51 protein-coding genes and 1 pseudogene are annotated in these 55,131 nt (G+C 63.6%); 16 read left to right on the forward strand and 36 right to left on the reverse strand.

Going from position 1 to position 55,131, the window contains the following annotated elements:
• Positions 1-469, forward strand: a pseudogene (locus tag AX703_RS05325) (TonB-dependent receptor); the annotation flags it as partial.
• 4 nt (positions 470-473) lie between these two features.
• Here AX703_RS05325 and AX703_RS05330 read toward each other — a convergent pair.
• Complete coding sequence (locus tag AX703_RS05330) at positions 474-881, reverse strand: PilZ domain-containing protein (RefSeq protein ID WP_052242589.1); 408 nt, start codon at positions 879-881, stop codon at positions 474-476.
• A 130-nt stretch (positions 882-1,011) separates the two neighbouring features.
• Between AX703_RS05330 and uvrC the strand changes: the two genes are divergently transcribed.
• From uvrC to AX703_RS05350, 4 genes are all read left to right on the forward strand, one after another.
• Positions 1,012-2,949 carry an excinuclease ABC subunit UvrC gene (gene uvrC, locus AX703_RS05335; protein WP_062343118.1) on the forward strand — a complete coding sequence of 646 codons (1,938 nt, stop codon included), beginning with the start codon at positions 1,012-1,014 and terminating at the stop codon, positions 2,947-2,949.
• Between the two features lie 15 nt (positions 2,950-2,964).
• Positions 2,965-4,023 (forward strand): PLP-dependent cysteine synthase family protein, encoded by a 1,059-nt coding sequence (locus AX703_RS05340; protein ID WP_062343120.1) that lies wholly within the window; start codon positions 2,965-2,967, stop codon positions 4,021-4,023.
• A gap of 128 nt (positions 4,024-4,151) precedes the next feature.
• Positions 4,152-5,081, forward strand: coding sequence for a hypothetical protein (locus AX703_RS05345; protein WP_062343122.1), 930 nt, complete (start codon positions 4,152-4,154; stop codon positions 5,079-5,081).
• Positions 5,078-5,530 (forward strand): hypothetical protein, encoded by a 453-nt coding sequence (locus tag AX703_RS05350; protein WP_156451921.1) that lies wholly within the window; start codon positions 5,078-5,080, stop codon positions 5,528-5,530. Before AX703_RS05345 ends, AX703_RS05350 begins: the two co-directional genes overlap by 4 nt.
• Here AX703_RS05350 and AX703_RS05355 read toward each other — a convergent pair whose 3' ends face one another.
• The 5 genes from AX703_RS05355 to thiL form a co-directional block, all read right to left on the reverse strand.
• On the reverse strand, positions 5,531-6,433 hold the full coding sequence (locus AX703_RS05355; protein WP_062343126.1) for an acyl-CoA thioesterase II: 903 nt from the start codon (positions 6,431-6,433) through the stop codon (positions 5,531-5,533).
• Between the two features lie 45 nt (positions 6,434-6,478).
• Positions 6,479-7,360: a transcriptional regulator gene (locus tag AX703_RS05360; RefSeq protein WP_039336534.1), complete on the reverse strand. Its 882-nt coding sequence runs from the start codon at positions 7,358-7,360 to the stop codon at positions 6,479-6,481.
• A complete protein-coding gene (locus AX703_RS05365; RefSeq protein WP_082734428.1) occupies positions 7,357-8,526 on the reverse strand; it encodes a GNAT family N-acetyltransferase in 1,170 nt (389 codons plus the stop codon). Before AX703_RS05365 ends, AX703_RS05360 begins: the two co-directional genes overlap by 4 nt.
• 127 nt (positions 8,527-8,653) lie before the next feature.
• On the reverse strand, positions 8,654-10,777 hold the full coding sequence (locus AX703_RS05370; protein WP_062343186.1) for a sodium-translocating pyrophosphatase: 2,124 nt from the start codon (positions 10,775-10,777) through the stop codon (positions 8,654-8,656).
• Between the two features lie 120 nt (positions 10,778-10,897).
• Positions 10,898-11,773 carry a thiamine-phosphate kinase gene (thiL, locus tag AX703_RS05375; protein ID WP_062343128.1) on the reverse strand — a complete coding sequence of 292 codons (876 nt, stop codon included), beginning with the start codon at positions 11,771-11,773 and terminating at the stop codon, positions 10,898-10,900.
• Between the two features lie 105 nt (positions 11,774-11,878).
• Between thiL and AX703_RS05380 the strand changes: the two genes are divergently transcribed.
• The 6 genes from AX703_RS05380 to AX703_RS05405 all read left to right on the forward strand — a co-directional run bounded on the left by AX703_RS05380 (position 11,879) and on the right by AX703_RS05405 (position 17,160).
• Positions 11,879-13,051, forward strand: a complete 1,173-nt coding sequence (locus AX703_RS05380; protein ID WP_062343188.1) for an acetyl-CoA C-acetyltransferase — start codon at positions 11,879-11,881, stop codon at positions 13,049-13,051.
• A 31-nt stretch (positions 13,052-13,082) separates the two neighbouring features.
• Positions 13,083-13,868 (forward strand): SDR family NAD(P)-dependent oxidoreductase, encoded by a 786-nt coding sequence (locus tag AX703_RS05385; RefSeq protein WP_062343130.1) that lies wholly within the window; start codon positions 13,083-13,085, stop codon positions 13,866-13,868.
• Positions 13,869-13,986: 118 nt separating this feature from the next.
• On the forward strand, positions 13,987-14,859 hold the full coding sequence (locus AX703_RS05390) for a crotonase/enoyl-CoA hydratase family protein (RefSeq protein WP_062343132.1): 873 nt from the start codon (positions 13,987-13,989) through the stop codon (positions 14,857-14,859).
• Complete coding sequence (locus AX703_RS05395; RefSeq protein ID WP_039336544.1) at positions 14,856-15,494, forward strand: TetR family transcriptional regulator; 639 nt, start codon at positions 14,856-14,858, stop codon at positions 15,492-15,494. Before AX703_RS05390 ends, AX703_RS05395 begins: the two co-directional genes overlap by 4 nt.
• A 203-nt stretch (positions 15,495-15,697) precedes the next feature.
• The gene (locus tag AX703_RS05400; protein WP_062343134.1) at positions 15,698-16,156 is read left to right on the forward strand and encodes a MarR family winged helix-turn-helix transcriptional regulator; all 459 of its coding nucleotides are present in this window, start codon (positions 15,698-15,700) and stop codon (positions 16,154-16,156) included.
• Positions 16,153-17,160 carry a fumarylacetoacetate hydrolase family protein gene (locus tag AX703_RS05405; RefSeq protein WP_062343136.1) on the forward strand — a complete coding sequence of 336 codons (1,008 nt, stop codon included), beginning with the start codon at positions 16,153-16,155 and terminating at the stop codon, positions 17,158-17,160. Before AX703_RS05400 ends, AX703_RS05405 begins: the two co-directional genes overlap by 4 nt.
• Positions 17,161-17,235: 75 nt before the next feature.
• Here the strand turns inward: AX703_RS05405 and AX703_RS05410 are convergent, their stop codons facing one another.
• Both AX703_RS05410 and AX703_RS05415 read right to left on the reverse strand, forming a co-directional pair.
• Positions 17,236-18,246, reverse strand: coding sequence for a type II secretion system F family protein (locus AX703_RS05410; protein WP_039336550.1), 1,011 nt, complete (start codon positions 18,244-18,246; stop codon positions 17,236-17,238).
• Between the two features lie 16 nt (positions 18,247-18,262).
• Positions 18,263-19,237, reverse strand: coding sequence for a type II secretion system F family protein (locus tag AX703_RS05415; RefSeq protein WP_039336552.1), 975 nt, complete (start codon positions 19,235-19,237; stop codon positions 18,263-18,265).
• Positions 19,238-20,052: 815 nt separating this feature from the next.
• Here AX703_RS05415 and AX703_RS28825 point away from each other — a divergent pair.
• Positions 20,053-20,154: a TilS substrate-binding domain-containing protein gene (locus tag AX703_RS28825; RefSeq protein WP_156451923.1), complete on the forward strand. Its 102-nt coding sequence runs from the start codon at positions 20,053-20,055 to the stop codon at positions 20,152-20,154.
• Between the two features lie 389 nt (positions 20,155-20,543).
• Here the strand turns inward: AX703_RS28825 and AX703_RS05425 are convergent, their stop codons facing one another.
• The 4 genes from AX703_RS05425 to AX703_RS05440 form a co-directional block, all read right to left on the reverse strand.
• Positions 20,544-21,215, reverse strand: coding sequence for a CpaD family pilus assembly protein (locus tag AX703_RS05425; protein WP_062343138.1), 672 nt, complete (start codon positions 21,213-21,215; stop codon positions 20,544-20,546).
• A gap of 14 nt (positions 21,216-21,229) precedes the next feature.
• On the reverse strand, positions 21,230-22,888 hold the full coding sequence (locus tag AX703_RS05430) for a type II and III secretion system protein family protein (RefSeq protein ID WP_369820988.1): 1,659 nt from the start codon (positions 22,886-22,888) through the stop codon (positions 21,230-21,232).
• Positions 22,888-23,919 carry a Flp pilus assembly protein CpaB gene (gene cpaB / locus AX703_RS05435; protein WP_062343140.1) on the reverse strand — a complete coding sequence of 344 codons (1,032 nt, stop codon included), beginning with the start codon at positions 23,917-23,919 and terminating at the stop codon, positions 22,888-22,890. Before cpaB ends, AX703_RS05430 begins: the two co-directional genes overlap by 1 nt.
• 72 nt (positions 23,920-23,991) lie before the next feature.
• On the reverse strand, positions 23,992-24,492 hold the full coding sequence (locus AX703_RS05440) for a prepilin peptidase (RefSeq protein WP_156451924.1): 501 nt from the start codon (positions 24,490-24,492) through the stop codon (positions 23,992-23,994).
• A gap of 70 nt (positions 24,493-24,562) precedes the next feature.
• On the opposite strand from AX703_RS05440, the gene AX703_RS05445 reads away from it, so the two are divergent.
• Both AX703_RS05445 and AX703_RS05450 read left to right on the forward strand, forming a co-directional pair.
• Complete coding sequence (locus tag AX703_RS05445) at positions 24,563-25,552, forward strand: alpha/beta hydrolase (protein WP_062343142.1); 990 nt, start codon at positions 24,563-24,565, stop codon at positions 25,550-25,552.
• A 32-nt stretch (positions 25,553-25,584) separates the two neighbouring features.
• Positions 25,585-26,664 carry an FAD-binding oxidoreductase gene (locus AX703_RS05450; RefSeq protein WP_062343193.1) on the forward strand — a complete coding sequence of 360 codons (1,080 nt, stop codon included), beginning with the start codon at positions 25,585-25,587 and terminating at the stop codon, positions 26,662-26,664.
• Here the strand turns inward: AX703_RS05450 and AX703_RS05455 are convergent.
• Positions 26,655-27,578 (reverse strand): sugar phosphate isomerase/epimerase, encoded by a 924-nt coding sequence (locus tag AX703_RS05455; RefSeq protein WP_062343144.1) that lies wholly within the window; start codon positions 27,576-27,578, stop codon positions 26,655-26,657. The genes AX703_RS05450 and AX703_RS05455 overlap by 10 nt on opposite strands.
• Before the next feature lie 18 nt (positions 27,579-27,596).
• On the reverse strand, positions 27,597-28,547 hold the full coding sequence (locus AX703_RS05460; RefSeq protein WP_062343146.1) for a sugar phosphate isomerase/epimerase: 951 nt from the start codon (positions 28,545-28,547) through the stop codon (positions 27,597-27,599).
• Positions 28,548-28,894: 347 nt separating this feature from the next.
• Between AX703_RS05460 and AX703_RS05465 the strand changes: the two genes are divergently transcribed.
• Positions 28,895-29,077, forward strand: coding sequence for a DUF1508 domain-containing protein (locus tag AX703_RS05465; RefSeq protein ID WP_062343148.1), 183 nt, complete (start codon positions 28,895-28,897; stop codon positions 29,075-29,077).
• A 23-nt stretch (positions 29,078-29,100) separates the two neighbouring features.
• On the opposite strand, the gene AX703_RS05470 is transcribed toward AX703_RS05465, so the two are convergent.
• The 10 genes from AX703_RS05470 to AX703_RS26465 all read right to left on the reverse strand — a co-directional run bounded on the left by AX703_RS05470 (position 29,101) and on the right by AX703_RS26465 (position 40,794).
• Positions 29,101-30,810, reverse strand: coding sequence for a hypothetical protein (locus tag AX703_RS05470; protein WP_062343150.1), 1,710 nt, complete (start codon positions 30,808-30,810; stop codon positions 29,101-29,103).
• Between the two features lie 3 nt (positions 30,811-30,813).
• A complete protein-coding gene (locus AX703_RS05475; RefSeq protein WP_062343153.1) occupies positions 30,814-31,899 on the reverse strand; it encodes a chemotaxis response regulator protein-glutamate methylesterase in 1,086 nt (361 codons plus the stop codon).
• Positions 31,896-32,762, reverse strand: a complete 867-nt coding sequence (locus tag AX703_RS05480) for a protein-glutamate O-methyltransferase CheR (RefSeq protein ID WP_156451922.1) — start codon at positions 32,760-32,762, stop codon at positions 31,896-31,898. The genes AX703_RS05475 and AX703_RS05480 overlap by 4 nt, the downstream gene beginning before the upstream one ends.
• 41 nt (positions 32,763-32,803) lie before the next feature.
• Entirely contained in the window at positions 32,804-34,459 is a 1,656-nt protein-coding gene (locus tag AX703_RS05485; protein WP_062343155.1) for a methyl-accepting chemotaxis protein, read from the reverse strand.
• Between the two features lie 71 nt (positions 34,460-34,530).
• The gene (locus AX703_RS05490) at positions 34,531-35,019 is read right to left on the reverse strand and encodes a chemotaxis protein CheW (RefSeq protein ID WP_062343157.1); all 489 of its coding nucleotides are present in this window, start codon (positions 35,017-35,019) and stop codon (positions 34,531-34,533) included.
• Positions 35,016-37,328: a methyl-accepting chemotaxis protein gene (locus AX703_RS05495; RefSeq protein WP_197423622.1), complete on the reverse strand. Its 2,313-nt coding sequence runs from the start codon at positions 37,326-37,328 to the stop codon at positions 35,016-35,018. The genes AX703_RS05490 and AX703_RS05495 overlap by 4 nt, the downstream gene beginning before the upstream one ends.
• Complete coding sequence (locus AX703_RS05500) at positions 37,325-37,849, reverse strand: chemotaxis protein CheW (protein WP_231735389.1); 525 nt, start codon at positions 37,847-37,849, stop codon at positions 37,325-37,327. Before AX703_RS05500 ends, AX703_RS05495 begins: the two co-directional genes overlap by 4 nt.
• On the reverse strand, positions 37,821-39,887 hold the full coding sequence (locus AX703_RS05505) for a chemotaxis protein CheA (protein ID WP_062343159.1): 2,067 nt from the start codon (positions 39,885-39,887) through the stop codon (positions 37,821-37,823). The genes AX703_RS05500 and AX703_RS05505 overlap by 29 nt, the downstream gene beginning before the upstream one ends.
• Positions 39,884-40,249 (reverse strand): response regulator, encoded by a 366-nt coding sequence (locus AX703_RS05510; RefSeq protein ID WP_039336573.1) that lies wholly within the window; start codon positions 40,247-40,249, stop codon positions 39,884-39,886. Before AX703_RS05510 ends, AX703_RS05505 begins: the two co-directional genes overlap by 4 nt.
• Positions 40,246-40,794: an STAS domain-containing protein gene (locus AX703_RS26465; RefSeq protein WP_082734430.1), complete on the reverse strand. Its 549-nt coding sequence runs from the start codon at positions 40,792-40,794 to the stop codon at positions 40,246-40,248. The genes AX703_RS05510 and AX703_RS26465 overlap by 4 nt, the downstream gene beginning before the upstream one ends.
• Before the next feature lie 165 nt (positions 40,795-40,959).
• Between AX703_RS26465 and AX703_RS05520 the strand changes: the two genes are divergently transcribed.
• Positions 40,960-41,478 carry a cytochrome c family protein gene (locus AX703_RS05520; protein ID WP_062343163.1) on the forward strand — a complete coding sequence of 173 codons (519 nt, stop codon included), beginning with the start codon at positions 40,960-40,962 and terminating at the stop codon, positions 41,476-41,478.
• 72 nt (positions 41,479-41,550) lie between these two features.
• On the opposite strand, the gene hemA is transcribed toward AX703_RS05520, so the two are convergent.
• The 12 genes from hemA to bchB are packed head-to-tail and all read right to left on the reverse strand — an operon-like array spanning position 41,551 to position 55,047.
• Entirely contained in the window at positions 41,551-42,771 is a 1,221-nt protein-coding gene (gene hemA, locus AX703_RS05525) for a 5-aminolevulinate synthase (protein ID WP_062343165.1), read from the reverse strand.
• 35 nt (positions 42,772-42,806) lie between these two features.
• The gene (puhE, locus tag AX703_RS05530) at positions 42,807-43,586 is read right to left on the reverse strand and encodes a putative photosynthetic complex assembly protein PuhE (protein ID WP_062343166.1); all 780 of its coding nucleotides are present in this window, start codon (positions 43,584-43,586) and stop codon (positions 42,807-42,809) included.
• Positions 43,580-44,668 (reverse strand): magnesium-protoporphyrin IX monomethyl ester (oxidative) cyclase, encoded by a 1,089-nt coding sequence (gene acsF, locus AX703_RS05535; protein ID WP_062343168.1) that lies wholly within the window; start codon positions 44,666-44,668, stop codon positions 43,580-43,582. The genes puhE and acsF overlap by 7 nt, the downstream gene beginning before the upstream one ends.
• Positions 44,665-44,955 carry a hypothetical protein gene (locus AX703_RS05540; RefSeq protein WP_062343170.1) on the reverse strand — a complete coding sequence of 97 codons (291 nt, stop codon included), beginning with the start codon at positions 44,953-44,955 and terminating at the stop codon, positions 44,665-44,667. Before AX703_RS05540 ends, acsF begins: the two co-directional genes overlap by 4 nt.
• Complete coding sequence (gene puhC, locus AX703_RS05545; protein WP_062343172.1) at positions 44,952-45,464, reverse strand: photosynthetic complex assembly protein PuhC; 513 nt, start codon at positions 45,462-45,464, stop codon at positions 44,952-44,954. The genes AX703_RS05540 and puhC overlap by 4 nt, the downstream gene beginning before the upstream one ends.
• Positions 45,461-46,084, reverse strand: a complete 624-nt coding sequence (gene puhB, locus AX703_RS05550) for a photosynthetic complex putative assembly protein PuhB (RefSeq protein ID WP_062343174.1) — start codon at positions 46,082-46,084, stop codon at positions 45,461-45,463. The genes puhC and puhB overlap by 4 nt, the downstream gene beginning before the upstream one ends.
• Positions 46,081-46,845, reverse strand: coding sequence for a photosynthetic reaction center subunit H (puhA, locus tag AX703_RS05555; protein ID WP_062343176.1), 765 nt, complete (start codon positions 46,843-46,845; stop codon positions 46,081-46,083). Before puhA ends, puhB begins: the two co-directional genes overlap by 4 nt.
• Before the next feature lie 37 nt (positions 46,846-46,882).
• The gene (locus AX703_RS05560; protein WP_082734432.1) at positions 46,883-48,307 is read right to left on the reverse strand and encodes a BCD family MFS transporter; all 1,425 of its coding nucleotides are present in this window, start codon (positions 48,305-48,307) and stop codon (positions 46,883-46,885) included.
• Positions 48,307-49,011 (reverse strand): magnesium protoporphyrin IX methyltransferase, encoded by a 705-nt coding sequence (gene bchM, locus AX703_RS05565; protein WP_062343197.1) that lies wholly within the window; start codon positions 49,009-49,011, stop codon positions 48,307-48,309. Before bchM ends, AX703_RS05560 begins: the two co-directional genes overlap by 1 nt.
• Positions 49,011-49,907 (reverse strand): ferredoxin:protochlorophyllide reductase (ATP-dependent) iron-sulfur ATP-binding protein, encoded by an 897-nt coding sequence (gene bchL / locus AX703_RS05570; RefSeq protein ID WP_039336591.1) that lies wholly within the window; start codon positions 49,905-49,907, stop codon positions 49,011-49,013. Before bchL ends, bchM begins: the two co-directional genes overlap by 1 nt.
• Before the next feature lie 9 nt (positions 49,908-49,916).
• Positions 49,917-53,537 carry a magnesium chelatase subunit H gene (locus AX703_RS05575; protein ID WP_062343180.1) on the reverse strand — a complete coding sequence of 1,207 codons (3,621 nt, stop codon included), beginning with the start codon at positions 53,535-53,537 and terminating at the stop codon, positions 49,917-49,919.
• A complete protein-coding gene (bchB, locus tag AX703_RS05580; protein WP_062343182.1) occupies positions 53,527-55,047 on the reverse strand; it encodes a ferredoxin:protochlorophyllide reductase (ATP-dependent) subunit B in 1,521 nt (506 codons plus the stop codon). The genes AX703_RS05575 and bchB overlap by 11 nt, the downstream gene beginning before the upstream one ends.
• Positions 55,048-55,131 lie beyond the last annotated feature (84 nt).

Consider the following 55,131-nt stretch of genomic DNA (forward strand, 5'->3'; position numbering starts at 1 on the left):
CAACTCCGACGGTCGGGGGCGCTGGAACCTCTCGGTGTTCCACACCGTGCGCTTCCAGCAATCGGTGCAGATCGCGTCGGGTGGAGCCGTGCTTAACCTTCTGGATGGCGATGCCATCAGCGGGAGCGTGGCGCGCCATTCGCTCGAGATGGAGGGCGGCGGATTCTATCGCGGGTTCGGCCTGCGCTTCAGTGGCAATTACACTGGCGGGCCGGGTTCCACAACTCTCAGGTTCGCGCCGATCGCGACATTCAACCTGCGCCTTTTCGCTGATTTGGGCAGAAAGGCGAAACTGGTGGAGCAGGTGCCGTTCCTGAAAGGCTCGCGCGTGTCTCTGTCTGTCGACAACGTGTTCAACGCTCAGCAGCGGGTCACTGACGATAGCGGGGCGGTGCCACTGCGCTATCAGCCGGGGTATCAGGATCCGCGCGGCCGGGTGTTCGAGATCGAGTTCCGCAAGCAGTTCTGACGGTTCAGACGATCCGGCTCTTGCCTTGAACCCAGGCCCGGGCGCGTTCCTTGTGGCGTTCGCGCTCGGTCTGCTCGAAGTTGTCGGAAAAGTGCCTGAGGGCGATGACTTGCGACAGGGGCAGTTTCTCCTCGAACATCACGCCGCAACGGCCATAACGGGCCCAGCGAATCTGGCCGAAGGCTTCGATATGTTCACATTGCAGGATCGCTGAAGCGCCGACCGGGGGCAAGCCTTCCTCAGGGATAAGGGCGGCTCCGGTAGCCGAGAGATCTTCGAGTATGCAGGACTGCACGCTTGTCAGGAGGATCAGGCGTGCGGGCAGATGCAGGCGAACGCGAGCGTCGCTACGCCGCCCCTGAGGAATGGCGCTTGCGCTCGTTCCAGCCCTGCCAAATGGTTGACCGATCATGTGAGGCTTGTCGCGCAACGGCGCTAATACTGCCAAAACGGACCATGCGGGAAAACCCTGATGACTTTGGGGAAACCGGCCACCTTGCCATTGCGCCGCGCGCTTCAGCGACTATTTGCAGGGGGACGCCATGGCCCGCACGCCCGCCCCTCCACCCGACCGCGATACCGAGCGCTTCCACGAAGATCGCGCGTCCACCACCGTGCGCGGAGCGGACAAGCCGGACATTGAACTGGGCGTGTCGGTCATCCGCGATACGGTGAACACGCTGCGGCCCAAGCCCGGCGTCTACCGCATGCTCGATGCGCGCGGGGACGTGCTATATGTGGGCAAGGCACGGGCGCTGAAGAACCGCGTTGCGAATTACACACAGGTGGATCGCCTGCCCAACCGCCTGCGCCGCATGGTCAGCCAGACGCGCAGCATGACGATTGTCACAACCAATTCCGAAGCCGAGGCGCTGCTGCTTGAAGCACAGCTGATCAAGCGCTTCCGCCCGCCCTACAACGTGCTGCTGCGCGATGACAAATCGTTCCCGTTCATCCTTTTGCGCGGCGATCACGCGTTCCCGCGCATCCAGAAGCACCGGGGTGCGCGCAAGGCCAAGGGCAATTATTATGGCCCCTTTGCCAGCGCTGGCAGCGTCAACACCACGATCAACGCGTTGCAGAAGCTGTTTCTTCTTCGAAGCTGCAACGACGGCTTCATGGCGCGGCGTGACCGGCCTTGCTTGCTCTACCAGATCCGCCGTTGTTCGGCCCCTTGCGTCGACCGGATCAGCTCGGAGGACTACGGCGAACTGGTCCGGCAGGCGAAGGATTTCCTCGGCGGCAAATCAAGCGCCGTCCAGCGCGAGATCGAGGCGCAGATGCAGGAGGCGGCAGAGAACCTTGACTTCGAGCGCGCCGCGATGCTGCGCGATCGCTTGCGCGCCGCCACCTTCATCCAGGGCAGCCAGGCGATCAATGCCGAAGGGGTCGGCAATGCCGATGTCTTCGCCATGGCGGTCAAGAGCGGGCAGGTTGCGGTGCAGGCCTTCTTCATCCGTGGCGGGCAGAACTGGGGCCACCGCGCCTTCTTCCCCAGCCACACCGAGGGCCTGTCGGAGGAAGAGGTAATGACCAGCTTCCTCGCGCAGTTCTACGAGGAAGTGCCGCCGGCGCGCCTGATCCTGGTTGATCGCGAGCTGCCCGAGGCTGCGCTGCTGGCCGAAGCCCTGTGCGAGGGCGCGGGCGGCAAGGTCGAGATCTCGGTGCCACAGCGCGGCGACCGGCGCCGGTTGATGGAGCAGGCACAGCGCAACGCGGTGGAATCGCTCGACCGCCGCATGGCCGAAAGCGGCACCAAGGCCAAAGTCATGCGCGAGCTGGCCGAGTTCCTCGAGCTGCCGGAAGTGCCGCAGCGCATCGAGGTCTACGACAACAGCCACATTCAGGGCACCAATGCCTTGGGTGCGATGATCGTCGCGGGGCCGGAAGGCTTCGTGAAGGGCCAGTACCGCAAGTGGAACATCAAGACCGCGCAGACCAACGACGACTTCGGCATGATGCGCGAAGTGATGACCCGCCGCTTCGGCAAGGTGCAGGAGGAAGATCCGGATCGCGAAAGCGGCATGTGGCCCGACCTCGTTCTGATCGACGGCGGCAAGGGGCAAATGTCGGCGGTGAAGGAAGCACTGGGCGAGCTTGGTATCGAGGACGTGCCGCTGATCGCGATTGCCAAGGGCCCCCACCACGGGCGCGAAGGGCGCGAGGTGTTCCACTTCCCCGACGGGCGCGAGAAGATGCTTCCCGTGAACTCTCCGGTGCTGTTCCACCTCCAGAACATGCGCGACGAGGTCCACCGCTTCGCCATTGGCGCACACCGCGCCAAGCGGAGCCGGGCGATTACTGCAAGTCCGCTGGACGAAATCCCCGGCATCGGCCCGGCGCGCAAGCGCGCGCTGCTGCTGCACTTCGGCACGGCGGGCAAGGTGCGCGCCGCCAGCCTTGATGATCTGCAGCGGGCACCGGGCGTCAGCGCGGCAGTGGCGCAAACCGTCTATGACTTCTATCATCCCAATGGGTAGAGGATGGAGGCAAGGATGGCAGACCAGCGCAGGGGATGGAGCGACGAGGCCGTGCGCCGGATCGAGGCGGACTTCAACCGCTCTGCCGACACCCACCTGATCCGAGTCGAACTGCCCAAGTTTCCGGGGATCACGCTTTATCTCAAGGACGAGAGCGTCCACCCGACCGGCAGCCTCAAGCACCGCCTGGCGCGCTCGCTGATCCTCTATGGCCTGTGCAACAACCGCATCGGGCCCGGCACGTTGCTGGTCGATGCCACCAGCGGTTCGACCGCCGTTTCCGAGGCTTATTTCGCCAAGCTGATCGGCCTGAAATTCGTGGCTGTCATCCCGCGCAGCACCTCACCTGCGAAGATCGAGGCCATCCGCTTCCATGGCGGCGATGTTCACATGGTTGACAGCGCGAGCGAGATGTACCCTGCGGCAGAGCGACTTGCCGCCGAAGCGGGCGGACTGTTCCTTGATCAGTTCACTTACGCTGAACGGGCAACCGACTGGCGCGGCAACAACAACATCGCGCAGTCGATCTTCCAGCAGATGGCGCGCGAGGACCATCCGGTGCCGGCCTGGATCGTCTGCGGGGCAGGGACGGGCGGCACTTCGGCCACGCTTGGCCGCTTCATCCGCTATGGCCGATATCCGACGCGGCTTTGCGTGGCCGATCCCGAAGGCTCCGTCTTCCATCGTCACCATGCCGATCGTAGCGTGACAGCACCGCCGCAGGGTGCGTGCTGCCTGATTGAAGGCATCGGCCGCCCACGCGTCGAACCTTCCTTCGTGCCGGAGGTGATCGATCGCATGATCGCCGTGCCGGATGCTGCTTCGATCGGTGCAATGCGTGCCATCGCCACGCGGATCGGCAGGCCAGTGGGCGGCTCGACCGGAACGAATATCCACGCCTGCCTGCAGCTGGTCGAAGAGATGGCGGCTGCGGGTGAGGCGGGATCGATCGTAACGATTCTGTGTGATTCGGGCTTGCGCTATGCCCAGACCTATTACGACGATCAGTGGCTGGAAGCGCAGGGCTTACATTGGCGCGAATTTGGCCAAAAGGCGACACACTTGCTTAATTAAAGCAGGATATACGCAAAAACACTATTGACGCATCGGTAACCTATTCTGTTTGGAGCGGTTTCAGGCTGCTGCTGTCTGTTGTCTACAGAAGTTGCATCGAATATGGATGAAGCCGGGGGGCTAGTGGCATGGTGGGGCTGAATTTGCGCAAGGCAGCGCTTCCGCTGGCAGCGGGTCTGCTGCTGAGCGTTTCTGCTCCTGCGCATGCGCAATCCGCCAATGGAGTCGGGTCGCCCTTTGAACTGGCTTTCTGGCAGTCGGTGGCAGGAAGCGATGATCCGGCGGTCTATGATGCCTATCTGCAGCAGTACCCTGCCGGTACCTTTGCCGGATTGGCGCGAGCGAAACTTGCCACCTTGCGCAAGGCTCCGATTTCGCCTGCTGCAGTCGCGCCGGTGGCCGCTCCAGCCGTTGCGCCGGTTGCGGCGCCTGCGGCTCAACTGACGCCGGCTGTGGCGACGGTGGTGTCGCAGTCGGCTCCGCCGTCCGCGCCGCCAACGCTTGTCGCTGCAACTGCGCCAGTGGCCGCGCCTGTGCCGATGCAGAGCCCCGCGGAACCAAAGCCAGCAGTGGTTGCAGCGCCCAAGGCTGCCACTGCCGAAGCCTCGGACGTGACCAGTGATGCGAACCTGCTGCTCGAACTCGCGAGGTCGCAGGAAGTTGGCGGCGGCACGGACCGGGTCGCTGCCGCAAATGGCTTTGCCTTGCCCGCGCGGCCAGTCCTGACCGAAATTGCCGACCTGTCCTTGCCAACCTCGTTCTGCTCGGCCGAACAGCGCAATGCGTTCTACGAGACCCGCTACAAGCCGCACCTCGATCTTGCCCGTGCCAACAATGATGCGGCCATTGCCCATATGCAGAAGCTGCAGCAGGCCTATGACAGTTTTCAGCTGTCCCGCGATCCTTCGCCGATGAATGCCCTGGCGGCGGAAGCCAGCTCCTACCAGCAGCAGGTCGCCGCTGCCGCCTACGCGCGTCAGGCTGCGGTGGTTCGCCAGTTCGACCAGCTCATGGCCTTGCCGATAACGGCCTGCCAGATTGCGACGGCGACGAAGTGAGGCGCGCGGTGGAACTGGGAATGGCTGGCGTGCTGCTTGCAGCAACCCCGGCCCATGCCGCAACCTGCCTTGACCGTGAAACCATCACTGCGGCGCGCGTTCACGAATTCGAGACGATGATGATGGCGGTAACCCTGCGCTGCAAGGCGATCGGCACCGATATCGGGCCGGTCATCGAAGCCATGATGGGCACGCACCGCCCGATCTTTGCGGCGGCGGACCGGCGCATGCGCGCGTTCTTCGCGCCGCAGAAGCGGGCGTACGAAAGCTATTCCACGCAACTTGGCAACCGCTATGGCGGGGGCGCGACTGACACTGCCAACTGTCACCGTTTCGAGAAAGTCGCCCGGGAACTCGCCGGCAAACCCGGTGTGACGTCGCTCGGACGGGTTGTCTTCGCAATGATCGACAAGCCCCGCATCGTCGGCGCCGTCTGTGCCAAGCCCTGATCAGTCGGCAGACGTCTTCCGCTCGATCGGTCGAATCAGGCCTTCCTGCGCCACGCTGGCGACAAGACGGCCATCACGCGTGTAGATCCGTCCGCGATTGAAACCGCGCGCGCGCCCTGCCCAGGGACTGTCGCACGCATAGAGCATCCATTCGTCCGCGCGGAACTCGTCGTGGAACCAGATCGCATGATCGAGGCTCGCCCCCATCAGGTTGCCTTTCGACCAGCTGATGTCGTGCGGGAGGGTGGACGTGCCAAGCAAGGTCATGTCGCTGGCATAGGCCAGGACCGCACGGTGGATGCGGGGATCATCGGGCAGGGCGCCAACCGAGCGGAACCAGGTGTGCGCACGCGGTTCTTGCGGTCCATTGTTCATCCAGTGCCGGGCCTCGATGGGGCGCAGCTCTATCGGCCGCGGCTGCAGCATTTGCTGGCGCTGCTTCTCGGGCATCTTTGCGGCATAACGCAGGCGCAACTCGCTCTCGCTGGCAAGGTCGTCCGGCCCCACGACCAGGGGCATCGGCTCTGCATGGTGTCGCCCGTCTTCGCGCCGGTGGAACGAAGCGACCATGTTGAGAATCGGCTTGCCCAGCTGGCTGGCGACCACCCTGCGGTTCGAAAAGCTGCCGCCATCGAGGTCACGCTCGACCTTGAAGTCGATCTCGTGATCCTCGTTTCCGCCGCGCAGAAAATAGGCATGGAGCGAATGGACGGGGCGGTCGGCGGGGACGGTGCGTTCTGCACTTGCCAAGGCTTGCCCGATCACCTGGCCGCCGAACACGCGGCCGACGCCGCCGATCTTGCGACGACCCTCGAAGCGGTCGCCGCCGTGGTCCTTCACGTCGAGAAGGTCGAGCAGTCTTTCGACGAGTTCCTGCGGTGTCGGATTTTCAGAGTCGGTCATGCGAACGCGATGGACGTGGCTGCCGTTTACGTCAACGGGATCAATTCAGCGCAAGCCACGCGCCTTGGCATAGACCCGCCAGCACAGCGCCTTGGCGCGATTGCCATTCGGCCAGCGGCCGGGCGGGCGTGGCTTCATGCCAAACTTGCGCAGCAACCCGTTGAAGGCGCGCGCGTCTGCTTCGGCAAAACTCCATTCTGATCGCCAGGTGATCGAGAGGGAAACCGAGGGCTGCGGGCCGTTGCGTACAAAATGGGGCGACATCACCGGCACGTAGAGCGCCTCGCCCGGGGACAGCGACCAGTCCTTGCCGCCGCCGAGCAATTCATCGCGCCAGAACAGGTCTCGCCCGCCGCCGGTGTGATAGGTCTCGTGCGTTTCGTCCGGGGCAAAGCGGGCATCGCCTGCCGGAAACATCGTCATGACCTTCGACCCCATCACCTGAAGGAGGATGTTGTGTTCGGGGTCGAAGTGATAGGGTGTCACGCCGCCCGGGCTGGTCACGAAGATGAAGCCCTGCGGTTTCAGCATTGCGCCCGTGCGCTGTTCGATGACCGGGCGCAATTCGTCGAGCAGGCTGTCGAGAAGCTCCGCATAGGCGGGGATCTGCTCGATATTCTTGAGAGCCGCCCAGCTGCCGGTGGATGCGATGTTGCGGATCGTCTCGCCGATACCAATGCCGTTGGCGGGAGCTTTTTCCCCGTTGAGCCCCAATGGCAAGGCCGCACGATTGTATTCGACCGAGCGGTCCGGCAGCGCCTCGCCAAGGATAGCGAGGGCATCGGGATGCATCAGCGGGTGCATGCCCAGCCGGTGGACCAGCTTGTGCGGCACTTCCGGATAGGAGGCGGCGAAAGCGGCGCGCGAGGTCTCGTCGAAAGCGTCGAGAGGCGCGGCTCCGCCAGCGAAGGCAATCGGTTTGTTCATCGGCTCAGTCCGACAGGGTTGCGCCCCAATTCGAGCGACAGGAGAGTTTCGAAGAGCCTGCGCCGGATACTGCCGCCGATGGCAACCGAAATGCGTCCGATCGGCCGGCGTTCGGTCCAGAGGCTGTCGATCATCGGATGATCGGGGGCGGCGCAGCTGTCGCACCAGCTGATGTCCGGTCGCGACAGGAGTGCGAGGTTCTCGCGCTGCAACAGGACGCCGGGAGAAAAGCGCGCGAAATCCTCGTCGAAGGCGGTCTTGTAGGAGAAGCTGCCGGGCGGCGTCAGGAAATTGGCGAGCATTGCGATGGGGCGCCCGTCAAGCGTCAGCGCCAGGCGCTCCAGCCTGCCAATCCCCGCAGCTTCGACAAGCGCCTTGCGGAACAGCGATTCCGTCGTGGACGCACAGGCCATTGCGCTGCCACTGGTGCCTTTCCAGCCGCGCCTTTCAAGCAGGAGAAACTGCTCGACCCAGCTTTCGAGATCCGTGGCATCCAGCTGTCGTTCGAAGGCCAGCGTGCCCTGTTCGGCCAGGCGCGCGTGCTGGCGACGCAACTCCTTGCGTTTCTTGCCGGTCAGCGCGCGCTCGAGGTAAAGATCCGGCGAAAGCGCCGAATGCAGCATGGCCCGTCGTTCGCGCATGACGAGCGCAGACTTGCGGCCCTGCAGTTCGGACAGTTCGAACAACGCCGCGGTCAATGGCTGTTCCAGAGGCATTGCGGGCAGGTGCAGGAACAGAGCCTGTTCGCGTGTCGCCGCTTCGTCGGCCCAATGCAACAGCGCTTGCCAGAACACTCTCTCGCAGCCGGCCCGAACCAAGGGCACGCCCAGAAAGGCGTTGGGATGCAGCCAGCTCGCCAAGTGCGGCAGCGGCCAACGCCCATAGCGGCGCGGCCTGGTCAGCGGCATCAGCGCGGCCAGTTCGCCACCAATCTCGACGGTCAGCAAGCGCTTGGTCCCCTGGGGATCGAAGGCTTCGAGCGAGGGTATGAGATACCAGGGTTCAAAGAAGGGATTGGGGGTCGAGGCACTCTCGGCCAGCGCCTGCCACTGCGCCGGTCGTCCGTCGACCGTCCACTCGCGCCAAGGCCGCACCGTTGCCACCGCCGCGCTCGGCGGACAGAAGGAACTGGGCGTGCTTGCCGTGGTGAATGTCGCGACGTTCAAGTTCTCGGGTCTCCGCCACCGGCCTTAGGTGGAATGCCCGAAAACTCGGTTAACAAGCCAGCAAAGAAATACCCCGCCCGGATTGCTCCGGACGGGGCATCCTCTCCCCAACTTGGGCGTTGGCTCCTTAACCCACGGCGTTGCTTGCAAGAGCTGCGAGCAGCAGCAGAGCTACGATGTTGGTTATCTTGATCATCGGGTTCACGGCAGGGCCAGCGGTGTCCTTGTAGGGATCGCCCACGGTATCACCCGTGACAGCGGCCTTGTGGGCGTCCGAGCCCTTGCCGCCGTGGTTGCCGTCCTCGATGTACTTCTTGGCATTGTCCCATGCGCCGCCGCCCGATGTCATCGAGATGGCAACGAACAGACCGCCGACGATCACGCCCAGCAGCAGGGCGCCAAGGGCGGCAAAGCCGTTGGCCTGACCGGCCACCGCTGCGATCACGAAGTAGACCGCGATCGGTGCCAGCACCGGCAGTAGCGAAGGCACGATCATTTCCTTGATCGCGGCCTTGGTGACGAGGTCCACCGTGCGGGCATAGTCAGGCTTCGAGGTGCCCGCCATGATCCCCGGATTGTCGCGGAACTGGTCACGCACGTCGATCACCACGTCGCCCGCCGCGCGGCCCACAGCGGTCATGCCCATCGCGCCGAACAGGTACGGCAGGAGCGCGCCGAGCAGCAGCCCGACGATGACATAGGGGTTTTCGAGGCTGAAGCTGACCGCGAGGTTCGGGAAGAACTCCCTGAGGTCGGTGGTGTAGGCCGCGAAAAGGACAAGCGCGGCAAGGCCGGCCGATCCGATTGCATAGCCCTTGGTTACGGCCTTGGTGGTGTTGCCCACCGCGTCCAGTGCGTCGGTCTTGTCACGGACCGAATCGTCGAGGCCCGCCATTTCGGCGATGCCACCGGCGTTGTCAGTCACTGGACCATAGGCGTCCAATGCCACGACCATGCCGGCCAGCGCCAGCATCGCGGTTGCCGCATAGGCAATGCCGATCAGCCCGGCGAGCTGGTAGGCAATGATGATGCCGGCACAGATCACGATCGTCGGCATCGCGGTCGATTCAAGGCTGATGGCCAGACCCTGGATGACGTTGGTGCCGTGGCCGGTTTCCGACGATTTGGCGATCGAGCGCACCGGGCGATAGTTGGTACCGGTGTAATACTCGGTGATCCAGATGATCAGGCCGGTGATGACGAGGCCGAGCAGCGAGCAGTAGAACAGCACGCGGCCGGTGAAGGTCACCGTGTTGTCGAGGATGGTGTAGCTCATCGCGGTTTCCATGTCGCCCAGCGCATAGGAAATCGCCCACCAGATCGCACCGATGGAGAGGACGGCGGTGACAAGGAAGCCCTTGTACATCGCACCCATGATGTTGTTGGAGGAGCCGAGCTTGACGAAGTAGGTGCCGATGATCGAGGTGACGATGCAGACGCCGCCGATCAGCAGCGGCAGGGCCATCATCGCGCCGAGCGCATCGCCCAGGCCCTTGAGCAGCAGTGCGGTCAGCACCATGGTTGCGCCAACGGTCACGACATAGGTTTCGAACAGGTCGGCGGCCATGCCAGCGCAGTCGCCCACATTGTCGCCCACGTTGTCGGCGATGACGGCCGGATTGCGCGGATCGTCTTCGGGGATGCCTGCTTCGACCTTGCCGACGAGGTCGGCGCCGACGTCTGCCGCCTTGGTGAAGATACCACCGCCAAGACGCGCGAAGATCGAGATCAGCGAAGCACCGAACGCGAGCGCGACGAGGCCGTCGACCACGGTGCGATCATCGCCGCCCACGGTGTAACCGGCGATGTCGGTCAGGTAGTGGTAAAAAACCGCGATGGCGAGCAGGGCGAGGCCTGCCACCAGCATGCCAGTGATTGCGCCCGCACGGAAAGCGAGGGTCAGGCCGGCCTGCAGGCCGTTCTGTGCCGCCGCAGCCGTGCGCACGTTGGAGCGGACCGAGATGTTCATCCCGATGAAGCCCGCAACCCCCGAAAGCACGGCGCCGATCACGAAGCCGGTGGCTGAGATTGCGCCCAGCGTTGCGGCAATGATCACGGCGACGACCACGCCGACGATCGCGATGGTGGTGTACTGGCGCTTGAGGTAGGCCTGCGCGCCTTCCTGAATGGCGGCGGCAATTTCCTGCATCTTGGCGTTGCCCGCCGGTGCGCCGAGCACCTGACGGCTGGTCACGAAGCCATAAACGACGGCAAGCAACCCGAGTATTATCGATAATACGACTAGGTTCACGTTGGCATCCCCCTTTATGTCCGGTGCCACGAGTGGCCCGTCCCCGTCGTTGCGGGTGGGGGGAAGCTATCGTTTTATTTCTGCCCCGCAAGCCCTTCCATGACCTTGGCCAAGGGCTTTTTAATCGTGCATATAACCCAGATTGCCATGCGGCACTGCACCATCGATGATTACAGGTGATGATGTCGCCGCCTGCGCCACCCCGATGCGAAGGGCGGCGACTGGTGCAGGTAACCCCGGGGGGAGCGTGAACAGCAGTTCGTAATCGTCGCCCCAGCGCATTGCATCGTCGCGACGGCTGTCGGGCAGGGCGGCAGGGAAGGGCACACTCTCGCTGGCAATGGCGAAGGTCACGCCGCTGGCCTGTGCCATGCGCGCCGCATCGATCAGCAGGCCGTCAGACACGTCCATCATCGCGGTTGCCAGTGGGGCAAGTGTCCGGCCTTCGGCAAGGCGAGGCAAGGGCCGCCGGAAAGTGGTGCTATCGCGGCCGGTTCCGTCGCGCAGTGCTTCGAACCCCAGCATCGCCGCACCAACCGGCCCGGTAAGCCAGAGGGTGTCGCCCACCTTTGCCCCGCTGCGCGAAGGTACGGGTGAACAGGTCGCTCGTCCCAGCGCGGTCAGTCCAAGGCTGCGGGGCCCGTTGCCGCTGACAGTATCGCCTCCCAGCAAGGGCACGCCAAACGCCTGCAATGCCTCGCCAAGTCCGGCAACAAAGCGCGTGTCCTCCTCGCCCAGCGTGAAGCCCAGCAGCACACCCACCGGTTCGGCCCCCTTGGCTGCCAGGTCGGACAAGTTGGTTGCGACGAGTTTCCAGGCCACGTCCGCCATGTCCTGTCCCGGCAGCCAGTGTACGCCTTCGACCATCATGTCATGGGTCAGCACCAGCGTCTCGCCGCCGAACGGCAATACCGCGCAGTCATCAGCCAACCCGCGGGCGGCGGGGTGCAGGGCCAGCTTGCGCATGGCCGCAATCAGGTCGGATTCCTTGCTCACGCCCGGTCTATGGGGCGCGCTGGCGAACCGCACAAGTCCGCTTGACCAGCACCATTTCGCCCCTTAATCGTTCGATTAAAGATGTATCGAGAGGAGTCGGAACACATGGCAACAGCCTATATCGTCGACGCAGTACGCACGGCTGGAGGACGTCGCGGCGGACGGCTTGCAGGCGTTCACCCCGTCGATCTCGCCGCGCGCAGCCTGGATGCCATCATCGCTCGGACCGGCATTGACCCGACTGCCGTCGATGATGTGATCATGGGCTGCGTCACCCAGGCCGGACAGCAGGCGATGCAGGTCGGCCGAAATGCCGTGCTCGCCTCGAAGCTGCTGCCGCAATCGACGCCGGCCGTTACCATCGATCGCCAGTGCGGTTCTTCGCAGCAGGCGATCCAGTTCGCCGCGCAGGCGGTGATGTCGGGCGTGCAGGACGTGGTGATCGCTTCGGGCGTGGAAAGCATGAGCCGGGTGCCGATGGGCTCGAACGCCACGTTCCACATGAAGGAGGGCCTTGGCCACTACAAGTCGCCGGGTCTGGACGAGAAGTATCCGGGGATCATGTTCTCGCAGTTCATGGGCGCGGAAATGATCGTCAAGAAGCACGGGTTCTCCAAGGATGACCTCGATCGTTTTTCGCTGAACAGTCACCAGAAGGCTATCGCCGCGACGAACGCGCAGGCTTTCGCTAATGAGATCGTGCCGGTCGAAATCGAGACTCCTGAAGGCCCCGCCATGCACACCGTGGACGAAGGGATCCGCTTCGATGCCACGCTCGAAGGCATTGCCGGAGTCAAGCTGCTCAGCCCGGAAGGTTCGCTGACCGCCGCCAGCTCCAGCCAGATCTGCGACGGTTCCAGCGCTGTGCTGGTCGTCTCGGAAGCCGCACTGAAGGCGCACGGGCTCACCCCGTTGGCGCGCATCCACAACCTTACCGTGACTGCGGGCGATCCGGTGATCATGCTCGAAGAGCCGCTCTTCGCGACCGACCGTGCGCTGCAGCGGGCCGGGATGAAGATCTCGGACATCGACCTTTATGAAGTGAACGAAGCCTTCGCGTCGGTGCCGATGGCCTGGCTCAAGCACACCGGGGCAGACCCCGAGAAGCTCAACGTCAATGGCGGCGCCATTGCGCTCGGTCACCCGCTGGGCGCTTCGGGTACGAAGCTCATGGCCACGCTCGTCCACGCGCTGCGCGCCCGCGGCGGCAAGTACGGTCTGCAGACGATGTGCGAAGGTGGCGGCGTTGCCAACGTCACCATTATCGAAGCTCTTTGATTTTTCAGCCCTTTAGAGAGGATAATTCGCAATGAAGCTCGACAATACCGTTGCCGCCGTGGTCACCGGCGGCGCTTCCGGCCTCGGCGCTGCCACCGCCCGGGCGCTTGCCGCCAAGGGCGTGAAGGTCGCCATCTTCGATCTGCAGAAGGAAAAGGGCGAGGCCGTGGCTGCCGAGATCGGCGGCGTGTTCTGCGAAGTGAACGTGACCAGCGACGACAGCGTGGACGCCGGCTTTGCCAAGGCGCGCGCGGCGCATGGCCAGGAGCGCATCCTCGTCAACTGCGCCGGCACCGGCAATGCCATCAAGACGGCAAGCCGTTCGAAGGAAACAGGCGAGATCAAGCACTTCCCGATGGATGCGTTCAACTGGATCATCCAGATCAACCTCGTCGGCACGTTCCGCTGCATTGCCAAGTCGGCCGCCGGCATGATGACTCTCGATCCCTGCGACGAGTTCGGTGAGCGCGGCGCCATCGTGAATACCGCTTCGGTTGCTGCTGAAGATGGCCAGATGGGCCAGGCCGCCTATTCGGCCTCGAAGGGCGGGGTTGTCGGCATGACCCTGCCGATCGCGCGTGACCTGATGAGCGAGGGCATTCGCGTCAACACCATCCTGCCTGGCATCTTCAACACCCCGCTGCTGCAGGGCGCGCCGCAGAACGTGAAGGACGCGCTCGCGGCGTCAGTGCCGTTCCCCAAGCGCCTCGGCATGCCCGAGGAGTACGCCAACCTTGCCATGTGCATGATCGAGACCGGCTACTTCAACGGCGAGGACGTCCGCCTCGATGGCGCCATCCGCATGGCGCCGCGCTGATAGCCTTAAGGTTGTGTCCCCGCGCACGGGGGACCTCGGTGGTCTTGCGGGGCGCTTCCGCTAACCGACTGAGGCTCCCGCCTGCGCGGGAGCGCAACGGCATTCAAGGGAGAGTTTCGTGGCCGACTATACGCAGATCAAGCTCGACATCGCCGATGGCATCGCGACGATCACGTTGCACCGCCCGGAAAAGATGAACGCCTATACCGGCACGATGATGAACGAGATGATCGATGCGTTCGATCGCACCGATGCGGATGACAGCGTGCGCGCGGTGATCGTTACCGGGGCGGGAGACCGCGCATTCTGTGCCGGCGCAGACCTCACGCCCAGTGACGGTAAGCACGTCTTCTCCAGCGGCGATGCGGTGGAAGACCTGTCCGATCCTCGCGTGCGCGATGGCGGCGGCATGATCACCTTGCGCATCTATCAGTCCAAGAAGCCGGTGATCGGCGCTATCAACGGTGCGGCGGTCGGTGTCGGCGTCACCATGCAGTTGCCGATGGACATCCGCCTGGCCTCGACCAAGGCGCGCTTCGGCCTTGTCTTTGCGCGCCGGGGGATCGTGCCCGAAGCCGCGTCGAGCTGGTTTCTGCCGCGTATCGTGGGGCTGCCCCAAGCGCTCGAATGGTGCATGACCGGCCGTGTTTTCGATGCCGAGGAAGCCCTGCGCGGCGGCCTTGTTCGCTCGCTGCACGAACCTGAGGACCTCATGCCCGCGGCAATCGCGCTCGCACGCGAAATTGCCGACAACACCAGTGCGGTCTCGGTCGCGATGACCCGCGCCATGCTGTGGCACAACCCGTCGTTTTCGCATCCGATGGAGGCGCACCGCGTCGACAGCCGTGCGATCTACACCCTCTCGCGCGGCGGCGATGCGGCCGAAGGCATCGCGAGTTTTCTGGAAAAACGCGCTCCCCGCTACCCCGGACGCGTTTCTTCGGATATGCCGTCGTTTTATCCGTGGTGGAACGAGCCGGGTTGGGAATGAGTACGGAAGTGTCAAAGGGGGAAAGCCTGGAAACGCCGGGCGCACGCGAGCAGCTTCTGCAGACCGCGTCGAGCATCATGCGCGAGGGAGATGTCGTCGACATCTCCCTATCGGAATTGAGCCTGCGGTCCGGCCTGAACTCCGCGTTGGTGAAGTACTACTTCGGCAACAAGGCGGGCATGCTCAAGGCCTTGCTCGACCGAGACATGGAAAACATCGTCAAGTCGGTCGACGCCCTGCTCGCCAAGGACGACATGAGCCCCGAGGCCAAGCTGCGGCTGCACATTTCGAAGTGCATCGATACCTATTTCGAATATCCCTATCTCAACCGCCTGCTGATGCGTCTTGTTCGTGACAGTGACGAGGCTGAAGCGAAGCGAATCGCCGACCAGTATCTGCTGCCGCTGCATCGCGCCTACAACCGGTTCATTGGCGATGGCGTGAAGGCGGGCGTCTTCCGGCCGATCAACCCGCAGCTGTTCTACTTCACGGTTACCGGCGCGGCCGATCGCTTCTTTTCGGCGCGTCTGGTGCTCAAGCACTGCTTCGATCAAGACACCCTCACCGAGGAACTGCGCGACAGCTACCGCGAGCACACCGTCGATTTCATCATGGCCGGCATCCTCGCACACTGAGTGGGATCGCAGTCTCGAGCAGTTGCAGCATGAAACAATGCTGCACCCCTTGCGCTGCAATGCGCGCTAAAGCTGGAGGCATGGCGGCATAAAGAAAATGTCGTCTAGCGCCCACGTGCGCATTGATCTAACGCGCATGCCACCGCTTGGTGGCATAATATTTCGCTCTTGCGCATCAGGCTGGTTTCATGTGATACGAAATCATGCCCGGAACACAAACGCGCCTCACCGACTTCATGCCCTATCGGATGGCCATCACCTCGAATGCGGTGAGCGGCCTCATAGCGGGCGAGTATCGCAGCGAATTCGGCCTGAAGATTCCCGAATGGCGGATCATGGCCGTGCTGGGTGACGCAGGGCCTTTGACCCAACGCGATCTTGTTCGAGCTACATTGATGGACAAGGTGGCTGTCAATCGTGCTTGCAAGGTGCTTGAGGAGCGTGGCTTGGTCCAGCGCAGCCCGAACGAGCAGGACGGTCGCTCTCATCATCTGGAACTGACGGCATCGGGATGCGAACTGCACGGCAGGATCTGGCCGCAGGCATTCGAGATGTATCAGAAGATATTCTCGGCAATATCCCCGCGTGAACAGGAAAAGCTGCGCGCCATCCTCGAGAAACTGCTCAAGGCTGCCCGGACGCTCGAAGGCGAAGAGAAGTGAAGCTCGCATCATTACCGCAGGGACGCGACGGTCGGCTGATCGTCGTGTCGAACGACCTTGCCTGGTATGCCGACGCCGATCACATCGTGCCGACCATGCAGGCCTTGCTGGATGACTGGGACCGCTACTTCCCCTTGGTCGAGGCGCTTTCGATCGAGCTTGCCCATGAAGCAATTCCGCGCAAGCGGTTCCACGAACGTGAAGCCTGCGCCCCGCTCCCACGTGCCTACCAGTGGGCCGATGGCAGCGCCTACGTCAATCACGTTGAACTCGTCCGAAAGGCTCGCGGGGCGGAACTGCCGGAAAGCTTCTGGACCGATCCTCTGATGTACCAAGGGGGTAGCGACGATTTGCGCGGAGGGCGCGAACCGCTTGCCCTGAGGGACGAGGCATGGGGTTGCGACTTCGAGGCCGAGATCGTCGTCGTGACCGGTGACGTTCCCCAAGGCGTTGCGCCTGACGAAGCACTCAAGCACATTCGTCTCGTCGGCCTGGTGAACGACGTTTCGCTGCGCAATCTCATTCCGGGCGAACTTGCCAAAGGGTTCGGCTTTGTCCAGTCGAAGCCTGCCAGCCACTTTTCACCGGTGTTCGTGACGCCGGCCAGCCTTGGCGATGCATGGAGCGGTGGCAAGCTGATGCGGACGCTCTCGGTCGACGTCAACGGCCAGCCTTTCGGTCGGGTCGAGGCGGGCGAGGAATGCACCTTCGATTTTGGAGTGTTGATCGCGCATCTTGCCAAGACCCGTGGTCTGGGGGCGGGGACGATCATCGGCTCCGGCACGGTGTCCAATCGCGATCCTGATGGTTCGCCCGGGCGTCCGGTGTCGCAAGGCGGCAAGGGGTACGCCTGCATTGCCGAACAGCGCATGGTTGAAACGATTACCTCGGGCCAGCCTTCGACTCCGTTCCTGAAGTGGGGCGATACGGTGCGCATCGAAGTGCGCGATGCTAAGGGCAAGAGCATCTTCGGGGCAATCGATCAGACCGTTACCCGCGCCTGATCGCGTTCTGCCGCAAAATGAAAAGCCCCGCCCGGCAGGTCCGGCGGGGCTATTTTCATGCCTTGGCTGGTCCGATCAGCTACCGGGCTTCTTGTTGATCAGCGTGTCGCTGATCGAGCAGGCAGCAGGGCCGAGGATCACGACGAACAGCACCGGCAGGATGAACAGGATCAGCGGAATGGTCATGATCGCGGGCAGGCGTGCAGCCTTTTCCTCGGCACGCATCATGCGCTCGTTGCGGAATTCGGCAGAGAGGACACGCAGCGCCGAGGCGAGGGGCGTACCATAGCGCTCGGTCTGGATCATCGTGGTCACCACGCCTTTGACGGATTCCAGATCGACACGATAGGCGAGGTTTTCGAACGCCTGACGACGATCGGTCAGGAACGACAGCTCGATGGCGGTCAGCGAGAATTCGTCCCCGAGTTCCGGATAGGCGCGGCCCAGTTCGCGTGCGACGCGGCTGAAGGCCGCATCGACCGTGAGGCCGGCTTCGGCGCAGATGACCAGCAGGTCGAGCGCATCGGGCAGGCCCTTGCGGATCGCGTGGGTCCGCTTGGAAACCATGTTCTGGATGAAGACGTCGGGCCCCTTGTACCCTGCGATGAGCATGAACATGAAGGCGCCCATCCGCTTCATGGGACCCCAATCCCCAAACGTGTTGGTCCAGTAGAAGAGCACCGCGCCCAGAAGACCCAGAGTGATCGGGCCGACCAAGCGTCCGAGGATGACCGCGACGGCCCATTCCTTCTTGCGGATGCCGGCCTGCGCCAGCTTCTGCTGGATCACCGCCAACTGGCTGTCCTGCAGGACCTTGAGCGATTCGAGGAAGCCGCGGATCTGGTCGGTGGTCTGGTTGCGGCGGACGATGCTCTGGCGCTTGCGGGCATTCGCCGTGACGATGCCGGCCTTGAGCTGTTCGCGCCGTTCGTTCAGGACCTTCACGCGCTTGGCCATGGGGTCGCGCACGGTGACGGCGGCGTAGACTGCAAGCATCACGGCGGCTGCGGCAATCCCGATCAGGATTGATCCGACAAGGTAAACGTCGAAGCCGAGCAGCGTTGGTCCTGCGGGGTTGTTGATCATGGCCGGTCCCTCCCGCTCAGATTTCGAAGTTGACCATCTTGGCCATGATGAACGAACCGATGCCAAGCCAGGTGAGCCCGCCCAGACCGGCGATGATCAGGCGCTCGTCCACGAAGAACTTGCTGAGATAGGCCGGGTTGATCGTATAGATCAGCGCAAACACGATGAAGGGCAGCGAGCCGACGATATAGGCTGATGCCTTCGATTCCGAACTCATCGCCTTGACCTTGAGCTTCATCTGCGCGCGTTTGCGCAGCACGTCCGAAAGGTTCGAAAGCGTCTCGGCCAGGTTGCCGCCGGTCTCGCGCTGGATGGCAAGCGTGATGCAGAAGAAGTTGAACTCGGGCATGTTGAGGCGATCGGCGGTATCCTGCAGTGCCTCTTCCATGGTGCGGCCGACCTTGATGCGATCGGTCACCAGCTTGAACTCTTCACCCACAGGGCCGGGGAGTTCGCTCGCGACCACGCCCAGGGTCTCCGTCACCGGAAGACCGGATCGAAGCCCGCGTACCAGCAGATCGAGAGCATCGGGCAGGCGCGTGGTGAAGTTTTCGACGCGCTTGCCGATGGCCCGGCCGACGATGAAGTGCGGCAAGCCGATGCCGACAAACAGGCCAGCGACCAGCGACAGCAAGGGCGCTCCGGTCTTGAGGAAGACCAGAAGCAAGACCGCCAGGGCAAGACCGCCGCTGACATAGAGGTACTGGGACAGCGTCCAGCCCTTGCCGGTGCGGTGGAGGCGCAGTTCGAGCGCTTCCATCCGCGATCCCGAGCCGGCGATCTTTCCTGCACGCGGTTTGCGGGCTGCCACGGTCTTGCGGTATTGCGCTTCGACCTTGTCAACCGCGCTGTCCGAGTGCCGAAAGCGTACCGACTGGAGACGGCGGCCGCTCTCCTTGGACGCGGACGGGCCGGACAGCGCGGCATAGCCAAGCACCATCGCCGCCATCATGCCGCCGGCCATCAGGATCAGCTGGATCGTATTCCCCATTGCAGGTCTCTTCCCGTCACCTCAAGCGAATGCGGGCCGTCAGGCGGGCACACCGGCCTTGGGCTTGTTTAGCATCTTCTTGAGATCGAACTTGCCGAGCAGCGAGGGCTTGCGCGCACTGGCTGTGGTGTCCGCCGCTGCATCTTCCTCACCGGTTCCGATGATCGCGAAGGCGATGTCCCGGATCGTGGCTCCGACCTTCGAGGAGCGATTGGCTGCAACGAACGACTGTCCGAGCTTGGCCGCGTTGGATGCCCCCTTGATGTCGTAGGGCAACATGAAGTTGATCTTGCGCTCGATCGAGGCTTCGAAATCAGCCTTGCTGATCTCGTTGGCGCCGGCTTGCACCTTGTTGGCAACCACGATCGGACGGGCGTGGGCAGCATTGGTCTTGAGCCACGAAAGCAGGCGAATGGCATCGCGCGCGCCGGCCAGCGTCAGTTCGGTCGCAACGATCACCACGTTCACGTCACCCAGCAGGTGCGGGAAGTTGATCAGCATGTTGCGCGGCATGTCGATCACAGTCATCTCGAACGCCTGGCGGAATTCCTCCTCCAGTTGCACGAATGCGCTGCCATCGGTCATAAGCGGCGAACTGATCGGCGCTTCGGCCGACAAAATGGCCAGATTGTCGTTTGCCCGGATCATTGCGCGTTCGATGAACAAGCCGTCGATGCGGCTTGGATTGTCGATCGCGTCGGTCAGGCCGCGACCGGGCTCCAGATCGAGCGTCAGTGCGCCGGTGCCGAAATGGACGTCGAGATCCAGCAATGCAGTGGGCAGCTTGTGATCGGTGCTGAACAGCCAGGCGAGCGATGTCGCCAGCGTCGACGCCCCGACGCCGCCACGCGTGCCGACGATGGCTGTCGAGATGTGGCGCTTCGCCGCACTCGGATCATGGCTCTTGGGTGCGGTAAAGATGGTCTGCGCCTGGACGAGTGCATCGCGGATCTGCCCCGCATTGAGCGGCTTGAGCAGGTAATCCTGAATGCCCGAAGCAATCAGGTCGCGATACAGGCGTACGTCGTTGACCTGCCCCACGGCGATGACCACGGTGCCGGGCTCGCAAACTTCGGCAAGAGCGTTGATGTCGTTCAGCGGGTCGCCGCTTTCCGACAGGTCGACCATGAGGATGTTCGGGCTGGCCGTGATCGAAAGCGACTGGATCGCGTTGCGCAGGCCACCACGGTGGCACTTCTCCGGCGCCCAGCCCATGTCGACGACGACCGGGCGAAGGACGTCGAGCGCGGTCTCGTCGCACATGAAGGCGGCGAAGGCGTCGCGATTGGCATTCTTCCAGCTCATGTCAGTTTCCTCCACTGCCGCCAGAGGCATTGGACGTCGAATTGTTCTTCAGGCCATCTTTGCCGGTTGGCTTGGCGGCGCGGAAGCTGTCGATGGCCTTGGTTCCGCTCATCACCACCGTTTCCCCGGTGCTGTTGGCGCCCTTCACGAGGTGTTCCTTGTCGGCGACCATCGCGGCGAGATTGCTGTTGATGGCGCAGCCGAAGTTCGACGTCGTCCGGTTGCTCATCGAGAAGTCGGACTTGGCCGTCCAGTCGGGGCAGCCAGGTACCGAGGCAGTGGCGCGGGTCACGACGATGCGCGCACCGCCAGCCGGAACATAACCGGGGGTAACCGGGGCGGGGCCTTCGACGAACATGCCCCATCGACCGGCGACCGTATCGACCGAAGCGATCGTGGCCTTCGACTGCAAGGGATCGTCTATCGCGATCTTGTCACCATACTTGAGGCCAAGGCTTTCGAACCACCCGGCGAGCCGACGTTGTTCGGTGATTGAAATGCCACCGCCTGGCAGGGTCTCGACATCGAAGACGTAACGGTCGCGCTCGACAATCGGCTGATGCACCGAGTTGAGCATGCGGTTCTCGGGGGCGTTGACCGAACAGGCCGAGAGGGCCGTTGCCAGTGAAAGCAGCAGCGCTGCGGAAGCGCGGCGGGTATGTTTGGTGCGCATGGGCTGTCCCTCGTTCACTGGATGCTGAAGCCGGGTTCGGCGCTGGCGACCTTCTTGTCGCTGCGGCGGTCGGCTGGCTGTGGTGCCTTCGCGGGCTTGTCGAGAGCGCCGACCTTGGGACCGGACTGAACCGTGCCTTCCTTTTCGGTCGGCTTGGGGCGATCGCCACCGGTAATCCCGTCGTTCTCCATGTTGCCAAGCAGGCGTTGGATGTCGTTCGGGCTCTGGAAGCCGTCGGTCGGCAGCTTGATCTCGTTGGCGTTTACCGGGTTCACCAGATACGGCGTGACCACGATGACCAGTTCCGTTTCGCCCTTGCGATAGCGGGTCGAGCGGAACAGCGAGCCAAGAATCGGCACGTCACCCACGCCCGGCATCTTGGTCAGCGCGTTCTGCGCGCCATTCTGCAGCAGGCCTGCGATCATGAAGGACTGGCCCGACCCGAGTTCAATCGTCGTTTCGGCCCGGCGCACGGTCAGGGCCGGGATTTCGACGCTATCGAGCTTCAGTGCGCCCGTGCTCGAAAGCTCGGAGACTTCCGGGCGAACGCGGATCGAGATGCGGCCGTTGGCCAGGACCGTTGGCGTATAGGCCAGGCTGACCCCGTAGCGCTTGTACTCGATCGAGGTGGTGCCAAGCCCTTGAGAGACAGGGATCGGGTATTCGCCGCCCGCCAGGAAGTCTGCTGTCTCGCCGGAAAGCGCCGTCAGGTTCGGCTCGGACAGGGTGGTGACAAGGCCCAGCGTCTCGCCTGCATCGAGCGCTCCGAGCAGATCAAGGCCGAGAAGCTTGCCCATGCCGGCAATGGTGGTGCCGGTTGTAGTGGCGCTGATGGAGCTCCCAGGGCCTTTCACGATACCAGTTGGATTGGTTTGGCTTACCGCCGTCGGATCGAACGTGAATCCGGTGGTTGACGATGTCCCCACCCCGAACGGCAGATTCCGGTCAGTCGTGAAGAACGATCCGGTCGACCGTCCCTGTCCAATGCCGAACTTGAAGCCGCCTGTGCCATCGATGCTGGTCAGGTTCACGCCCAGGTCGCGCACCAGCGTGCGGCTGACTTCGGCGAACTTCACGTGGAGGCTGACCTGCAATGGCGTTGCCATCTTCAGGCGGCTGATCACGTTGGTCTTGTCGCCGACAAAAGCGCGGACGAGGCGCTCGGCCTCGGCAGCGTCTTCGGGCGCAGCGACCGTGCCGGTCAGCAGGACCGTGTTGTTCATCGTTGCGACGTTGACGCGAGCCTCGGGCATGGCGAGGTGCAGCATCTGGTCGATCGAGTCGATGTTGTTGCCGACGCGAATGTTGGCCGACCAGACGACGTCACCCTTGGCGTTGCTGGCGTAGACGGTTGTCTCGCCGCCCGACTTGCCGAAGACGTAGAACTGGTTGGTCGACTTCACCTGGACGTCCGCCACCTTGTCGTCGGCGACGAATACGTCGGCCATGCGACCGGGGACGGTGACCAGTTCGCCGCGACCGATCGAGATCGTGACGGTGCGGGCGGGGCTCGTCAGGCTTTGTGCGTGGAGCATGCCGGATGCGGGCATCATCGCCAGCGGGGCAGCGATCAGCGCAGCCGTGAGGAGCTTGGAGGAAAAACGGCGGTTCATGGTGCTGCCCTTCGAGGTCGGGATCTGTCGCATGATCTTGGTGTGGGGAGCGCAGCTCATCACTTCGCTCCTATCGAGACATCTTCGGTGTCCTTGCCGCGGGTCACGCGGACCACGGGGCCGGTTGGTACCGGTCGGCCGTTTGCGGCCATCTGCGGGGCGGGGCCCGAGGAGGGGGCGGAATATCCGCCGCCTGCCGGCGCAGTTGCCACTGGCACGGTCGTGCGTTGGAAGCGCGATACATCGCCGCCGGTCACGAAGCTGGCCTTGCTGCTTTCGATAGGGCGAGCCATGGCCTGCTTGATCAGCGCCTCTTCCTGCTGCTTGGTAGCGCCGGCCGGGATCTTGACGTCGCCCGAGGCAATCGCCTGTTCAAGCTCGGCCGAGTTGTCCGCCAGGGAGCGCAGCGAGAGGCTGATCGTGCCGATCGTCTGGGCCACGGCAATCTTCTCCGCGATCTTGGGCGTGACTTCGAGCGTGACGGTGCTGAAGGTCCGCACGCGGGTCTTGCCCTCGACCATTTCCTGCTCGGTCGACTGGTCCGTTGCGAGCACGCGCAGGTTCTTGAGGATCGTTTCCGAGGCCTTGAGCGCCATGCCGCTGTCGCCGCTGCCCTTGACGGTCTGGGTCAGCACCAGGTCGATATGGTCGCCCGGGAAGACGAAGCCGGCAACGCCGGTGCGGGCCGAGACAGGGATGGTAACGGCGCGCATGCCTGGCCCGAGAGCGGCTGCAAGGAAGCCACGGTCGCCGGGCGCAACGAGATTGCCCTTGGTGACCGGCTCGCCCGCAGTCATCGGGTTGCGCACCACGGTGCCGAGCAGCTTCTGCATGTCGGCCTCACCTTCGACGAAGTAGGCGTCCTGGACCATGTCCTTGGGCCATGCCTGAAAGTTGAGGGCGTCGGCGGTGATGATCGTGCCGACGGGCAGGGCGCGCTGGGCTACCAGCACCTTCGGGCCCATCGGCATCTTGGCCGCAGCTTCTGCCTGGGGCGTGGACGCGCCAGCGAAAAGGCTCCTTGCTGCGAAGGCCGTGCCGATCGCAACGATCAGCGCCCCCACCAGCAACATCAGCTTCCTCTTGTCCATGCTACTTGTCCCGCCCTCTTAACTCAGGCCCGCATGTCTCGGGCAAAATGGTTAAAAATTGTGATATGGTGTTCATGCACCTGTAACGGAGCGCCAACCGGCCTCGAGCATCGGGGCCAGGACGATCAGTCCGGCGCTGGCGATCGCCACGCCGTAGGGAATCTTTGCATCGCGCCGGCGCGTCACGGTATAGTGCCACGCGGCGACCACGATGGTCAGCGCGCCGCCCAGCAGCGACATGATCACCAGCAGCTTGACGAAGCTCAACGGCGGCAGCCAAAGTGCCAGTGCCGCCAGCAGCTTTACATCTCCGCCGCCCATCAGCTTGAGGGCAAATAGTCCCGCCAGGACGACAAAGGCGGCCAACGCCACGCCCACCTGCATCGCGACGCCCGGCCACAGTGACAGCCCTGACGCCCACCAGTAGGCCGGAGCGGCCAGTGCGATGGCAGCGTTCAGCCAGTTGTCGATCTGGCGGCGGCGGATATCGGTGAAGGCGGCAACCAGCAGCGCGATTGCCAATGCCCCGACCAGTCCGTAAACGAAGATGTTCCCCTGCATGTCCTGGGGCATACGGGACAATCACTTACCAAACGGTAACCAAACCTTGGCGCGCAACTGCGCCATTGGAGGCGTTTCAGGCATGGAGTTCGGTACCAGCAGTCGGATCGATAGCAGGGCGATTCCGGCGGATGCGAACGAAGGGTTCTGGACCGCATCAGACGGCCATGTCATCCGCCGGATCGACTGGCCCGGTCATGGCGCTCCTCAGGGCCAGGACGGTCCGCGCGGTTCGATCCTGTTCTTGCCGGGGCGTGGAGATTTCTACGAGAAGTATCTGGAATCTCTCGATTACTGGCATGAGGAAGGGTGGCAGGTAACCGCGCTCGACTGGCGCGGGCAGGCAGGTTCAGGACGGCTCTCTGCCCATCCTGCAATCGGGCACGTCGAAGACTTCTCGATCTGGATCGAGGACCTCTCCGCATTCTGGTCGCAATGGGTCGTCCAGACGCCTGGTCCCCATGTCGTCATCGGCCATTCGATGGGTGGTCACCTCGTGCTACGTGCTCTTGCGGAAGGGCGCATTAACCCTGTTGCCGTGGTCCTGAGTGCTCCGATGCTGGGCTTTCTGACGCCGGGACCGAATCGGGCGTTGCACAAGGTGGCCGAGGCGATGTGCCGATTCGGCGATCCTGCCCGCCCCGCCTGGAAGATCAGCGAGAAGCCCGGGACGACCGCCGCAGCCCGGAACACACTGCTGACGCATGATGCCGAACGGTACGAGGACGAGGCGCAATGGAAGCTGCAGCGCTCCTTTCTCGGAATGGGCCCCGGCTCCTGGCGGTGGGTCGAGCGTGCCTATGCCTCGATGCTGGTGCTGGATGCTCCCGGGATTCTGGAAGCGGTCGACGTGCCGGTGCTTCTGCTTGCCGCGCGTCACGATGGTCTGGTCAGCTGGAAGGCGATCGAGCGTGCCGCCCGCCGCCTGCCACGTGCGCAACTGATGACCTGGGGACGGGAAGCCCGTCACGAATTGCTGCGAGAGGCTGACCCGGTGAGAGACAAGGTCATGGCCGCGATTGACGATTTCCTCGACCGCATGGCGCCCGTCGCGGAGGCCCCCATCGCGTGACCAGCTTTGCCGGAGACTTTGATGTCGCCATCATGGGCGCGGGCATGGCAGGTGCCAGTCTCGCCGCGGAATGCGCGCCCCACGCACGCGTGCTGCTGGTCGAGGCCGAGGACACCCCCGGCTACCACACCACCGGACGCTCTGCCGCGTTCTGGGAAGAAACCTATGGCGGACCCGGTGTCTTCCCGCTGACGATGGCTTCGGGCCGTTACTTGCGGGAAGGCGGGTTCCTGTCCCCGCGTGGTGCGCTGAACATCGGGCAGGCGTCGGACCGCGACAAGGTGGAGGCCTTCATCGAGAAGTTCGCTGCCCTGGGTGCCACCCTGCATCTGCAGGACCGGTCGGCGCTCGAATCCCGCGTGCCCGGCCTGAAGCCCGAATGGGTTGTCGGCGCGTGGGAGCCCGGCTGCGCTGACATCGACGTTGCCGGCTTGCACCAGCACTACCTTGCAACGTCGAAGCGGACCGGCACAGTCATGCGCGTGCGGGCCCGCGTCGAGCGGCTGGAGGGGGAAGGCGGACAGTGGCGGCTGGCCTGGGCCGGGGGCGAGGCACGCGCTCCTATCATCGCCAATGCTGCCGGAGCATGGGCGGACTCGCTTGCCAGCCTTGCCGGTGCCTGCCCGCTTGGCATCCAGCCGTTGCGCCGCACGATTGTCCAGTTGCGCACCGATCCTGCCCCGGCAGATTCCCTGCCGCTGACGCTGGGCATCAACGAGGACTTCTATTTCAAGCCCCAAGCCGGGCGTCTGTGGCTTTCACCGCACGATGAGATCCCCGATGTCGCTGGCGATGCCGCGCCCGAGGAACTGGACGTTGCCATTGCCATCGACCGCTTTCAGCACGTGGTGGACTGGAACATTGCCGCCCTCGAGCGCCGCTGGGCAGGCCTTCGATCCTTCTCGCCGGATCGCCTGCCGGTCTACGGCTTCGATCCGGTTGTGGAGGGCTTGTTCTGGTTCGCCGGGCAAGGCGGCTTCGGCATACAGACGGCACCTGCCGCGGCGCGGCTGGGCGCTCAGCTACTGCTCGGCTTGCCCCGCGACGAGCTGACCGTGGAAATCGACGCCGACGCATATGCGCCGGCGCGATTCCTGCCTGATCAATCGTAGATCGGGCGCAGTTCGTTATCGAGGTAGTAGCGGGTCATCGCCATCGAGGCGAGGAGGTCGGGCGAGCCGTCGTACTCGATCGACATCCAGCCCTTGAACCCGTGTTGCTTGAGCGCGTGGTAAAGTCCCTTGAGATCGAGCGTGCCCATCCCCGGTTCCCAGAACCAGCGCGTGCCGTCGTCTGTGATTTCCGGGTCCTGTGAATAGCGCAGGCTGTCGGGCTGGTTGGACGAGGCGGTGTCCTTGAGGTGGAACGTGCTGATGCGGTCGTGATAGTCGTTGTAGAAGGTCACCAGATCCTCGCCCATGATCGAGATCTGGGCGGTGTCGATGCAGTAGTGGACCAGCGCGGGATCGGTGGATTCGATCAGTTCGCGATGGTTTGGCAGGTTGATCGCGCAGAAGAACTCGTTGTGCAGGCCGATCTTGACGCCCTTGTCGGTGGCATAGCGGCCGATCTCGTTCATCACCTTGGCACACTGCTGCACTTCCTCGCGGGTGAGGGGGCCGCAGCCGAAGTAGTTCTGGGTCGGGCAGGTGTTCATGTAGGTGCCGCCGAAGCGCACGATGGTGTCCACCGCTTCGCGGCCTGACTGCACGGCTTCATCAAAGTGGCCGACATCGTGCGAGGCGTGGGCACCATGGAACATGCCGATAACCTCGACGCCGCGCTCCTTGGCAAAGGCGGTGAAGTTTTCGGGCGAGCCGAACAGCGGCAGGATGTCTGCCATGTCCCACGGCGCGATCTCGATGCCGTTGAAGCCCAGCGCCGACTGATATTTCAGGATGTTGTCCCAGTCGGAATAGTAGGCGCTGTTGGTCTTGTCCTCGTAATAGAAGTCGCGGAAGTTATCGATCTGCTTGAAAGGGATCGACTTCCAGTGGCTCATGTTGGCGTATTGGATATTGGGCATTTCGGATAACTCCGGAAATCAAAGCTGGTTGAGCATGGCGCGCGTGCGCAGTAGTGCGCGGAACGGATCACGCGTCTGGCGGGCGCTGCAGGTCACGGGGCCTGAATAGCCCAGCTTGTCGAGCGTGCTGGCAATCGCGGCGAAATCGACCGAGCCGGTGCCGGGATCGCGGAAGACCTGCGTGGCCTGGGGCTGCGGGTGTTCGGGGTTCGGCGTCTTCCATGTGTCGTTGCTGTCAACGAAGCTGGTGTCGGTCAGGTGGACACAGCCGATGCGGGCGATGTTGGTGGTGATGAACTGCACCGGGTCGATCCCGGCAACGGTGAGGTTGGCGGTGTCAGCGTCAAGGCCGACGCTTTCGGGCAAGCGCGCAAGCAGCGCGAGCACCCGTTCACCGCCGAACAGGCTCCAGTATTCATTGCGCAGCACCAGCTTTACGCCCAGTTCCTCGGCCTTGGCGGCAAGGCCGCTCAGCAGTTCGACCGTGCGATCGGTGAACATGGCGATCTGGGCGTCGATATCGGGGTGATACTGCCTGATGCGCCCGTAATAGGGCGAGGGGCTTATGGCGAAATAGTCCGCGCCAAGATCGGCCGCATGGGCGAGGGCCTCGCCGGCGAAATGGCCGGATGCGCCGAAGTAGAAGTGGATGTTGTCGTTGCGCATGAACAGGTTGGGATCGAAGGTCACGCCTGTGACGCGCGTGATTCCGCTTGCGGCCAGCACTTCGCGGTACTGCGCCGCGCTGCTGTACTTGGTGTTGATGCAATAGCGGTTCATCGGCACGCCGCTGCGCCCGCCGAACTGCCAAACCGGCTCATAGGGAATTTCGATGGCAGAAAACCCTGCCGTGGCGATCAGGGGGTAAAGCTCCTCCCAGAAATACTTGCTTTCGAACCGGTTGCGGTTCGGCTCCTGGTAGTGGCGATTGATAAGGTCGAGGCTTATCGCGGTATCTTTGGGGTTCATGGTCAACCTTCTGGCGTTCCTGCCCCGGCAAAGGGGCAATTGCGTTCGTGCATGTTGGGGGCATGGTCGCGTGCCGCGCAGGCGCAGTGAACCACGCCTGCAGATGCGCTGGCGGCATGGCTATTGGCAGGTGATGAGTTTACCGCCGCAGACACAGGATCCATTCCCATTCCACGGCCCCGACGCGCACTGGCGCTCGTTTGCCTGGCGGGTCAGACGCCCGCTACTTTGTGCTGGCGGACATCCGCCATTTGCAGGCAAAAATCAACCGCGCGCGTAATTTGCCTGCTGTGCTGCGCCTTTTCCGTGATATCTGCGGACCTGGGCTAACGACAGGGAGAGTCATTATGGCGCACCGTTTCGAGATCCGAAAGAACAAGGCAGGCGAGTTTGTCGCCTACTTCTGCCACAACAGCGAAACCATCTTCTGGACCGAAGGCTACGCTAGCAAGGCCGGCGCCCGGAATGCCATTGCATCGATCCTCAAGAACGGTCCCGAGGCGGCAGTGGTGGATACGACCACCGATTGAGAGCTGGGGATGATTGGCCGGTTTCAGAACAGGCCATCGTCCTCGTCGTCATCAGGGGCTAACGTCACATCCGGCGCGATGGCGATCCCATTCAGGCCAGGGACAAGCGCCTGGTTGTGGATGAGGCGCTCGTCTGCCATCGTGTAGCTTCGCGCCAGATCGTCGAGCATAGTCTGCAATAGAACCGCCTTGTCACCGTCGACCGGCTGGCAATCCGAACCGGCGCCTTGCAGGACGGACGACAGGTTTCGCATGGGCGCTTCCAGCATCCCTGCTTCCTCCAGTGCATCGATTGCCAGTGCCAGGCTTGATCCCAACTGGTCTGACTCGGCTTCAACCACGGCCATCGCCTGTCGGCCTCTTTCGTTGCAATCGCCAATCGTGGTGAGGAAGCGGGCGAGGAGTTCCCCCGATGCACCACCGTTCTCGTGCGACTGGCTCTGCAGGCGGTGGCAGGGCGCCGACAGGTTCGTTTGCGTTCGCTGGATGGCATCGGCGATTGCATCAAGGCGCTCGGAGTATGTCCTGATCTCGTTGGCGATGACCATCACCGGTCGTCCGATGGATTGCGCAGTGCGGCAGCTCAGACCGATATTGATCGCCATGTGCTGCACATCCAGCCGAAGCCGGGTGATGGCTTCTGCCCGTTCCGTAACTTCATCGACCGTCTGCAGGATCAGGTCGAGTGTCGCCATGCCCTCGCTGTTCGCGCGGTCCAGCTGGCGCAGCATCAGGTGCGCCTCGGCAACACTTGCCTCGATGCGCTCCAGCATGTCACTGTCGCCCTCGCTGGCCTGGTCGTCGTCAAGACCCTGGAGATTTCTGCACTGGCTTTGCAGTCGCGAAAGAGAAGCCGCGAGTTCGGCCCTGTCGCGCCCATAGTCGGAGACTGCCGCTTCGAACAATGCAGCGAGAACGCGAAGCAACGGTGCGCCAGCAGAGCCGGCCATGCTGCCTTCCTGGCGTCGCGTTTCAAGCGTGCGCAGGCTCGCCAGCACGTGCTCCAGTCGCTGGCGCACGCTGTCGCCGATCTGCATTGCCTGGATGGCGGCGTGGAGCTCGGTCTGAATCGCCAGAGCAAGGCCGGCAATGGTCTTGGCCAGGTTGCCAAGACGCATTTGGTGCTGCTGCAGGTTGCCCGCTTCGCGCATCAGCGCATCGGGTACCTGCGGGAAGACCTTCGCACATTCGCGATCGAGCAGCCTGTCGTTCTCGCCCATCTCGCGAAGACTTTCGAGAAGCCCTCCGAGCATATGGTCGAGGCCGCGCAGTTCCCGGTCACCCTGATCGAGCTTGCCGCGCATAGCATCTGCAAATTCCATGAACTGCGGATGGCCCGATGCGGTGATCTTCACGTTCATGCCGTAGATGTCGAGGACCTGCAGGCAGCGCATGACCTCGCCAGCGCTGGTCCGCAAAGACCGGGCGGCCTCGTGCATGGTCGCGATCTCGTGAGACCTGCCCTGAACCAGACTGCGCACGTTGCGCAGGGATTCGGCGGCCATCCGCAATCCATTGACCGCTTCGACGCCGACGCCGCCATCGAACATGCCGGTCACTTCGGTCAGAGCCGAGGTGATCGTCTGGATGCGCGTAACCGACTGGCACAGGTGCGTGCTGGCCATGTCGAAGCTTTCGTCCAGACGCTTGAGCAGCGAGACCAGATCCTCGATCAGCGCTGCGTGACCGATGTCCTTGGCGGGAGTGGGGACGACAAGTTTGAGAGCCGCCATCGCTCAGCGCGCCGTGGCCCGGAGGATTTCCCCGGCAATGCTATCGAGTCCCAGCACGCGGTCAGCCGCACCGCGCGCGATTGCTTCCTTCGGCATTCCGAATACGACCGAGCTTGCCTCGTCCTGTGCGAAAGTGCGTGCACCCGCCTCCTTCATCTCGAGCAGTCCGCGCGCTCCGTCATCGCCCATGCCGGTCATGATCACGCCCACCGCATTCGAACCGGCGCACCGCGCGGCTGATCGGAACAGCACGTCGACTGATGGCTTGTGCCGGGAAACAAGCGGTCCATCGCGGACCGAGACGAGATAGCGCGCGCCCTGTCGCTCCAGCAGCGTATGCTTGCCACCGGGCGCGATGAGCACATGCCCGCGCATGACGGTGTCACCCTGCTCGGCCTCTTTCACTGAAACTTCGCACAGGGAGTCGAGACGGCTGGCGAACGCGCGCGTAAAGCGCTCAGGCATGTGCTGGACCACGACGATGCCCGGTGAGTTCGCGGGCAGAGCTTCGAGGACCTCGCGCAGGGCTTCGGTCCCGCCTGTCGACGCGCCGATGCAGACCACCATTTCGGTGGTGCGGCTCATCGCGCGGCCGCTGGGCGGTGGCAGCACGGCATCTGCTGTCAGCTTCTGCTCCGGCCTCATGCGCGGCGGCACGGGCTTGCGCGCCGTAACGCGGGCCCGGGCAGCGCCCTTCACGACCTCGCAAATGGTTGCGCGGGCTTCACTGAGGTGGTCGGCCACGCCAAGCCGGGGTTTCAGGATCACATCGACGGCCCCGGCCTCGAGAGCCTGGAGCAGCGTTTCCGAACCCTGCTCTGTCAAGGACGAGCACATGACCACGGGCACCGGGCACTGGCTCATCAGCTTGCGCAGGAAAGTGATGCCGTCCATCCTTGGCATTTCGACATCCAGGGTTATCACGTCCGGCACTTCGGTCTGGATGATGCGGGCTGCCGCAAATGGATCGGCGGCAGTGCCGATGACTTCCAGTTCGGGGTCTTCCTCGAGGATCGCCTTCATGGTCTGGCGCACGCTTGCACTGTCGTCGACCACCAGAACGCGGGTACGTGCGGGGCGCTTGTTCATGATGACCTCCGAAATACCGTGCCGGCAACCTGAGTGAGGTCATGCTTGAAGCCGGTGATCGACTCCGAGTGGCCGAGGAAAAGATAGCCCCCGGGCAAAAGCTGCTCGCACAGACGTTGCACGACCTGCTCCTGCGTTTGCTTGTCGAAATAGATGAGGACGTTGCGGCAGAAGATGAGATGTACCGGCTGATCGAGTGCATAGGAGTCATCGATCAGGTTGAGCCTGCCGAACGCCACGCGACGCCGAATTTCGGGAGCAATGCGGATCTCTTGCCGTTGCGGGTCCTTGGATTCGAGAATGTAGCGTCGACGCAGTGGAGCGGGGACGGGCTCAACCTGTTCGCGAGGGTAGATCCCCTTCATCGCCGTTGCCAGAACCTCGGTATCGATGTCTGTGGCGATCAGCCGATAGTCGATGCCGCGGTTCTTCGATGTGAAGTCGTCCAGCAGCATGGCGATCGTATACGGTTCGGCGCCCGTCGAACATGCCGCGCTCCAGCAGCGGATCTGGCGACAGCCTTCTTCCGCATATAGCGGCAGGACCGTGCCCGTGAGGTAATCAAAGTGCCCGGGCTCGCGAAAGAAATCGGTCTTGTTGGTGGTGACCGCGTTGATCAGGTGCTCGAGTTCGTCAGGATCGACTTGCCCGCCGATCACCATGTCGCAATACCCGCCCAGCGTATCGATACCGAGCGCCTTGGCGCGTCGCCGCAGGCGGCCCTCCAGCATGGTCTGCTTGCTGGACTTGATGTTGATGCCGGTTTCAAGCTGGATCAGTTCGGCAAGCGCCTTGAACTGCCTTGCGGAAATGCGATCGCTATCGGCTGCCAGACCAAAGGAGAGGGGGCTGAGATCGTTCAAGTGCGCACCATTTTCTTGAGGATTTTAAGGGCGGTCTTCAATCAGGCCGCCCGGCCGAAGTCGCTGTCCTCATGGTCTGCCCCACCACTGGTCAGGTCGAGCGCGAAGCCGTTGAGCCGCTCCTTCTGATGGGCGACCGAGTTCGGCTTGACGGGCCGAGCCTTGGTGGGAACCTGAGGCGCCGACTTCGGCTTCGGCTTGGCGTTGCGCGGTGCGCGCGGAGCCGCTTGTGCAAACGTGCGCTGTTCTTCCAGCTGGAAGAACGCGGTCGTTTGCTGCAGTTCTTCGGCCCGCGCCGCAAGAGAGTCCGACGTCGAGGAAATCTGTTCCGAAGCGCTGGCGTTCTGCTGGGTCACCTTGTCGAGCTGCTGGATCGCCTCGTTGATCTGCGAAGCTCCGATGTCCTGTTCGCGGCACGCGGCGCTGATTTCCGACACGAGTTCTGCCGTGCGGCGGATATCCGGTACCAGCTTGCTGAGCATTTCGCCCGCTTCGCTCGCCGCCTTCACCGTCTCGGCCGACACCGAAACGATTTCCGCTGCAGCACTCTGGCTGCGTTCGGCCAGCTTGCGCACTTCCGACGCAACAACGGCAAAGCCCTTGCCATGCTCTCCTGCCCGCGCGGCTTCGACCGCGGCATTCAGGGCCAGGAGATCGGTCTGCCGCGCGATCTCCTGAACAATGCCGATCTTGTCCGCGATCGTGCGCATGGCGATGACGGCCTTGTCGACTGCCGTTCCCGAAAGCTCTGCATCCTTTGAGGACTGGCGCGCAATCTTCTCGGTCTGCGCCGCATTGTCGGCATTCTGTTTGATGTTCGCGGCCATCTGCTCCATCGATGCCGAAGCCTCTTCTGCCGACGCGGCCTGTTCGGTCGCACCTTGCGACAGCTGCTGCGAACTGGTTGCCATCTGTGAACTGCCTTCGGCCACCTCGTTGGCGGCAAGGCTCACGTTGCTGGCAAACGCACGCAGGTTGTCGACCAGCACATTGATCGAATCCCGCATCTTCTGGTGATCGCCCTGGCAATCGATCTCGACCCGCTCACTAAGATTGCCGGCGCTGAGCTTGCTCAGCACGCGATTGCCTTCTTCGATCGGCAGGATCGTCGCATCGAGCATACCGTTGATGCCACTGATCAGGCTGGCAAAATCCCCCACGAAGCGACGATCGTCGCCACGCTCGCCGAGGCGACCGGCCGTGGCAGCGCCGATCAGCATCTGGATCTCCGAGGTTATCGCGCGCAGGTTCTGGCGCAGGTTCTCGATGGTGTCGTTGATGAAGGCCTTCTTGCCCGGTAGCGGATCCAGCCTGGCGTCGAAGTTGCCGAGGCTGAACTCGTGGACGATGCTCATCGCAAGCTTCTTCACCGCGATGTGCGCGTTGACGAGATTGTTGATGTCAGCGGCCATCTCGGCGATTTCCGCCGGAAGACTGTCCGATGCGATGACCACGTCGATATCGCCCCGTTCATGCTCGGCAGTCATGTACTTTATCGCACTGCCAAGCTCGCGGACCGGAGCCTGCGACTGGTCAAGCAGGCCATTGATCGCGTCGATCAAAGCGCTGGTGCGGGCATTGCAGCCTGAAGCGTGCAGGCGAGCGCCCAGATCGCCGTTCGAGATGGCGGCCTCTACGCGCGCAATCTCTTGCTGAACCTGGGCAGAAGAAACTGCCGTGAATGGATTGATGGCCATGGTTGTTCCCGTCCTTCTTGTTCTGTTCACCTCTGTGGCGGCAGCGCGCTCCGTTCGCTGTCGCGGGTGTTTCATGCGTTGACCAATTGACCTTCGCTGCCGATCCCGATGGCATCTTCGGTCGTGAAAATCCGGGCCGCGTCCACGATGACCACGAAGCCCGTGTCCCGACGCACCACGCCGGTTATGTATTCGGAGTTCCAGCTGATCCCGATGTCCGGGGCAGGTTCTATATCTGCCTTCTCGAAACTGGTGACGCTCAATACCCGGTCGATGACAACGCCCAGCGTCAGCAGGCGGTCGGGCAACCGCACATCGAGGATCAGGATGCGCGTGGCCAGGGTGGGGTCGGCAGACGGCAGGCCGAGACGCCGGCGGAAGTCGACCGTGGGCACGCCTTGGCCGCGAAGATCCGTCAGCCCGATGAAATGCGCAGGCCCATTCGGCAGGTAGGAGGGTGGCGCATAATCGAGGATTTCGCGCACTAGAGCGACGGGTATGGCAAAAACCTCGTTGCCCAGGCCGAATTCCACGACCTGAAGTTCACCCGCGCTGCTCATGCTGCGCGTCCGAAGTCTGCATCGTCGGCGTCGGCGCCACCGTCGGTAAGGTTGAGGGCAAAGCCGGCCAGTCGCTCCTTCTGTTCGGCTACGCTGTTGCGCTTTACCGGCTTGGTGGCCACGCGCGGCGTCACGCCGGTCTTGCGCGGCGGACTTGCCTGGCGGCGGCTTTGCGTACTTTGACGCGGCTCGGCATAGCTATTGCCGGTCCGGAAGAAGGAAATGGCGCTCTGCAATTCCTCGGCCTGCGATGCCAGTTCCTCGGACGTGGACGAAATCTGGTCCGACGCGCTGGCATTGATCTGCGTGACCTTGTCGAGCTGCTGGATGGCTTCGTTGATCTGCGACGCGCCGATGTCCTGCTCGCGGCAGGCTGCGCTGATCTCCGTCACGAGTTCGGCTGTGCGGCGAATGTCCGGAACCAGTCGCGCCAGCATTTCGCCCGCGTCGGTCGCCACCTTGACCGTCTCTGACGAAACCGAGACGATTTCGGCTGCCGCGCTCTGGCTGCGCTCGGCCAGCTTGCGCACTTCCGAGGCGACAACTGCAAAGCCCTTGCCGTGTTCGCCTGCGCGCGCGGCCTCGACCGCAGCGTTCAGGGCAAGCAGGTCGGTCTGCCGCGCGATTTCCTGGACGATGCTGATCTTCTCGGCGATCGTGCGCATGGCGTTGACTGCCTTCTCGACTGCCTGGCCCGAAACTTCAGCGTCCTTGGAAGATTGGCGGGCGATCTTCTCTGTCTGCGCCGCGTTGTCGGCGTTCTGTTTGATGTTCGCCGCCATCTGCTCCATCGACGCAGACGCTTCCTCGGCCGAGGCAGCTTGCTCGGTCGCGCCCTGGGAGACCTGCTCGGAGCTTGCTGCCAGCTGGCGGCTGCCGGCCGAGACGTTGTCGACCGCAGCTGAGGTCGTGCCGACGACTGTCCGAAGCTTTTCGATCATCGTGATCAGCGCGTTGCCGAATTGGTCATCGTCCGAAAGCGCCCGGTACTCGACCGTGAGATCGCCATCGGCGATGCGGTCGGCCACGTTGGCGGTTTTTTTCAGGTTTGATACCAGCGAATTGATGGCATCACGCATCCGCTGATGATCGCCGTGGCATTCGATATCGACGGTTTCCTGCAGGTTGCCGACGCTGATCAGCCGCAGAACGCGGTTGCCTTCCTCGATGGGCAGGATGATGGCATCGAGCATGCCGTTGATGCCGCTCACGAGGCGGGCGAAGTCACCGACAAAGCGCGAGGCAATGCCACGCTCCGACAGGCGCCCTTCGGTCGCTGCCACGATCAGCCGCTGGATCTCTGCGGTGATCTCGCGCAGGTTCGTGCGCAAGGTTTCGATCGTGTCGTTGATGAAGGCTTTCTTGCCCGGGAACTGCTCGAGCGGGGCGTCGAAATTGCCCTCGCCGAACGCCTTCACGCAGGCCATGGCCTTCTTCTTCACTGCGATGTGGCCCGCGACCATCTCGTTGATGCCGCGCGCAACCAGTCCGAAATCGCCTTCGAACCTGGCATCGTCGATGGTCACGTCGATGTCGCCGCGGTCGTGTTCGGCGGCCATGTGCTTCATCTCGGCGATCAGGCCCATCAGGTTGCCGCGCAGGGTTTCGATCGTGTCGTTGATGAAGGCCTTCTTGCCCGGGAACTGTTCGAGCGGTGCCTTGAAGTTGCCTTCGCCGAACTCCTTGACGCAGGCCATGGCCTTTTTCTTCACCGCGATGTGCCCGGCAACCATGTCGTTGATGCCGCGTGCCACGATGCCGAAATCGCCCGGGAACTTCGCATGGTCGATGACCACGTCGATATCGCCGCGATCATGCTCGCTCGACATGTGGTTCATTTCCGAGATCAGCCCGACAAGATTGCCGCGCAAGGTCTCGATCGTGTCGTTGATGAACGCCTTCTTGCCGGGCAGCTGTTCCATCGGCGCGTCGAAATTGCCCTGGCTGAATTCGCGCACGCAGGCCATCGCCTGTTTCTTGACGTTGATGTGTGCTGCAACGAGCTCGTTGATCTGTGTCGCCATGATGCCAAGCTTGCCGGGCAGGGCATTGGCGTCGATCACGACATCGATATCGCCGGCTGCATGTTCGTCGGTCATCCGGGCTATCTGCGTGGACAGCTCTTGAACCGGATTGGTCACGGCATCCAGCAGCCGATTGAACGCCGCCATCACGGCCCGGGTCGGGGCATTTCCGGTGGTTTCATCAAGCCGAAGCAGAAGATTACCCGTAGCAAGCGCCTGCTCGACCCGGCTGACTTCATCAAGAACCTGCTGTTCGGAAACTCTCGAAAGAATGCTGCGCATCATGCGGCCTCCGCGAGGGACGTGAAGATTGTGGGCAAATCGGGAATGACGATGACCGACCCCGGCTGGCGCACCAGTTCGCGCGCGAATTCGCGCTTCCAGCGCATGCCCAGCACGGGCGGCTCGCTGCTGTGCGCCTTGTCGAGGATCGTCACTTCGTGGACCTTGTCCGAGCGCAGCCCGATCTGGAGCGGCTCTCCGTCGATCTCGGTCTCGATCACGACGATGCGGTGATCGGCACTGGCCTCCTCGCCGGGATTGCGCGGCATGCCGAAGGCCACCCGCAGATCGGCGATCGGGATGATCTTGCCGCGAAAGTTGACGACACTGGCCACCAGATCCGGTGCGCCCGGAACGGGCGTTTCGGGCAGCAGGTCGAGTATCTCGCGGATGCTGACGGCCTCGATCGCCAGGCATTCATCGCCTACGTCGAATGTCAGCACTTCCAGTTGGCCGTTGTCATCCCATGGCGTTGTGCTGGTCGTGGTCATGGCGTCACCCTGCGGCACGGAGCCGCTCCTCATGGCTCTGGCCCAGCGCAACGAGCTGGACGACATCGAGAATGAGCGCGACCCCACCATCACCGAGGATGGTCGCGCCAGAGAAACTGGGGATCGAACGGTGCAGGCTCGACATGGATTTGATCACGGTCTGGTGGCTGCCGATGATCTGATCGACGACAAGTCCGACCCGCTCGCCTCCGGTTGCGATCACCACGATCTTCTGGAAGGGGTCGGGCCGGGTGCCCGTCGCGAAAAGCTCGCGCAGGCGCAGGAAGGGCACCAGGCGTTCGCGCAACTGGATCATGCTCCTCCCGCGCGAACGGATGTCTTCCTCCAGGCTCAGCTCCAGGCACTCTTCGACCGCCGCCAGCGGGATCACGTAGTTGTTATCCCCGACCCTCACGAGCAGCCCGTCGATGATCGCCAAAGTCAGCGGAATGCGCAGGGTTATGACCGAGCCCTTGCCGGGTTCGCTGGTCATGTCGATGTGTCCCCGCAGGCCTTCGATCGTGCGCTTGACCACGTCCATGCCGACGCCACGGCCTGACAGATTGGTGATCTGGGCGGCGGTGGAAAAGCCGGGCTGGAAGATCAGCTGCAGCAGCTCGCTATCGCTCAGCACCTGGCCTGGCTGGATCAGGCCATTGGCCTCGGCCTTGGCGCGGACCCGCTCGCGGCTGATGCCGCGGCCATCGTCCTCGATGGTGATGAGCACTTCGCCACCGGCTTGCTGGGCTGAAAGCCGGATGCGACCGGTCGCGGCCTTGCCCGCGGCAAGCCGTTCTTCCTCGGTCTCAAGTCCATGATCGCAAGCGTTACGGATCAGGTGGACAATCGGATCGGCGAGCCTCTCGGAGACGGTCTTGTCGATCTCGGTGCTCTCGCCATCGGTCACAAGCTCGATCGACTTGCCGGTCTCGCGGGCCAGGTCGTGGACCAGCCGGCGGAACCGTCCGAACAAGGCGGCAATCGGCACCATGCGCAAGACCATCATCGTGTCGCGCAGTTCGTTGGCGAGCCGTTCGACTTCCTCCGAGATCGAGCGCAGCGCGAGTTCGCCCGCAGGGCCGGAAATGCCATTGCCCGCAAGCTGGGCGAGGCGGCTCTGCACGATCACGAGTTCGCCCACCCGGTCCATCAAGAGATCGAGGCGTTCAGCCGGGACGCGCACACTTTCGCTGGGGCCGCGCGCGGCTTTCGCGCTGGCAGGTTCGGCGCTGGCGACTTCCGCGATGGCCAGCGCCGCATGCTCCGACGGAGTGGGCGAGACTGCCACAGCAGCAGTGTCTGGCGGACCGTCTTCAGCCGAGGCATAGGCTTCGTCGTTCGCGTCCGCGATCGGCGTGATGGACAGTTCCATGTCGTCGAGCACGAACAGGAAGACATCTTCGATGACATCGCGCGTCGCGCTGGCGGGCAGGTTCAACGACCAGCCCATCAGGCAGTGCGTGGGATCAAGCTCGTCAAGTGGAGGAACAGCGTCAAAATCCGCGACCACATCGGTGGCACCCAGTTCCCGCAACTCGTCGAGCAGAAGGAGCGGGTTTGTTCCGGTGGCAAGTGCATTGGCGGGCAGGCGGAAGTTCAGGTGCCATCCCTGACCTGGCCCGGCGGTGATCGTGGTGGCCGTTGTCGTGTCGTGACCGGCATCTTCGCTGCAATCCACGGCTGCAGGGGCGGCTGCTCCGTCCAGCAGGGCCTGGAGCCTCGCAAGCAGGTCGGCGCTTCCACTGTCCACGCCATCGCTGTTCGGCTGGTCGATGAGGGTGCGCATGTGGTCCATGGCAGACAGCGTCAGCGCAACCAGCTCTGCCGAAGCGCGGGCCTGCCCCTTGCGGACCTTGTCGAAGGCCGTTTCGCAATGATGGGTAAATGCGGCCAGGGCATCGAAGCCGAACATCGCGCCCGAGCCCTTGAGCGTGTGCATCCCGCGAAAGACGGTGTCGATGAGCTCCCGGCTGGTCAGGTCGTGGCTGAGATCGAGCAAGGCCTGCTCGGTCGCTTCGAGTAGCTCCCCGGCTTCGATCCGGAAGGCTTCGATCGGGTCCTGCCCGGTCATTGCCCCAGCACCTTTCGCGTTACCTTCAGCAGATTTTCGGCCACGAACGGCTTCACCAGCCAGCCGGTCGCGCCTGCGGCCTTGGCTTGCTGCTTCATGCCCTCATCCGATTCCGTCGTGAGGAATATGATCGGCGTACCGGCCTGAAGCGGCAGCTTGCGGATTTCCCGGATCATCTCCAGACCATTCATGTTCGGCATGTTTAGATCGGTGATGATCATGTCGAACTTCGATGACCTGGCCTGTTCGAGCCCTTCCTTGCCATCGGCTGCCTCCGCGACCTGATGTCCGGCTCCCGACAGCGCAATCCGGATTGCCATCCGGACGCTCATGGAATCATCGACGGTGAGTATGGTGGTCATTGCTCGGTGGCTCCGGTCGCACAGAGATTTTCACAGATCGCAGAGATCGGCCCGGCAAGGCCCGCGCGCTCGATCAGGCTGGCAATGGCAGGATCGGCAGCGGGGACGATCGAGATGCTCTTGCTTTCCCGCTGGGCAAACTTGCGCGCCGCCGCGAGGATCTGAAGGAAGGTGAGGTCGGCTTCGACCACGCTCGAGCAATCGATCTCGATCGAGGAATGGATCTTCAGCTCGTCGAGGATCGCCTCGCGGATGTCCGGGGCGGTGCTCAGGTTTGCAATAGTGCCAATCGGGATAGTCATGTTCCCTCCGCCCGTTCCGGCCGACGACATGACTGATGGCTTGCGATCTGCTCTTTTTACGTTTTCCGCGATATAGTTGTTGTTACTAGGCAGAAGCTTGCGTTCAGGTAGCCATTGCCGCAGAAACTTCATTAACCACGTGCGCTGATGAGCGGTTCGCGACGGCACTTCTACAATGCGGTCCAGTCGCTTGCTGGCCCCCGCCATGACGTGGCCGCCGTCGCGTTCCAAAGGCTGCAGCACAGTTGGTTTTGAGCGTTCGGACGGGCAAAAAAGTTGTCGCGACAACACTTGAGAACGGACTTTGATCCGGCCCGAAATACCGTGTTGCGGAGCGTTGCGTTGAGTGTTTTACTTTCTCGCCGTGTGGTCCAATCATGCTGCTACACGGAATAAGGGTGGATGCATATGAGGCAAGTTTTTCAATACCTTGCGCTGTCAACTGCGACCCTGCTCCTCGCATCTTGCGGCGGTGGCGGCAGCTCTGACAAGACCGCAGCCGACTCAGCGGCAACGACTGCTGAAACAACCACGGCGGCAGCCCCTGCAGCAGCAACCAGCGCGGCTGCGCCGACAGCAGATTCGACAGACACGCTCGATGGCACAACGCTCGCTTCGCTGACCGGCGATGCCGCGCATGGCAAGACCGTTTTTGCCCAGTGCCAGGCATGTCACTCGCTCGAAGCGGGCAAGAACATGATCGGTCCGTCGCTTGCCGGTATCGTCGGGCGCAAGGCCGGCTCCGAAGCTGGCTACACATATTCAGCGGCTAACAAGAACAGCGGCATCACCTGGTCTGCGGAAAAGCTGTTCCAGTATCTGGAAAAGCCCGCGCGCGTCGTGCCGGGTACCAAGATGTCATTTGCCGGCCTGCCCAAGGCGCAGGACCGCGCAGACGTCATTGCCTATCTCAAAGCTCCGAACTGACCTCGGTCCTTTCGGGTCGCAAGAAGGGGTGCGGACCACCAAGGTTCGCACCCCTTTAACGTAGCAGCAGTATCAGGCGGCAGCCGAACGCCGCGCCAATTCGCACTGCGACCAGATGTCGCTCAGCGCATGGATCAGCTTGTCCACGTCACCGTCGCTGTGCACCGGCGAGGGTGTGATGCGCAGGCGCTCGGTCCCGCGCGGCACGGTAGGGTAGTTGATCGGCTGGACGTAGATGCCGTGGTTGTCCATCAGCCAGTCGCTGATGCGCTTGCACTTGTGCGGGTCGCCCACCATCACCGGAATGATGTGGCTGGGGTTGGGCAGGTGCGGAATGCCGATCGCGTCGAGGCGGCGGCGGACGGTCGCCACACGCTCCTTGTGCCGGGCCCGCTCCATCTCGCTCGTCTTGAGATGACGGATGCTGGCAGCGGCACCGGCGGCAAGGGCAGGGGGCAGCGCAGTCGTGAAGATGAACCCACTGGCGAAAGTGCGGATGAAGTCGCACAGCGCTTCTGACGCCGCGATATATCCGCCCATCACGCCGAACGCCTTGCCCAGAGTCCCCTCGATCACGGTGATCCGGTCCATCAGGCCTTCACGCTCGGCCACCCCGCCACCACGAGGGCCATAGAGTCCCACGGCGTGAACCTCGTCGATGTAACTCATCGCGCCGTGCTTCTCGCAGACGTCGAGGATCTCGGCGATCGGACCGATGTCGCCGTCCATTGAATAGACGCTTTCGAACGCGACCAACTTGGGCACGTCCGGCCCGTATTCCGAAAGCAGCTCGTCGAGATGCGCCACATCGTTATGGCGCCACACCCGGCAGGTCGCGCGCGAGTGGCGGATGCCCTCGATCATCGAGGCATGGTTGAGCGCGTCCGAGAACACCACGCAGCCGGGGATCTTCGCCGCCAGCGTGCCAAGACCCGCCCAGTTCGAGACATAGCCCGAGGTGAAGAGCAGCGCCGCTTCCTTCCTGTGGAGGTCGGCCAGTTCCTGTTCCAGCAGCACGTGATGATGGTTCGTGCCCGAGATGTTCCGCGTACCGCCCGCGCCCGCGCCGCATTCGTCGAGCGTGTTGTGCATGGCTTCAAGAACCGCGGGGTGCTGCCCCATGCCAAGGTAGTCGTTCGAGCACCAGACCGTGACCTGCTCGGTCCGATCATCAACATAGCGCGTGGCGTGCGGGAAATTGCCGCACTTGCGCTCGATCTCCGTAAAGATCCGATAGCGCCCTTCACCCCGGACCGCGTCCAGTTCCCCCTTGAAGTAGCCCTCGTAGTCCATGGTCGTCGGTCCTCTTCGTGAATTCTTCTTTGCGGTCAGTTGGCAGGGCGGCGGCTGGGCAAGGCCCAACCCCACAGCGCCCCGTCGCGGATCGGCAGCGCCAGAAACAGGTGTTCGAGTGCGCCAAGGGCGGCCAGCGCGAAGAGCAGGCTCGCGCCCGATGCACTGGCGCTGCCCTCCGGCGCATTGATCGCGATCAAACCGAGCCACACCGCCAGAGCGGAAGTCCCTGCAATCGCGAGAAAAAGTTCCGCTCCCAAGCGCCGAGGCCCAAAGTAGGTCTTGAGGTAGGCGAGGTGCGGCGGAAAGATCTCGGTGCTCATGTTCGGCACGCCGAAGAAGATCACCAGCTTGGTCGAAAGCCGCATCGCCAGCAGCAGCGTGAACGTCATCGCGCCGATCTGGTTTGCCGCGTTCCAGCTCAATGAGATCAACCCGATTGCGCTCAGCGCCAGCGCGATCTCGTGCCAGGCCACCGCGCTCACGGCGTGGAAGAACCGCTCCAGCCCGCGCGCTTCGGCGGGGCAAGCTTCGCGCCTCGGACCGGTCACCGCTCCGGTCAGGAAGCTGATCTCGTGCCACGACCAGATCAGGATCGCCCCGGCAAACGCGGCATAGACCCCGATCAGCGTCGGCTTGTTCATCGACCAGGCCACCACTGCCAGCCCGCCGACGCCCGCAATTCCCGCCAGCTTCAGGCTGCGCGGGAAAGTGCGGCGCTCGCGGTTGTCCGCCCAAGCGATCAGGCCGGTCGCAAGGAACCAGACCACGATCGTGGCGATCACCGGCAGGACGTGGCCGGTCCAGCTTACCACGCGGGCTGCATCCGCACCGTGGCAGGCAGTTCGTTGCGGCGAGGGCGCAACAGGTACATTCGCGCGAAGTTCGCGCCCGCACCAAGCGCGCCCGAAGCCCGCATCAGCGCGCCGGAAAACCCGCCGCGCTTCTTGCCCTCTTCGATCTTCCGGCTCGCCACCAGCAGCCGCTTCATCGCCCGGCGGAAGCGCGGATTATCAGTATCGAGTTCGACCGGGAACACCTGGCGGCTGATCGCGGTGCAGATCTCGAACACGCGGTAGTCATAGGTCCCGGGATCGAGCCCCAGCGCCTTGTGGAACACCGGCCGCGCATGATCACGCACGTACATCGTCGAATAGACTGCGAGCAGGAAGAACCGCACCCACAGTTTGTTCATGCCCGTCAGCAGCTTCGGGTCGGCGCGCAGCAGCAGGGCAAAGGCCTCGCCATGACGGAACTCGTCGTTGCACCAGCTCTCGAACCAGTTGAAGATCGGATGGAAGCGCAGTTCGGGGTGCGCGGCCAGTTGGCGATAGATTGCGATGTAGCGCGCATAGCCGATCTTCTCGGACAGGTAGACCGAATAGAAGATGAATTTCGGCTTGAAATAATGGTATTTCTTGGCCTTGGTCAGGAAGCCGAGGTCAATGCCGATCCCGGCATCCTTCAGCGATTCATTGATGAACCCGGCATGGCGGCTTTCATCGCGTGCCAGCAGCTTGAACAGCAGCTTCATGTCGGGGTTCTTCGTCCGCCGCGCCATTTCGGCATAGAGGATGCAGCCCGAAAACTCCGAGGTCAGCGAGCTTACCAGGAAGTCGATGAACTCGGCCCGCAGCTCCGGTTCCAGCCCCTCGATCACCCCGGCAAAGCTTTCCTGGCGCTTGAAGTGCTTCTTGTTGGGATCGCTGACCATCTCGGCCATCAGCTCGTCCCATTCCTGGCGCACCAGCGAGACGTCGATGGAATCGAGCGCGGCAAAGTCGGTGGTGTAGAAGCGCGGGCTCAGCACTGTTTCATGCTGCACCATCTTGTGCACGTCGGGCTTGGGCGCACGTTCGGGCGCTGCCACAGGACGTTCGAGTGTGATCGCGTTCATCTCAGGCTCCCAGGATTGAAGCTGACCTCGTAAAGCTCGGTCAGGCCAAGGTAGGCGATAAGCCGCATCCACCCCCGCAGCAGGGGGCCTGCGCGGACGACGGTTGCCGTCCGCTCGAAAACGGCACTTTCGCCGAAGGCCACGCGGATCGGTTCGCCATGAACGCGAACCTTGTCGCCGGGCTCGACAGACAGATTGCCCGCCAGCTCGACATGCGCGTGGAAATGCGCCTCGCTTTGCTCCACCGCTATGCGACAGGGCACTTCGAAGGCGCGGGCGCGGATCATGCCTGATTGCCCTTTGCTTTGGCTCCACTGAGGAACTTGGCAAAGGCGGCCCGGTTGGTCGCGCCGAACGAGCCAAGCTCGATCGAACGCCTCGTCGCCGGGTCGCGCAGCGAGAGCGATCCGTTCTCCCACTGCGTCAGTTCGAAGGGTGCCGCTGGGCCGATCCCCTTCATCTTCCTTTCGCGAGCCATGCCGCGCATCACGCCGCGCACGAACCCGCCGCCATCGTTCTCGCCGATCATCGCGGCGAGTGTCGACCCTGTATCGGCATCCTTGACCACGACGGCTCCATCCGCCCGGTCCTCGAATGCCAGATGCCGCACCTCCAGCGCCGCCACGTTATCCCGCGCGCGTGCCACGGCCGGCACGGCCTCCCGCTCGAGCACGCCGACGCGCACCAGCGCGGTCAGCGCCAGCGTCGTCGCCACCAGCGCCCCTGCCAGGATCAGCGCCGGGCGGGGGACGGTGTTCTCGTGGTCATGGACTAAGCTGCCATGGTGGGGGCTCATGCCGCCGCTCCCTGCAGGCCGTGGTCACGCACCGGCACAGCTTTGGACCGCACCGCTGCTGCTTCGTTCGGCACTACTGCCGAGCAGGCCTTGGCAAGAACCTTGGCGACAGCTTCCGCGTCGGGGAGGGCGCGCAACATCGGGCTGGGCTGGCCAAGCCGCCACGGCCGCGCGTGCGGCCACAGCATGGCGAAGCCAAGCCGGTGCCGTCCGGTCAGTGTCAGCGCAATGTCACCATGCCCGCTGCCCTGCGGCCGCAGATCCGCCGAGCCGATCATCGCCAGCGGCAGGTTCACGCACTTGTTCAGCGCCACGCCGATGCGCAGAACGACGCGCCGGTTGGTGATCGTGTAGACCGTCGTCTTCGCCACGGCGATCGCGAACACTGCCAGTAAGCCTTGCGTGATTGCCCCGCCGACCACAGCCGCGCCCGCGCCAAACAGCTTGCCGCTGGCGAGGCCGAAAAGGGCCAGCACTGCGAAATAGCCGCTGACCCAGCGGGTGTGCAGAGCGCTGCGGGCAAAGGTTCGCCAATCGGGCGAGCCCTGCCACAGGATACTCTCGCCGGCGGGCAGATCGCCCGGCAGCCCGCGGATCGGCTCGTGGTCGTACTCGCTCATATCAGCGGTTCCAGCCGGTTTTCGTTGGCATAGAGGTAGCCGGTGCCGAAGTAGGCCACGGTGCGCTCTTCCTCATAGCGGGTGATCTCGCCCGGATTGGCGGGGAAGGGGGCGCCGGCAAAGTCGGCCGCGTTGATCGCGTCGATGATCACCGCGTTCTTCTTCACAACTGCCATCGGCATCGGAGCGAGGACTGTCTTGCCGCCCGTATCCACCGCCAGATAGCGCACCATGTGCTCGGCCCGGTCGACCCACATGTCGGTGACGACGCCAGCCTTGAGGCCATCTGCGCCATAGACGGGAAGCCCGCGCGGATCGGTGCTGGCCGTGGCAACGCTGATTTCCGGCACCAGGCCCATCGGCACGATGCGCGGATTGCCGTGGGCATCGATATCGGCCCACTTGGCACGGTCGGCATAGGAGCCGGGGCCGACGCCCGCGGCAAACACGTCACCCACCGGGCTCAGCGGTGCGCCACCGAAGTTCTCGCGACGCTTGGCGTTCACTTCGAACGGATCGCGCTCGCCGGTGGGCACGGATTTCGTGCCCTTGCCGAATGGCAGGATGAAGGTCTTGGGCGCGGCGGCCGAAAGCGGCCCGCCTTCGCTGAGCAGGCGCCCGGTCAGCGCATCCTCCAGCGGATAGCCCTCGCGTCGGTCCTCGCGGCGGAGCCAGAAGACAAGAGCGATGAAGAACCCGATGAAGGTTATCATCGCGATCTGAGCGGCATCGATCGTGCCGACGATATTGCCGTAGTTCATGTGCGTGTCCTCTTCGCGTTCCCTGTGCCCCTGCTGCTCATGTGGGGAATTCCGTCAGTCCAAAGCTTCGTCCCTCCCGCCGGATAGCCGCCGGGGTCTGGCCCACGAGCGGGCCCAGCACGACGAGCGTGGCCAGCAGCAGGCAGATCTCGATGATGTAGATCGTGGCATATCCCGTGGCGCGATTGGCCAGCGTCAGGCCCAGCTCGTCCGAGACGGCAAGGCTTGAGACCATATCGCGCAGCACCCCGCCCATGGCGATGGCAAGCCCGGCAAACGTCGTCTGCACCGCGCCCCAGGCGCCCAGGGGAAGGCCCGACGTCTTGTCGGTTGCCAAGGTCATCGCCGTGGTCAGCGTGCCGACAAGGAACAGCCCGGCGCCCGCACCGATCGCGGTCGCACCGGCAAGCAGGGCGACGGGGCTGGCGAGCGGTGCGGCAAAGATCACCAGCATGAATGCTGCGATCCCCACGACCGCGCCAAACCCGGAAATCCGCAGCGCATCCATCCCGCGCGAGAGCCACCGGGCCGAAAGCGTGAATCCGGCCAGTGCGCCCAAGGCCCAGCCACCGGTCAGGAACGTGGTCGCGCCCACCGAAAGGCCAAGGATTTCGCCGCCATAAGGCTCGAGCAGCGCATCCTGCATCGAGAATGCCGTGGCCCCGAGCCCGACCGCGACCAGCAGCCGCATCGTGATCGGCTCGGCCACGAAGCTCTGCCAAACGTCGGTAAAGGCGGGGCGCGGCGTCTGAGCCGAAGCGATTGTCGCACTGCGTGCCTCCTGCTTCCACAGTGCAATGACGTTGAGGAAGAAGGTCAGGATCGCCGAACCCTGGATCACCTGCACCAGACGGGTCGGCGTGAAGTGCGCCAGCAGTCCGCCGATCACCAGCGCAGCAATCATCATGCCCGCCAGCAGCGCCAGATAGAGCAGGGCGACCGCACGCGGGCGGCGCTCGTCATCGACAAGGTCGCCGGTCAGGGCAAGGCCAGCCGTCTGCGTCGTGTGCATGCCGAAGCCTGCGAGAAGGAACGCCAACGCGCTCGCCGCAGTGCCAATTGCGAAAAGCTCGGGCCGCGCCATAAGCAGCAGCGCGAACGGCATGATCGCAAGACCGCCGAACTGCATCAGTGTGCCGAACCAGATGAATGGCACCCGTCGCCAGCCCAGAACCGAACGATGCACGTCCGATTTGTGCCCGATCAGCGCGCGGAATGGCGCGGCGAGCAGCGGAATGGCGATCATCAGCGAGACCAGCCATGCCGGAATGCCCAGTTCCACGATCATCACGCGGTTGAGCGTACCGTTGAGCAGCACGGTCATCATGCCCACGCTCACCTGGAACAGTGAAAGACGCAGCAGGCGTGACAGCGGGATCTCGGCGCTGGCCGCATCGGCGAAGGGCAGCCAGGTGAGCGCCACCTTGCTCCATTTCGCAGAAAGGGCCTGCCGCTGCGCCATCAGATCTTCACCAGCTCCATCGCATGGCTCTTGTAGAACCCGCTCGAAATCCGGCCGGAGCGGCGGACCTCCCACCCTTCGAACTGGCTGAGCGCTGCACGCAGCTGGCTTTCGGCAATAGGCACGATTGCGGGCGAACGATCAGAGCGCGGGAAGACCTTGCCCACGGTATGCATCGCGCCGAGCAGCGGGGTGTAGGGCGCGAAAGTGAACAGGATCGAGCCTGTGCAACGGCTGGTCAGCGCCGACAGCGCCCAGACCATGTCCGGCAACGTGTAGTGGATCAGCGAGTCCATCGCCACGACATGGTCGAAGCCGCCCAAGGCCGGATCGAGCATGTCGCCCACGCGCCACTGGATGCGCCCATGGCCAAGATAGGAAGGCGCGCGCTCGGCCGCGATGTCGACCAGCCCCTGCGCCACGTCTATCGCCGTCACCACGGCACCGCGACAGGCCGCTTCCACGCTGAGGCTGCCAGTTCCGCAACCTGCATCCAGCACGTCGCGCCGCCGCAGATCCTCGGGTAGCCAGCCGAGCAGTTGCGCCCGCATCGCATCGCGCCCCGCCCGCACGGTTGCGCGAATGCCGCTGACCTTCGCGGTCGAGGTCAGGTCGATCCACGCCTTCTGCGCCGTGCCGTCGAAGTATGCGGCCAGCTTTTCGCGCTGGCTGTCATAGCGGTTGGGAGCAAATTTCGTGGCCATCATTCGAACCCCAGGAAGTCGAAGATATCGCGGTCCTTCATCGGGTTGGCGACAACCGGGTCGACGCCATCCCACAGCATTTGTGCAAGCCGCAGGTATTCCTGCTGCGCAGCAATCACTTCCGGCGAAGGCTCCATCTCGAACAGCGTGCACTTCTTCAGGCGGCTGCGGCGGATAGCGTCGACGTCGCGGAAGTGCGCCAGGCGCTTCATCCCGATCGCTTCGCTGAAGCGGTCGATCTCGTCCGTCGCGGCAGAACGGTTGGCGATCACGCCGGCAAGCCGCACGTTGTAGTTCTTCGCCTTCGCACCAATGGCCGCGACGATCCGGTTCATCGCGAAGATTGAATCAAAATCGTTCGCTGCCACCACCAGCGCGCGTTCGGCATGCTGCAGCGGTGCAGCAAAGCCTCCGCACACCACGTCACCCAGCACGTCGAAGATCACCACGTCGGTATCTTCCAGCAGGTGGTGCTGCTTGAGCAGCTTCACCGTCTGCCCCACGACATAGCCGCCGCAACCGGTGCCTGCCGGCGGTCCTCCGGCCTCCACGCACATCACCCCGTTGTAACCCTCGAACATGTAGTCCTCGGGCCGGAGCTCCTCCGCATGGAACTCGACGCTTTCGAGCACGTCGATCACCGTCGGCATCAGCTTCTTGGTCAGCGTGAAGGTGGAATCGTGCTTGGGGTCGCAACCGATCTGCAGCACGCGATGGCCAAGCTTGGAGAACGCCGCCGAGAGGTTCGACGAAGTCGTCGATTTGCCGATCCCGCCCTTGCCATAGACGGCAAAGACCTTCGCGCCCTTGATCTCGTCGCGCGGGTCCAATGAGACCTGCATCGATCCTTCGCCGTCCGGCTGGCTGAAGCGCGCCCTTGGGTCGAGCAGGTTCATCGCAAACTCCTATTCCGCCGCAATTGCGGAAGTGATGGTGGAAGGGGCATGCCCCGTGAACACGCCTTCCAGCCTGTCCTCGAGCTCGTCGCTGGCCATGCGCAGCGCTTCGAGCGTATCGTCGTCGGGTTCCCACAGGCGCCGTTCGCAGGCTTCGAGCAGGCGGTTTGCCACCCGCGCTGAACTGGTCGGGTTAAGCTGCGAAAGCCGCTCGCGCATCGCCGGGTCGAGCACGAAAGTCTCGCTGATCTGCTGGTACACCCACGGCGCCACCTGGCCCGTCGTGGCCGACCAGCCCACGGTGTTGGTCACGTGCTGCTCGATGTTGCGCACGCCTTCGAAGCCATGCTTGAGCATCCCTTCGAACCATTTGGGATTGAGCGTGCGCGTGCGTGTTTCCAGATCGATCTGTTCGGCCAGCGTGCGCACCTTGGCTTCGCCCACCGTGGCGTCGACGATATAGACGGGCGCTTCTGCCCCCTTGGCCCGCGCGATCGACCGGCTCACCCCACCCAGGCTGTCGACGTACTGGTCAAGATCGGTAATCCCGACCTCGACGCTTTCGAGATTCTGGTAGACGAAATCCACGTCCTTCAACGCGCTGCGCAGAAGGTCGCGCTGCGCCACCGGCGTGCCCTTGACGCCATAGGCATAGCCCTTGCGCGTCTCGAAGGCGTTGGCCAGCTCGTCGGGATCGGCCCATACGCCCCCTTCGATCAGCTGGTTGACGTTCGCGCCATAGGCACCCTCGGCATTGGAGAACACGCGCAGTGCGGCGGTTTCCATGTCGCATTGATGTTCGGCCTGATGGGCAAGGCTGTGCTTGCGCACGAAATTCATCTCGAGGGGCTCGTCTGCATTCGCAGCAAGCAGTGCGGCTTCGGCCAGCATCCGCGTCTGCAGCGGCAGCAGGTCGCGGAAGATGCCCGAAAGCGTCACCACCACGTCGATGCGCGGGCGGCCCAGTTCATCCAGCGGGATCAGTTCGGCCCCGGCAAGGCGGCCATAGCTGTCCATCCGCGGCCGCGCGCCCATCAGCGAGAGTACCTGCGCGATCTGCGCGCCTTCGCTCTTCATGTTGTCCGTGCCCCACAGCACCATGGCGAGGCTTTCCGGAGCGGCCTCTCCGTTCGCGGCATGGCGCGCCAGCAACCGGTTCGCCTGCAGCTTGCCCTGTTCGCAGGCAAAGCGCGTGGGCAGGCGGAACGGGTCGAAGCCGTGGAGATTGCGCCCAGTCGGCAGCACTTCGGGATTGGCCAGCAGATCGCCGCCGGGGGCAGGGCGGACGTATCCGCCATCCAGCGCGTGCATCAGCGCGCCAAGTTCGTCGCAGGAATCCAGCGCCGCCTCGATCGCTTCGGCCGAACTCTCGCCCGCTTCCATCAGTGCTTCAACAAGTTCCGCGCGCTCCGCACCGGCAGGGGCCTCGCCCAGAACATGCAGCCCATGCGGGATCAGCGTGCGCTCCAGTTCATAGAGATTGGCGCTCAGTTCCGGCACGCTCTCAGCCGTCACGTCGAGCGCGTCGCACTCGTCCCAGATCAGCTCTTCCAGCGCCCGGCGCTCCGGCTCGTCCGTTGTCATGCGCCAGCGCTCGATGCTCGCCTTGAGATCGGCAAAGCCGCGATAGAGTCCGGCTCGGGCCAGCGGCGGTGTCAGGTAGCTCAGCATGGTCGCGCCCGAACGCCGCTTGGCCAGCACGCCTTCGGAAGGGTTGTTGGCGGCAAAGAGGTAGAAGTTGGGCAGATCGCCCAAGAGACGCTCCGGCCAGCACTTGCCGGTCAGGCCCACCTGCTTGCCCGGCATGTATTCGAGCGCGCCATGCGTGCCGAAATGCAGCACGGCATCGGCGCCGAAGTCCTCCCGGATCCAGCGGTAATAGGCCGAAAACGCGTGCGTCGGGGCAAAGTCGCCGTCGAACAGCAGGCGCATCGGATCGCCCTCGTAGCCGAACCCCGGCTGTACGCCCACGAACACGTTGCCGAACCGCGCGCCGAGGACGTGGACGTGCGAGCCGTCGCTCTGGATCTTGCCCGGTGCCGGGCCCCACTGCGCCTCGATCTCGGCGAGGTAGGGCTCGCGCCGCACGTGTTCGTCGGCATCGATGCGGGTGTAAACGTTGGCGTCGGCGCCGAACCGCTCGGCATTGCCCTTCAGGATTGCATCGCGCAGCGCGTCCACGCTTTCGGGCACTTCGACCTGATAGCCCTCGCGCGCCATCCGCTTCAGCGTCTCATGCAGCGATTCAAACACCGCAAGGAATGCTGCAGACCCGGTCGCCCCGGAATTGGGGGGGAAGTTGAAGATGGTGATCGCCACCTTGCGCCTTGCTCGCTCAGCCTTGCGCAGTGCCACGATCTTCACGACCTTCGCCGCCAGCGCTTCGACCCGCTCGGGGCAGGCACGCATAGCGTTGACCGGCCCGGTGCTCTCGAACACGCAGGCCTTGGCGCATCCAGCGCAAGCCTTGCCGGCACCGTCCGAACGCCCGACGAACACCGTCGGCATCGTTGCGCCATCGAGTTCCGGGATCGCCACCATGATGGTCGATTCAAGCGCCAGCAGCCCCTGCCGCGATGCGCCCCACTGCTCCAGCGTCTGGAACTCCAGCGGATGCGCCGCGATGTAGGGCACGTTCAGGCGGGCGAGGATCTCTTCCGCCGCCTTTGCGTCGTTGTAGGCGGGCCCGCCGACCAGCGAGAATCCGGTCAGCGAGATCACCGCATCGACCACCGGCTCGCCGTCCTTCAGGAAGAACTTCTCGATGACGGGGCGCGAATCCAGCCCGTTGGCAAAGCCAGGGATCACGCGAAGACCTGCCGCTTCCAGTGCAACGATCATGCCGTCGTAATGCCCGGCGTCCTTCGAGATCAGGTAGGAGCGCAGCAGCAGCAGGCCGACCGTGCCATTCGCGCCCTGCCGGGTTGGCAACAAGCGCAGGCTGTCCGAAAACTTCTGCTCGGTGCGCGGGTGATAGACGCCCACTTCGGGATAGTCGCGCGGCGCTTCGGCCCTGGTCATGCCCCGCCGGGTCAGACGCTCGCCCGCGGCATAACGGTCGATCAGCGCACGGACCATCGACACCACGTTGTCGTCCGATCCGGCCAGCCAGTATTGCAACGTCAGGAAATATGCGCGCACGTCCTGCGCGGTGCCGGGAATGAAGCGCAGTATCTTCGGCAGGCGGCGCAGCATCCGCATCTGGCCCGCGCCGGAATTCGCGCCCGGTTTGCCCGATCCACGCAGCTTCTTCAGCATGGCGAGCGGCCCCTTGGCAGGTGCGTCCATACGGTAAGCGCCCATCCGCGTCAGCCGCACCACGTCGCCCGAAGACATCAGGCAGACCATCGCGTCGCAATCTTCACGCCGCGCTTCCAGCGTCGGCAGAATCGCGCGGATGTGATCGTCAAGGAACAGCATCGTCACGATCACGATGTCGGCCAGTGCAATTGCTGATTTGGTCGCCTCCAGCGCCTTGCTGCCGGGCCGGTCCCAATCGGTCGCCGCATGCAGCGTAACGCTGACATTGTCCTGCCGCAGTCGCGCATCGGCGCGTTCGACGCCAGCCTTGAGGTGGTTGTCCAGCGTGACGATCGCGACACGGACCTGAGGGGCGCGGCTACCGGGCATAGTGGGCCTTCGCATCATAGAGCGTGGCCAGATCGACCGCGCCGCGCCCTTGCGAAAGCGCAAAGGCCTCGGTGTTGCGGCGAACCTTTCCGCGCACGAAGAACGGGACTTTCTTGAGTTCCTGCTCGGCCTCGGCGGTCCACGCGATGGTGGTCGCGGTCGGCAATTCGGCCAGTTCGCCCCGGGTTGAGGGCATCGCTGGTTCCGCCTGTTGCCGTGCCACTGGAGCCGCGCCATGCAAGTGCGATGGCCCTGCCTCGTCCGAGAACTCGAAGTCGTCGCGGAACATCGTCAGCAGGTGTTCCTCCAGCCCCATCACCAGCGGATGGACCCAAGTATCGAAGATCACGTTGGCGCCTTCGAAGCCCATCTGCGGGCTGTGGCGCGCAGGGAAGTCCTGCACATGCACCGGCGAGGAGATTACCGCACAGGGAATGCCGAAGCGCTTGGCGATATGGCGCTCCATCTGCGTGCCCAAGACCAGTTCGGGCGAGGCATTGAGGATCGCGTCCTCCACTTCGAGATGGTCGTCGGTGATCAGCGGCTCGACGCCATAATGCGCTGCCGCAGCGCGCATTTCGCGCGCAAATTCGCGGTTGTAGCAGCCCAGGCCGCAGATCTCGAAGCCCAGTTCCTCATGCGCGATCCGCGCCGCGGCAATGGCGTGCGTGGCATCGCCGAAGATGAAGACGCGCTTGCCGGTCAGGTACGTCGAGTCGACCGAACGGCTCCACCACGGCATGCGCGATTGCGGGTCGGCCAAGGCCTCCGTTGCGTCGACGCCGGCCAGCGCAGCGACTTCCGCAATGAAATCCCGGGTCGCGCCCACCCCGATCGGCACGGTGCGGATCGCCGGCTGGTGCAGCGCCTGATCCAGCCAACGCGCCGCTTCCCCGCCAACTTCGGGATACATCACGATGTTGAAATCGGCCCGGCCCAGCGTGCGGATGTCGTCAGGCGCAGCATCCAGCGGGGCGACGCAGTTCACGTCGATACCGAGGTTCCACAGCAACTTGCGCACTTCGAGCACGTCGTCACGATGGCGGAAGCCCAGTGCGCAAGGGCCGAGCAGGTTGACCAGCGGACGCCGACCTTCGCGCGGGGAGGGACGCACGTCCCGATCCACCAGTTGCCGCACGACGCGGTAGAATGTCTCGGCCGCGCCCCAGTTCTCCTTGCGCTGATAGCTCGGCAGCTCAAGCGGGATCACCGGGCAGGGCAGCTCCAGCGCTTCGGCAAGGCCCGCCGGGTCGTCCTGGATCAGTTCGGCGGTGCACGATGCACCCACCAGCAGCGCCTTGGGCGCAAACCGTTCGTAGGCATCACGTGCGGCGTTCTGGAAGATGCTCGCCGTGTCCTTGCCCAGATCGCGCGCCTGGAAGGTGGTATAGGTCACCGGCGGGCGCTTGCCGCGCCGTTCGATCATCGTGAACAGCAGGTCGGCGTAAGTGTCGCCCTGCGGGGCATGCAGCACGTAATGCAGATCCTGCATCGCCGTGGCGACGCGCATCGCCCCCACGTGTGGCGGACCCTCGTATGGTGCGCCTCGTCCCGGATGGTCCGGGGTGCATATGACTGGAATGCAAAGGAGAAA

This window comes from Novosphingobium sp. CCH12-A3, assembly GCF_001556015.1.
GTDB classification, from domain to species: domain Bacteria; phylum Pseudomonadota; class Alphaproteobacteria; order Sphingomonadales; family Sphingomonadaceae; genus Novosphingobium; species Novosphingobium subterraneum.

What these genes read in the sequence shown, in the direction of transcription:
- AX703_RS05505 (WP_062343159.1), bottom strand. Translation starts at nt 39,887, where the DNA reads ATGACCGGGCAGGACCCGATCGAAGCCTTCCGGATCGAAGCCGGGGAG.
- AX703_RS05540 (WP_062343170.1), bottom strand. Translation starts at nt 44,955, where the DNA reads ATGATCCGCGCCCGCGCCTTCGAAGTGCCCTGTCGCATAGCGGTGGAG.
- bchL (WP_039336591.1), bottom strand. Translation starts at nt 49,907, where the DNA reads ATGAACCTGCTCGACCCAAGGGCGCGCTTCAGCCAGCCGGACGGCGAA.
- AX703_RS05425 (WP_062343138.1), bottom strand. Translation starts at nt 21,215, where the DNA reads ATGCGCACCAAACATACCCGCCGCGCTTCCGCAGCGCTGCTGCTTTCA.
- AX703_RS28825 (WP_156451923.1), top strand. Translation starts at nt 20,053, where the DNA reads ATGTCGCCAGCGTCGACGCCCCGACGCCGCCACGCGTGCCGACGATGG.
- AX703_RS05400 (WP_062343134.1), top strand. Translation starts at nt 15,698, where the DNA reads ATGCCCGGAACACAAACGCGCCTCACCGACTTCATGCCCTATCGGATG.
- bchM (WP_062343197.1), bottom strand. Translation starts at nt 49,011, where the DNA reads ATGGCCACGAAATTTGCTCCCAACCGCTATGACAGCCAGCGCGAAAAG.
- AX703_RS05500 (WP_231735389.1), bottom strand. Translation starts at nt 37,849, where the DNA reads ATGAGGAGCGGCTCCGTGCCGCAGGGTGACGCCATGACCACGACCAGC.
- AX703_RS05445 (WP_062343142.1), top strand. Translation starts at nt 24,563, where the DNA reads ATGGAGTTCGGTACCAGCAGTCGGATCGATAGCAGGGCGATTCCGGCG.
- AX703_RS05355 (WP_062343126.1), bottom strand. Translation starts at nt 6,433, where the DNA reads ATGACCGACTCTGAAAATCCGACACCGCAGGAACTCGTCGAAAGACTG.
- uvrC (WP_062343118.1), top strand. Translation starts at nt 1,012, where the DNA reads ATGGCCCGCACGCCCGCCCCTCCACCCGACCGCGATACCGAGCGCTTC.
- bchB (WP_062343182.1), bottom strand. Translation starts at nt 55,047, where the DNA reads ATGCGCGTCGCCACGGCGATGCAGGATCTGCATTACGTGCTGCATGCC.
- AX703_RS05485 (WP_062343155.1), bottom strand. Translation starts at nt 34,459, where the DNA reads ATGGCCATCAATCCATTCACGGCAGTTTCTTCTGCCCAGGTTCAGCAA.
- puhC (WP_062343172.1), bottom strand. Translation starts at nt 45,464, where the DNA reads ATGAGCCCCCACCATGGCAGCTTAGTCCATGACCACGAGAACACCGTC.
- AX703_RS05465 (WP_062343148.1), top strand. Translation starts at nt 28,895, where the DNA reads ATGGCGCACCGTTTCGAGATCCGAAAGAACAAGGCAGGCGAGTTTGTC.
- AX703_RS05380 (WP_062343188.1), top strand. Translation starts at nt 11,879, where the DNA reads ATGGCAACAGCCTATATCGTCGACGCAGTACGCACGGCTGGAGGACGT.
- AX703_RS05475 (WP_062343153.1), bottom strand. Translation starts at nt 31,899, where the DNA reads ATGAACAAGCGCCCCGCACGTACCCGCGTTCTGGTGGTCGACGACAGT.
- AX703_RS05430 (WP_369820988.1), bottom strand. Translation starts at nt 22,888, where the DNA reads ATGAGCTGCGCTCCCCACACCAAGATCATGCGACAGATCCCGACCTCG.
- AX703_RS05340 (WP_062343120.1), top strand. Translation starts at nt 2,965, where the DNA reads ATGGCAGACCAGCGCAGGGGATGGAGCGACGAGGCCGTGCGCCGGATC.
- puhB (WP_062343174.1), bottom strand. Translation starts at nt 46,084, where the DNA reads ATGAGCGAGTACGACCACGAGCCGATCCGCGGGCTGCCGGGCGATCTG.
- AX703_RS05455 (WP_062343144.1), bottom strand. Translation starts at nt 27,578, where the DNA reads ATGCCCAATATCCAATACGCCAACATGAGCCACTGGAAGTCGATCCCT.
- puhA (WP_062343176.1), bottom strand. Translation starts at nt 46,845, where the DNA reads ATGAACTACGGCAATATCGTCGGCACGATCGATGCCGCTCAGATCGCG.
- AX703_RS05345 (WP_062343122.1), top strand. Translation starts at nt 4,152, where the DNA reads ATGGTGGGGCTGAATTTGCGCAAGGCAGCGCTTCCGCTGGCAGCGGGT.
- AX703_RS05360 (WP_039336534.1), bottom strand. Translation starts at nt 7,360, where the DNA reads ATGAACAAACCGATTGCCTTCGCTGGCGGAGCCGCGCCTCTCGACGCT.
- hemA (WP_062343165.1), bottom strand. Translation starts at nt 42,771, where the DNA reads ATGGACTACGAGGGCTACTTCAAGGGGGAACTGGACGCGGTCCGGGGT.
- cpaB (WP_062343140.1), bottom strand. Translation starts at nt 23,919, where the DNA reads ATGGACAAGAGGAAGCTGATGTTGCTGGTGGGGGCGCTGATCGTTGCG.
- AX703_RS05520 (WP_062343163.1), top strand. Translation starts at nt 40,960, where the DNA reads ATGAGGCAAGTTTTTCAATACCTTGCGCTGTCAACTGCGACCCTGCTC.
- AX703_RS05510 (WP_039336573.1), bottom strand. Translation starts at nt 40,249, where the DNA reads ATGACCACCATACTCACCGTCGATGATTCCATGAGCGTCCGGATGGCA.
- AX703_RS05440 (WP_156451924.1), bottom strand. Translation starts at nt 24,492, where the DNA reads ATGCCCCAGGACATGCAGGGGAACATCTTCGTTTACGGACTGGTCGGG.
- AX703_RS05470 (WP_062343150.1), bottom strand. Translation starts at nt 30,810, where the DNA reads ATGGCGGCTCTCAAACTTGTCGTCCCCACTCCCGCCAAGGACATCGGT.
- AX703_RS05395 (WP_039336544.1), top strand. Translation starts at nt 14,856, where the DNA reads ATGAGTACGGAAGTGTCAAAGGGGGAAAGCCTGGAAACGCCGGGCGCA.
- AX703_RS05415 (WP_039336552.1), bottom strand. Translation starts at nt 19,237, where the DNA reads ATGGGGAATACGATCCAGCTGATCCTGATGGCCGGCGGCATGATGGCG.
- AX703_RS05410 (WP_039336550.1), bottom strand. Translation starts at nt 18,246, where the DNA reads ATGATCAACAACCCCGCAGGACCAACGCTGCTCGGCTTCGACGTTTAC.
- AX703_RS05495 (WP_197423622.1), bottom strand. Translation starts at nt 37,328, where the DNA reads ATGATGCGCAGCATTCTTTCGAGAGTTTCCGAACAGCAGGTTCTTGAT.
- AX703_RS05560 (WP_082734432.1), bottom strand. Translation starts at nt 48,307, where the DNA reads ATGGCGCAGCGGCAGGCCCTTTCTGCGAAATGGAGCAAGGTGGCGCTC.
- AX703_RS05575 (WP_062343180.1), bottom strand. Translation starts at nt 53,537, where the DNA reads ATGCCCGGTAGCCGCGCCCCTCAGGTCCGTGTCGCGATCGTCACGCTG.
- AX703_RS05460 (WP_062343146.1), bottom strand. Translation starts at nt 28,547, where the DNA reads ATGAACCCCAAAGATACCGCGATAAGCCTCGACCTTATCAATCGCCAC.
- AX703_RS05330 (WP_052242589.1), bottom strand. Translation starts at nt 881, where the DNA reads ATGATCGGTCAACCATTTGGCAGGGCTGGAACGAGCGCAAGCGCCATT.
- AX703_RS05385 (WP_062343130.1), top strand. Translation starts at nt 13,083, where the DNA reads ATGAAGCTCGACAATACCGTTGCCGCCGTGGTCACCGGCGGCGCTTCC.
- AX703_RS05450 (WP_062343193.1), top strand. Translation starts at nt 25,585, where the DNA reads ATGGGCGCGGGCATGGCAGGTGCCAGTCTCGCCGCGGAATGCGCGCCC.
- acsF (WP_062343168.1), bottom strand. Translation starts at nt 44,668, where the DNA reads ATGAACGCGATCACACTCGAACGTCCTGTGGCAGCGCCCGAACGTGCG.
- AX703_RS05490 (WP_062343157.1), bottom strand. Translation starts at nt 35,019, where the DNA reads ATGAGCAGCGCGGGTGAACTTCAGGTCGTGGAATTCGGCCTGGGCAAC.